Annotated in this window: 60 protein-coding genes (2 of these 60 running past the window's edge); 31 read left to right on the top strand and 29 right to left on the bottom strand. The window is 61.4% G+C overall.

Features of this window, described 5'->3' with window-relative positions:
• The 6 genes from EHF33_RS07815 to EHF33_RS07790 all read right to left on the bottom strand — a co-directional run.
• Positions 1 to 680: the 5' portion of an ABC transporter ATP-binding protein gene (locus EHF33_RS07815; RefSeq protein WP_124869703.1), read on the bottom strand. The gene continues 118 nt to the left of window position 1, outside the view; only the first 680 of its 798 coding nucleotides appear in the window; it begins with the start codon at positions 678 to 680; its stop codon lies off the left edge, out of view.
• A complete protein-coding gene (locus EHF33_RS07810; RefSeq protein WP_124869700.1) occupies positions 677 to 1,624 on the bottom strand; it encodes a branched-chain amino acid ABC transporter permease in 948 nt (315 codons plus the stop codon). The genes EHF33_RS07815 and EHF33_RS07810 overlap by 4 nt, the downstream gene beginning before the upstream one ends.
• 3 nt (positions 1,625 to 1,627) lie before the next feature.
• Positions 1,628 to 2,602 carry a branched-chain amino acid ABC transporter permease gene (locus tag EHF33_RS07805; RefSeq protein ID WP_124869697.1) on the bottom strand — a complete coding sequence of 325 codons (975 nt, stop codon included), beginning with the start codon at positions 2,600 to 2,602 and terminating at the stop codon, positions 1,628 to 1,630.
• An 86-nt stretch (positions 2,603 to 2,688) separates the two neighbouring features.
• The gene (locus EHF33_RS07800; protein WP_124869693.1) at positions 2,689 to 3,846 is read right to left on the bottom strand and encodes an ABC transporter substrate-binding protein; all 1,158 of its coding nucleotides are present in this window, start codon (positions 3,844 to 3,846) and stop codon (positions 2,689 to 2,691) included.
• Between the two features lie 99 nt (positions 3,847 to 3,945).
• Entirely contained in the window at positions 3,946 to 5,655 is a 1,710-nt protein-coding gene (locus tag EHF33_RS07795; RefSeq protein ID WP_124869690.1) for a DNA polymerase/3'-5' exonuclease PolX, read from the bottom strand.
• Between the two features lie 225 nt (positions 5,656 to 5,880).
• A complete protein-coding gene (locus EHF33_RS07790) occupies positions 5,881 to 6,672 on the bottom strand; it encodes a histidinol-phosphatase HisJ family protein (RefSeq protein WP_124872970.1) in 792 nt (263 codons plus the stop codon).
• Positions 6,673 to 6,958: 286 nt separating this feature from the next.
• On the opposite strand from EHF33_RS07790, the gene EHF33_RS07785 reads away from it, so the two are divergent.
• A complete protein-coding gene (locus EHF33_RS07785) occupies positions 6,959 to 7,669 on the top strand; it encodes an AfsR/SARP family transcriptional regulator (protein WP_124869687.1) in 711 nt (236 codons plus the stop codon).
• Between the two features lie 93 nt (positions 7,670 to 7,762).
• On the opposite strand, the gene EHF33_RS07780 is transcribed toward EHF33_RS07785, so the two are convergent.
• Entirely contained in the window at positions 7,763 to 8,194 is a 432-nt protein-coding gene (locus EHF33_RS07780) for an acyl-CoA thioesterase (protein WP_124869684.1), read from the bottom strand.
• A 447-nt stretch (positions 8,195 to 8,641) separates the two neighbouring features.
• Here EHF33_RS07780 and lon point away from each other — a divergent pair, with 447 nt between their 5' ends.
• The 7 genes from lon to EHF33_RS07745 all read left to right on the top strand — a co-directional run bounded on the left by lon (position 8,642) and on the right by EHF33_RS07745 (position 17,418).
• On the top strand, positions 8,642 to 11,164 hold the full coding sequence (gene lon, locus EHF33_RS07775) for an endopeptidase La (protein WP_124869680.1): 2,523 nt from the start codon (positions 8,642 to 8,644) through the stop codon (positions 11,162 to 11,164).
• A 112-nt stretch (positions 11,165 to 11,276) separates the two neighbouring features.
• On the top strand, positions 11,277 to 11,654 hold the full coding sequence (locus EHF33_RS07770) for a hypothetical protein (RefSeq protein WP_206431570.1): 378 nt from the start codon (positions 11,277 to 11,279) through the stop codon (positions 11,652 to 11,654).
• A 68-nt stretch (positions 11,655 to 11,722) separates the two neighbouring features.
• A complete protein-coding gene (locus tag EHF33_RS07765) occupies positions 11,723 to 13,783 on the top strand; it encodes a single-stranded-DNA-specific exonuclease RecJ (protein WP_124872968.1) in 2,061 nt (686 codons plus the stop codon).
• A complete protein-coding gene (locus EHF33_RS07760; protein ID WP_241191091.1) occupies positions 13,780 to 14,439 on the top strand; it encodes a SanA/YdcF family protein in 660 nt (219 codons plus the stop codon). The genes EHF33_RS07765 and EHF33_RS07760 overlap by 4 nt, the downstream gene beginning before the upstream one ends.
• Before the next feature lie 112 nt (positions 14,440 to 14,551).
• The gene (locus EHF33_RS07755; protein WP_124869674.1) at positions 14,552 to 15,274 is read left to right on the top strand and encodes a hypothetical protein; all 723 of its coding nucleotides are present in this window, start codon (positions 14,552 to 14,554) and stop codon (positions 15,272 to 15,274) included.
• Between the two features lie 106 nt (positions 15,275 to 15,380).
• Complete coding sequence (locus tag EHF33_RS07750; RefSeq protein WP_124869672.1) at positions 15,381 to 16,616, top strand: toxic anion resistance protein; 1,236 nt, start codon at positions 15,381 to 15,383, stop codon at positions 16,614 to 16,616.
• A 136-nt stretch (positions 16,617 to 16,752) separates the two neighbouring features.
• Positions 16,753 to 17,418 (top strand): trimeric intracellular cation channel family protein, encoded by a 666-nt coding sequence (locus tag EHF33_RS07745; RefSeq protein ID WP_241191090.1) that lies wholly within the window; start codon positions 16,753 to 16,755, stop codon positions 17,416 to 17,418.
• Positions 17,419 to 17,491: 73 nt separating this feature from the next.
• Here the strand turns inward: EHF33_RS07745 and EHF33_RS07740 are convergent, their stop codons facing one another.
• The 6 genes from EHF33_RS07740 to EHF33_RS07715 all read right to left on the bottom strand — a co-directional run bounded on the left by EHF33_RS07740 (position 17,492) and on the right by EHF33_RS07715 (position 20,834).
• Positions 17,492 to 17,692 (bottom strand): hypothetical protein, encoded by a 201-nt coding sequence (locus tag EHF33_RS07740; protein WP_124869669.1) that lies wholly within the window; start codon positions 17,690 to 17,692, stop codon positions 17,492 to 17,494.
• A 70-nt stretch (positions 17,693 to 17,762) separates the two neighbouring features.
• Complete coding sequence (locus tag EHF33_RS07735; RefSeq protein WP_241191089.1) at positions 17,763 to 18,137, bottom strand: nuclear transport factor 2 family protein; 375 nt, start codon at positions 18,135 to 18,137, stop codon at positions 17,763 to 17,765.
• Positions 18,134 to 18,484, bottom strand: a complete 351-nt coding sequence (locus EHF33_RS07730) for a nuclear transport factor 2 family protein (protein ID WP_124869663.1) — start codon at positions 18,482 to 18,484, stop codon at positions 18,134 to 18,136. The genes EHF33_RS07735 and EHF33_RS07730 overlap by 4 nt, the downstream gene beginning before the upstream one ends.
• Before the next feature lie 18 nt (positions 18,485 to 18,502).
• Positions 18,503 to 19,630, bottom strand: a complete 1,128-nt coding sequence (gene mqnE, locus EHF33_RS07725) for an aminofutalosine synthase MqnE (protein ID WP_124869660.1) — start codon at positions 19,628 to 19,630, stop codon at positions 18,503 to 18,505.
• Between the two features lie 61 nt (positions 19,631 to 19,691).
• Entirely contained in the window at positions 19,692 to 20,243 is a 552-nt protein-coding gene (locus EHF33_RS07720; protein WP_124869657.1) for a GNAT family N-acetyltransferase, read from the bottom strand.
• Between the two features lie 45 nt (positions 20,244 to 20,288).
• Positions 20,289 to 20,834 carry a hypothetical protein gene (locus tag EHF33_RS07715; protein WP_124869654.1) on the bottom strand — a complete coding sequence of 182 codons (546 nt, stop codon included), beginning with the start codon at positions 20,832 to 20,834 and terminating at the stop codon, positions 20,289 to 20,291.
• A gap of 85 nt (positions 20,835 to 20,919) precedes the next feature.
• On the opposite strand from EHF33_RS07715, the gene EHF33_RS07710 reads away from it, so the two are divergent.
• From EHF33_RS07710 to EHF33_RS07700, 3 genes are read left to right on the top strand one after another with little or no spacing between them, the layout of a single operon-like run.
• The gene (locus EHF33_RS07710) at positions 20,920 to 21,684 is read left to right on the top strand and encodes a class I SAM-dependent DNA methyltransferase (RefSeq protein WP_124869651.1); all 765 of its coding nucleotides are present in this window, start codon (positions 20,920 to 20,922) and stop codon (positions 21,682 to 21,684) included.
• A complete protein-coding gene (locus tag EHF33_RS07705) occupies positions 21,677 to 22,657 on the top strand; it encodes an NAD(P)H-dependent glycerol-3-phosphate dehydrogenase (RefSeq protein ID WP_124869648.1) in 981 nt (326 codons plus the stop codon). Before EHF33_RS07710 ends, EHF33_RS07705 begins: the two co-directional genes overlap by 8 nt.
• 47 nt (positions 22,658 to 22,704) lie before the next feature.
• Positions 22,705 to 23,385, top strand: a complete 681-nt coding sequence (locus EHF33_RS07700; RefSeq protein WP_124869645.1) for a hypothetical protein — start codon at positions 22,705 to 22,707, stop codon at positions 23,383 to 23,385.
• A gap of 38 nt (positions 23,386 to 23,423) precedes the next feature.
• Here the strand turns inward: EHF33_RS07700 and wecB are convergent, their stop codons facing one another.
• The 4 genes from wecB to EHF33_RS07680 all read right to left on the bottom strand — a co-directional run bounded on the left by wecB (position 23,424) and on the right by EHF33_RS07680 (position 26,936).
• On the bottom strand, positions 23,424 to 24,554 hold the full coding sequence (wecB, locus tag EHF33_RS07695) for a non-hydrolyzing UDP-N-acetylglucosamine 2-epimerase (protein WP_124869642.1): 1,131 nt from the start codon (positions 24,552 to 24,554) through the stop codon (positions 23,424 to 23,426).
• 97 nt (positions 24,555 to 24,651) lie between these two features.
• A complete protein-coding gene (locus EHF33_RS07690; protein ID WP_124869640.1) occupies positions 24,652 to 25,791 on the bottom strand; it encodes an MraY family glycosyltransferase in 1,140 nt (379 codons plus the stop codon).
• A 126-nt stretch (positions 25,792 to 25,917) separates the two neighbouring features.
• Entirely contained in the window at positions 25,918 to 26,583 is a 666-nt protein-coding gene (gene upp, locus EHF33_RS07685) for a uracil phosphoribosyltransferase (protein ID WP_124869637.1), read from the bottom strand.
• 203 nt (positions 26,584 to 26,786) lie between these two features.
• The gene (locus EHF33_RS07680) at positions 26,787 to 26,936 is read right to left on the bottom strand and encodes a type II toxin-antitoxin system PemK/MazF family toxin (RefSeq protein WP_124869634.1); all 150 of its coding nucleotides are present in this window, start codon (positions 26,934 to 26,936) and stop codon (positions 26,787 to 26,789) included.
• A gap of 138 nt (positions 26,937 to 27,074) precedes the next feature.
• Between EHF33_RS07680 and EHF33_RS07675 the strand changes: the two genes are divergently transcribed.
• A protein-coding gene (locus tag EHF33_RS07675; protein WP_124869631.1) for an IS630 family transposase occupies positions 27,075 to 28,029 on the top strand; the annotation gives its coding sequence in 2 pieces (ribosomal slippage) (positions 27,075 to 27,425 and positions 27,427 to 28,029; 954 coding nt in all).
• A gap of 8 nt (positions 28,030 to 28,037) precedes the next feature.
• Here EHF33_RS07675 and EHF33_RS07670 read toward each other — a convergent pair.
• The 3 genes from EHF33_RS07670 to EHF33_RS07660 all read right to left on the bottom strand — a co-directional run bounded on the left by EHF33_RS07670 (position 28,038) and on the right by EHF33_RS07660 (position 30,253).
• Complete coding sequence (locus EHF33_RS07670; RefSeq protein ID WP_124869627.1) at positions 28,038 to 28,145, bottom strand: ribbon-helix-helix domain-containing protein; 108 nt, start codon at positions 28,143 to 28,145, stop codon at positions 28,038 to 28,040.
• Between the two features lie 77 nt (positions 28,146 to 28,222).
• Positions 28,223 to 29,041, bottom strand: a complete 819-nt coding sequence (locus EHF33_RS07665; RefSeq protein WP_124869624.1) for a phosphotransferase family protein — start codon at positions 29,039 to 29,041, stop codon at positions 28,223 to 28,225.
• Between the two features lie 165 nt (positions 29,042 to 29,206).
• Positions 29,207 to 30,253, bottom strand: a complete 1,047-nt coding sequence (locus EHF33_RS07660; RefSeq protein WP_124869621.1) for an HD domain-containing phosphohydrolase — start codon at positions 30,251 to 30,253, stop codon at positions 29,207 to 29,209.
• A gap of 67 nt (positions 30,254 to 30,320) precedes the next feature.
• Here EHF33_RS07660 and EHF33_RS07655 point away from each other — a divergent pair, with 67 nt between their 5' ends.
• On the top strand, positions 30,321 to 31,472 hold the full coding sequence (locus EHF33_RS07655; protein WP_241191088.1) for a S1C family serine protease: 1,152 nt from the start codon (positions 30,321 to 30,323) through the stop codon (positions 31,470 to 31,472).
• Between the two features lie 27 nt (positions 31,473 to 31,499).
• Here EHF33_RS07655 and EHF33_RS07650 read toward each other — a convergent pair whose 3' ends face one another.
• From EHF33_RS07650 to EHF33_RS07635, 4 genes are all read right to left on the bottom strand, one after another.
• Positions 31,500 to 32,087, bottom strand: a complete 588-nt coding sequence (locus tag EHF33_RS07650) for a DedA family protein (protein ID WP_124869618.1) — start codon at positions 32,085 to 32,087, stop codon at positions 31,500 to 31,502.
• Positions 32,088 to 32,167: 80 nt separating this feature from the next.
• Entirely contained in the window at positions 32,168 to 33,751 is a 1,584-nt protein-coding gene (locus EHF33_RS07645; RefSeq protein ID WP_124869614.1) for a peptide chain release factor 3, read from the bottom strand.
• Positions 33,752 to 33,900: 149 nt separating this feature from the next.
• On the bottom strand, positions 33,901 to 34,818 hold the full coding sequence (locus EHF33_RS07640; RefSeq protein WP_124869610.1) for a histone deacetylase family protein: 918 nt from the start codon (positions 34,816 to 34,818) through the stop codon (positions 33,901 to 33,903).
• Positions 34,819 to 34,866: 48 nt separating this feature from the next.
• On the bottom strand, positions 34,867 to 35,481 hold the full coding sequence (locus EHF33_RS07635; protein WP_124869607.1) for an FMN-binding negative transcriptional regulator: 615 nt from the start codon (positions 35,479 to 35,481) through the stop codon (positions 34,867 to 34,869).
• Positions 35,482 to 35,735: 254 nt separating this feature from the next.
• On the opposite strand from EHF33_RS07635, the gene EHF33_RS07630 reads away from it, so the two are divergent.
• Positions 35,736 to 37,340, top strand: a complete 1,605-nt coding sequence (locus tag EHF33_RS07630) for an ABC-F family ATP-binding cassette domain-containing protein (protein ID WP_124869605.1) — start codon at positions 35,736 to 35,738, stop codon at positions 37,338 to 37,340.
• Positions 37,340 to 37,840, top strand: coding sequence for a GNAT family N-acetyltransferase (locus tag EHF33_RS07625; RefSeq protein WP_124869602.1), 501 nt, complete (start codon positions 37,340 to 37,342; stop codon positions 37,838 to 37,840). The genes EHF33_RS07630 and EHF33_RS07625 overlap by 1 nt, the downstream gene beginning before the upstream one ends.
• Before the next feature lie 24 nt (positions 37,841 to 37,864).
• Here the strand turns inward: EHF33_RS07625 and EHF33_RS07620 are convergent, their stop codons facing one another.
• Together EHF33_RS07620 and EHF33_RS07615 are read right to left on the bottom strand one after the other, a co-directional pair.
• A complete protein-coding gene (locus EHF33_RS07620) occupies positions 37,865 to 38,959 on the bottom strand; it encodes an enolase C-terminal domain-like protein (protein WP_241191319.1) in 1,095 nt (364 codons plus the stop codon).
• A gap of 5 nt (positions 38,960 to 38,964) precedes the next feature.
• On the bottom strand, positions 38,965 to 39,744 hold the full coding sequence (locus EHF33_RS07615) for an AAA family ATPase (protein ID WP_124869599.1): 780 nt from the start codon (positions 39,742 to 39,744) through the stop codon (positions 38,965 to 38,967).
• A 232-nt stretch (positions 39,745 to 39,976) separates the two neighbouring features.
• Between EHF33_RS07615 and EHF33_RS21740 the strand changes: the two genes are divergently transcribed.
• From EHF33_RS21740 to EHF33_RS07550, 14 genes are all read left to right on the top strand, one after another.
• A complete protein-coding gene (locus EHF33_RS21740; protein ID WP_277425523.1) occupies positions 39,977 to 40,111 on the top strand; it encodes a hypothetical protein in 135 nt (44 codons plus the stop codon).
• A 56-nt stretch (positions 40,112 to 40,167) separates the two neighbouring features.
• The gene (locus EHF33_RS07610; protein WP_124869596.1) at positions 40,168 to 42,114 is read left to right on the top strand and encodes a PRC-barrel domain-containing protein; all 1,947 of its coding nucleotides are present in this window, start codon (positions 40,168 to 40,170) and stop codon (positions 42,112 to 42,114) included.
• Positions 42,115 to 42,251: 137 nt separating this feature from the next.
• Positions 42,252 to 43,931, top strand: a complete 1,680-nt coding sequence (locus tag EHF33_RS07605) for a DNA repair protein RecN (protein ID WP_124869593.1) — start codon at positions 42,252 to 42,254, stop codon at positions 43,929 to 43,931.
• Between the two features lie 111 nt (positions 43,932 to 44,042).
• A complete protein-coding gene (locus EHF33_RS07600; protein WP_124869590.1) occupies positions 44,043 to 45,140 on the top strand; it encodes a protease complex subunit PrcB family protein in 1,098 nt (365 codons plus the stop codon).
• A gap of 70 nt (positions 45,141 to 45,210) precedes the next feature.
• Positions 45,211 to 45,903: a DsbA family protein gene (locus EHF33_RS07595; protein WP_124869587.1), complete on the top strand. Its 693-nt coding sequence runs from the start codon at positions 45,211 to 45,213 to the stop codon at positions 45,901 to 45,903.
• A 6-nt stretch (positions 45,904 to 45,909) separates the two neighbouring features.
• The gene (locus EHF33_RS07590) at positions 45,910 to 46,359 is read left to right on the top strand and encodes a disulfide bond formation protein B (RefSeq protein WP_124869585.1); all 450 of its coding nucleotides are present in this window, start codon (positions 45,910 to 45,912) and stop codon (positions 46,357 to 46,359) included.
• A gap of 72 nt (positions 46,360 to 46,431) precedes the next feature.
• Positions 46,432 to 46,692, top strand: a complete 261-nt coding sequence (gene infA, locus EHF33_RS07585; protein WP_124869582.1) for a translation initiation factor IF-1 — start codon at positions 46,432 to 46,434, stop codon at positions 46,690 to 46,692.
• 150 nt (positions 46,693 to 46,842) lie between these two features.
• Positions 46,843 to 46,956 (top strand): 50S ribosomal protein L36, encoded by a 114-nt coding sequence (gene rpmJ / locus EHF33_RS07580; RefSeq protein ID WP_124869580.1) that lies wholly within the window; start codon positions 46,843 to 46,845, stop codon positions 46,954 to 46,956.
• On the top strand, positions 46,956 to 47,336 hold the full coding sequence (rpsM, locus tag EHF33_RS07575; RefSeq protein WP_124869578.1) for a 30S ribosomal protein S13: 381 nt from the start codon (positions 46,956 to 46,958) through the stop codon (positions 47,334 to 47,336). Before rpmJ ends, rpsM begins: the two co-directional genes overlap by 1 nt.
• Before the next feature lie 3 nt (positions 47,337 to 47,339).
• Positions 47,340 to 47,729 carry a 30S ribosomal protein S11 gene (gene rpsK / locus EHF33_RS07570; RefSeq protein WP_124869575.1) on the top strand — a complete coding sequence of 130 codons (390 nt, stop codon included), beginning with the start codon at positions 47,340 to 47,342 and terminating at the stop codon, positions 47,727 to 47,729.
• Between the two features lie 191 nt (positions 47,730 to 47,920).
• Positions 47,921 to 48,538, top strand: a complete 618-nt coding sequence (rpsD, locus tag EHF33_RS07565) for a 30S ribosomal protein S4 (protein ID WP_124869572.1) — start codon at positions 47,921 to 47,923, stop codon at positions 48,536 to 48,538.
• Positions 48,539 to 48,558: 20 nt separating this feature from the next.
• Positions 48,559 to 49,563, top strand: coding sequence for a DNA-directed RNA polymerase subunit alpha (locus EHF33_RS07560; protein ID WP_124869569.1), 1,005 nt, complete (start codon positions 48,559 to 48,561; stop codon positions 49,561 to 49,563).
• 63 nt (positions 49,564 to 49,626) lie between these two features.
• Positions 49,627 to 49,977 (top strand): 50S ribosomal protein L17, encoded by a 351-nt coding sequence (rplQ, locus tag EHF33_RS07555; RefSeq protein WP_124869567.1) that lies wholly within the window; start codon positions 49,627 to 49,629, stop codon positions 49,975 to 49,977.
• A 187-nt stretch (positions 49,978 to 50,164) separates the two neighbouring features.
• Positions 50,165 to 50,611, top strand: coding sequence for a hypothetical protein (locus EHF33_RS07550; protein WP_124869564.1), 447 nt, complete (start codon positions 50,165 to 50,167; stop codon positions 50,609 to 50,611).
• 18 nt (positions 50,612 to 50,629) lie between these two features.
• Here the strand turns inward: EHF33_RS07550 and EHF33_RS07545 are convergent, their stop codons facing one another.
• The 3 genes from EHF33_RS07545 to EHF33_RS07535 all read right to left on the bottom strand — a co-directional run bounded on the left by EHF33_RS07545 (position 50,630) and on the right by EHF33_RS07535 (position 52,645).
• Entirely contained in the window at positions 50,630 to 51,859 is a 1,230-nt protein-coding gene (locus EHF33_RS07545; RefSeq protein ID WP_124869561.1) for a peptidoglycan DD-metalloendopeptidase family protein, read from the bottom strand.
• Positions 51,860 to 51,948: 89 nt separating this feature from the next.
• Positions 51,949 to 52,386: a D-aminoacyl-tRNA deacylase gene (dtd, locus tag EHF33_RS07540; RefSeq protein WP_124869558.1), complete on the bottom strand. Its 438-nt coding sequence runs from the start codon at positions 52,384 to 52,386 to the stop codon at positions 51,949 to 51,951.
• A 1-nt stretch (position 52,387) separates the two neighbouring features.
• Positions 52,388 to 52,645 (bottom strand): DUF1844 domain-containing protein, encoded by a 258-nt coding sequence (locus EHF33_RS07535; protein WP_124869555.1) that lies wholly within the window; start codon positions 52,643 to 52,645, stop codon positions 52,388 to 52,390.
• 224 nt (positions 52,646 to 52,869) lie between these two features.
• On the opposite strand from EHF33_RS07535, the gene EHF33_RS07530 reads away from it, so the two are divergent.
• The gene (locus EHF33_RS07530; protein ID WP_241191087.1) at positions 52,870 to 54,018 is read left to right on the top strand and encodes an ArgE/DapE family deacylase; all 1,149 of its coding nucleotides are present in this window, start codon (positions 52,870 to 52,872) and stop codon (positions 54,016 to 54,018) included.
• 90 nt (positions 54,019 to 54,108) lie between these two features.
• Positions 54,109 to 54,903, top strand: partial view of a diaminopropionate ammonia-lyase gene (locus tag EHF33_RS07525; RefSeq protein WP_124869548.1) — the 5' portion only. 333 nt of this gene lie beyond the right edge of the window; the window shows 795 of its 1,128 coding nt (coding positions 1–795); its start codon is at positions 54,109 to 54,111; its stop codon lies off the right edge, out of view.

Here is a 54,903-nt window from a genome sequence, read left to right as displayed (position 1 = left end):
AGCGGCACGTGGTGTTCGATGACCATCACCGTCAGGTCGAACTGGTCACGGACTTCCCGAATGAAGGTGGTCAGGGCGCTCTTTTCGGCGGTATTCATGCCCGCAGCCGGTTCGTCGAGCAGCAGGGCACGCGGCTGGGTGGCCAAAGCGCGGGCGATTTCTAAGCGGCGCTGGTCGCCGTAGGCGAAGTTGGCGGCCTGCTCTCCGGCCCGATCAGCCAGACCCACCAAATCCAGCAGTTCCCAGGCCCGCTGCTCGACTCGGCGCTCCTCGGCTTTGTCGCGGCCAAAGATGCCCGTCCACAGTCCGGCGTGGGTGCGGCTGTGCTGGGCAATCTTGACATTTTCCAGCGCCGAGAGCGGCCCGAACAGCCGAATGTTCTGGAAGGTGCGGCTGATGCCCGCTTCGGCCACCTGATAAGGCGCGAGGCCGGTCATATTCTGGCCCCCGAAACTCAGTGAGCCGCTGCTGGGCGGCGTCAGGCCGGTCATCAAGTTAAAGAGAGTGGTTTTGCCCGCACCGTTGGGGCCGATCAACCCGAAAATCTCGCCGCGCCGCACCTGAAACGACACGTCGCCCACCGCCACCAGGCCGCCGAAGCGCCGCGTCAGGTGCTGGGCGTCGAGGAGAATCGGAATTTCGGGCACGGGTTTTTGCTGAAGCGTATTAGAAAGCGTCATGTCGTCTCCGACGTGTAGGGCGGCCCCGACGGGCCTTCGTTGAGCGTCGGCGGCTTGGGACGGGTCGGCGGCTTGGGCTTGCGGCTCAGGCTGCCCACGATGCCCTGCGGCAAATAAAGACTCGCCACCACCAGCACCAGCCCGTTGATCACCAAGCGCCAATCAGCCAGCCCGCGCAGCACTTCCGGGAGGGCCGACAGCAGCGCCCCGCCCACCAGCGGCCCCCACATGCTGCGGCTGCCGCCGATCAGCACGAAGGCCAGGTAAGCGATAGAGGCGTCGAAAGTGCCCTGCTTGGCGTTCCAGGTATTGAGAAAGGGAGCGCTCATCGAGCCGACGATGCCGGCCAGCACTGCGCCGATGACAAAGGCCAGCACCTTGTAGCGGGTTGGCGACACGCCCATCGCGTCGGCAGCCAGCTCGTCCTCGCGGATGGCCCGGAAGGCCCGGCCCGTGCGCGATTTGGAGAGCTGTCGGAAGAACAGCAGGGTCAGGATCAGCAGCGGCAAGAACAGCCACAGGTACTGCCAGCGGTCAACGAAGCCGAAAGGTTGCGGAATGGCGAAAATGCCCACTGCCCCACCAGTAATTTCTAGGTTGAGCGACAGCACCCGCAAAATTTCCACGAAAGCGATGGTGGCCAGTGCCAGATAGATGCCGCGCAGCCGCAGCGCCGGAACGCCCACGAGAAGACCGAGCAGCGCACAGGCCAGAGCCGCGAGCAGCCAGGTCAGCGGATAGATGCCGTACCCCAGCGAGTCGCGCCAGCCCGCGAAGGCCGGATTGGTCAGTAGAATGGCAGCGATATAGCCGCCCACCGCGTAAAACCCCGGACTCGCCAGCGAGAGTTGTCCGGCCATCAGCGGGGCGTAGAGGCTCAGGCCCAAAAGACCCTGCTGAAGCATGGTGGCGATCAGAAAGCCGTATTGTTGCAGAAATTCCATACATTAAACCTTTTGAATCTGCGCCTGGCCCAGCAAGCCCTGAGGACGCACCAGCAAAATAATGAACAGCAGCGCAAAGGCCACCGCTTCCTTGTAAGCGCTGTACTGGGAAGGCACGAACGCCTCGGCCAGCCCGATGACCAGTCCGCCCACTACTGCGCCGGGAATACTGCCCAGCCCGCCCAACACGATGACGGCCAGCCCCTTAAGGCCGAAGGTGACGCCGAAGTACGGCCCCGCGATGCCAAACGAACTACCGACCAGCGTTCCAGCGAGGCCGCCGAGGAGTCCCGACAGAAAAAAGGTGATGATGACAAAGCGGTCTACGCTGATGCCCAGCAGCGAAGCGGTGCCGGGGTTTTCAGCAACGGCCCTGAGCGCCTTGCCGGTGCGGGTGCGCCCGATGACCCAGCCGAGAACCAGCAGCAGCACCATGCTGACGGCAAAAATAATGACCTGCACCGTACGGATGATGATGGTTTTGTCGCCCAGATGAAACAGCAGTGCGGGCGGCAGGTTGCCGTAAATGCCATCGGGAAACGAGTAGCTCTCCGCGCCCACCAGAATCTGAATCAGGTTGACGATCACCAGCGCCACGCCCAGCGAACTCACCAGCGCCAGCAGTGGGTCGGCGCTGCGCGTCCGCATGGGCCGGAAGGCGAGGCGCTCGATGATGACGGCAACCACTCCTGCCAGCAGCGAGCCGATGAGCGCGGAGAGAGCAAAGCCCCAGGCGCTGCCCGAGAGCGGTGAGCCATTGGGAAACAAATTGAGGCCCTTCAGCAAGCCGTTGTCACTAAACTGACCGGAGATCAGAGTGTAGGTAAAGTAAGCGCCCAGCGTGAACACCGCGCCGTGCGCGAAATTGATGATGCCCAGAATCGAGAACACCAGCGTGTAGCCCAGCGCAAAAATGGCGTAGACGCTGCCAATCGCCAGACCGTTCAGGACATTTTGTAAAAAACCGCTCAGTTCCAAGGAATACGCTCCTTTTTACCCACAAGTGGGGAGTGGTGAGCAGGAAAAAATAAAGTCCCACTCTCCACTCCCCACTGGGTATTTGCTTACTTCAAAAAGACGAAGGTGCCGTTCTTGGCGTCTTTCATCTTGATTTGCGCCACGTAGAACGCCTGCTGCACGATGTCGCCGTCTTTATCGAAGCTGAGTTCGCCTAGGGGCGTCTTGTATTTCCCGATCAGGATCTGTTTGTTGAGGGCCACTCTGAGTTCGCCCAGATCCCAGTCGGCGATTTTCTTCTTGCGGTCAAGCACCTTGAGGGCGTCCACGAAGACCTGCACACCGGTGTACGCCTGAGCCGCGAATTGAGGTGGATCTTTTTTGTACTGCGCCTTGTATTCACGGGCAAACAGCTGGTTGGCGGCGCTCGATTGGGTGGGGCTGTAGGCCTGCGCGACAATCACGCCGTCACAGTACTGGCCGCAGATGGGAAACATGCTGGAACTGTTCAGGCCGTTGCCGCCCACGATCAGCCCCTTGTAGCCGAGTTGACGCAGCTGCTTGATCAGGTTGCCGCTGTCATTGGCCAGTCCGGAGATGATCACCAGATCCACGTTCTCGCCCAGCACCGCCGTGACCTGCGTGGTGAAGTCGTTGTCGGTGGTCTGGAACTTTTGCACGGTGGCGATGTTGAGATCGAGGTCTTTGGCCGTCTGCTGGAAGATCCCCGTCTCAGAAGTCGAGAAAGCGTCGTTCTGGGCGTAGAGCACCGCCACTTTCTTGAGCTTGGGATTGATCTTGAGGGCCTGTTTGAGCGCGTTGGGCGCAATCGCTGTGACCGGCGCAGAAACGCGGGAGATGTACGCGCCGATCTGCGGAATGCCTTTGGCGGTGTTGCTCGGCCCAATTACTGGCACTTTGGCACGGTCGGCGATGGGGTCGGCGCTGAAGGCCTGCTGAGAAAGCGTTGGCCCCACGATGCCGACCACGTTGTCTTTGCTGATCAGGTTTTGAAAGGCGTTGATGGCTCCGGCTTCATCGCCGCTGGTGTCTTGAAAGACCAATTTGATCGGGGTGCCGCCCACGCCGCCGCGTGCATTCAAAAATTTCTCGGCCAGTTTGGCTCCGATCACCTGTTCCTGACCGAACAGCGAAGCGTTGCTGGTTTGCGCCACCGCGATTCCAATCGCAATCGGTGTGGCGACTTTTTGAGCGGCGGCGAGGCTGAGGGCGCTGAGCAGAAGTAAACTGAGGGTTCGTTTCATGTGATCTCCAGACTCCAGTGAGGAGCAAGTTTGATAAAGAGTGGCTTTAATCTTGCCACGCTCAGCCGACTTGTCAAGCGCGGGTGTGAAATTTTTATTCTATGAAGCTGAGCTCCGGCTTCTCCGCTGAGCCGCCACGAACGCCAGGAAGTCGGCCTGTGGGAGGGTGTTGACCACCTCGGCAGCCGTCAGTCCGGCTTTGCGGGCCACCAGTGCGCCGTAATGGATGTCACTCAGACCGTGAACGGCGTGGGCGTCGGTGTTGAGGGCGAATTTGAGGCGGGCGCGGTAACGCAGCGCAAAACGCCAATCTATGTCTAGCCGGTAAGGGCTGGCGTTGATTTCCACCACCGTTTGATGAATCTCACAGGCGTCCAGCACGGCGTCCAAATCAAGTGCGTAGCTCGGACGGCGCAGCAGCAGCCTGCCGGTGGCATGGCCCAGAACGGTGATGAGCGGGTGTGAAACGGCCTTAATCAGCCGCTCGGTCTGTGCTGCCCCGCTGAGCGTGAAGTGGCTGTGAACCGAGGCCACCACATAGTCCAGCTCACTCAGCAACTCGTCGTCAAAGTCGAGTGAGCCGTCTTCCAGAATGTCCACTTCGCTGCCCGCGATGACCGGCAGGCCCGCCCGCTGGAGTTCGCGCACTTCCTTGATTTGCGCCCGCAACCGTTCGGGGGTAAGTCCGTTGGCGTAAAAGGCGCTGCGCGAGTGATCCGCCGTGCCGAGGTAGCCGCCCAACTGCTGCGCGGCGTCCACCATTTCGCGCAAACTCGCCGCGCCGTCGCTCCAAGTCGAGTGGGTGTGGATGTAGCCTTTGATGTCCTGAGGTTGAATCAGGTCAGTGGGCTGCGGCAAACTCTGCCACACGGCGTCGTGTTCGGGGTCTCGGTATTCGGCGGGCCGGTAGGGGAGGCCGAGTGCGGCCAGCACATCTTGTTCAGCAGGAGTTTGGAGCGTTTCGCCGCTGCCCTGCTTCCCCCTATGCAGTCCGCGCCCGTTGAGATCAAAGCCCTGCCGCGCCGCTTCCGAGCGCAGATTTTCCCGGTAAGCCGCGCCGCCGCCCATCATCAAGTCCAGCGCCCCGCGCACGTCTGCCGCCGCATAGGGGAGTTCGATCGGCACGCCTTCCCAGGTGCCGCTCAGCACCGGGCGTTTGTCGACTTGCTCTAATGCCAACTCAGGCAAGGCGGCGCGAATCTCCTGCGGCGTGGCGCTGACCGTGACGCGGACGCTGCGGGTGGTTTCCAAATTGCGGCGCACGTCACCGCTGACGCGGGCATCGAAGTGGGCCAACTTTGCCGCGAGTTGCTCGGCAATCTGGTGGGCGGTGTTCATGCGTTGCCGCCCCTGTGCAGCCAGCACAAACTCCACCGCTTCCAGCAACGTGGCCGCCGTCTTCGCGCCGAAGCCTTTGAGGGCTGTTACGCTGCCATCGTCCAGCCCTTCACGCAGCGCTTCGAGCGAATCGAATCCACCTTGCCAGAGGGCACGGACTTTTTTTGGCCCCAGCCCGCGCACGCCCAGCAACTCCACCACGCCGGGCGGCAGTTGGGCCAGTGCCTCGGTGAGGGGGCCGAAGCTGCCGATCTGCAAGGCCTCGCTGAGTGCGCCCGCCAGCGCCGAGCCGACTTTGGGCACGCCCTGAAAGTTCTTCTGGGCCGCTTCGTCCCAGTTGGTCAGCGCTTCGATGCTGCGGGCGGCGGAGCGGTAAGCCTGCGCCCTAAACGCTTCCGCGCCCAGCACTTCCAGCAGATCGGCGGTGGTTTCTAGAGCGCTGGCGGCGGCTTTTTGGGTGAAGGGAAGCATAGAAGTAGGGTAGCGGGTTTTGGGCGGGTGGAAGGCGGGCGTGGGCTCTGGCTTTTGCAGGTTCCGGCATTCCTGCTGGCTACTTGCTTGCGTGTTTCAGCCTCTGGGGCGGTTACGTTGTGGGCGCTATGGTCGAGGGGCCGCTCAGCCAGCAGACTGGAAAGGCGGGGATGGACGCCGCAATAAAGATAGAAATGGGCCCCCAGGTTCTCGGCTTCCTTCGGTTCACCCCACCCGCTCGCGCCCCGCGTAGCTGACAATCACGCCTTCCACGTCGTGAATTTCTTTGACGGCGTCGCCGAACCGGTAGCCGACTTCGGCGGGGGCGTGGGCGTCGCTGCCCAGCACGAAGGGAATACCCCGCGTGGCAGCGGCCCGCACCAGATCGGGGGCTGGGTAGGCTTCCTTCACGGGCTTACGCCAACCGGCAGTGTTGAAATCGAGGCTCAGCCCCTGCATGGCGATCACGTCCAGCGCGTGCAGGGCGGCCATGCCGTCGGGGTCGGTATCACCGAACTTTTTGGGCAAATCGAGGTGGCCGATGGCGTCAAAGAGCGTGCTGCGGGCCGCCCCTTCCACCAAAGCGTAATAGTGGCGGTAAAGGCCGGCCAAATCGCGCTGCCGGTACTCGTCTTTGAAGGCCGGATTGTCAAAGCCCCAAGCGCCGATATAATGGACGCTGCCGATCACGTAATCCCACGGATGTTCTTCAAGAATCTGCGCCACATACCGCTCGGTGCCGGGGTGAAAGTCAGCTTCTAGGCCGAGGCGCACCACCAAGCGGCCCCCGAATTCCCGCTGCACGTCTTTAACCGTCTGCACGTACTCGTCAAGTTGCCCGCGCTTCATGCGCCACTCGGCGTCGAACCAAGCCGGCATGGGGATATGATCGGTAAAGCACACGCCCGAGAGGCCCAAATCCAGGGCCGCCTGCGCGTACTCACGGGGACTCCCTTCAGCGTGATTGCACAACGGCGTATGCAGGTGAGAGTCGAACAAATGCGGTGGGAGAGGCATCGGCGTCATGCTCTAGCCTAATACGAATTCCGCCGAGTTCCCGTGTATTTTTAACTTCTGTTCACTTGGCTGCTTTCCCCGCGCTCCACCTTCTTTTTCCCAACACCCTCAGCATCACGCGCCCGTCACGCTCATGTCACGCCTGATCTGGAAACTGTTGATAAGACTCGACTGAACTTCTCGGCAACTGAACTTCTCGGCTTGGGATCAACGAAAGGGGGTAAGGAAGATGCAAGGTGCGCCGCAAAAAAGTGGACTGCAAAAAAGTGAGTTGCACATTCGGGTGATGGGCCCGCCGTCACTGCAAATCGGTGGTCAAGATTTGTTCTTCAAAACCCGCAAAGCGCTGGCTTTGGCGCTGTATCTGGCGCTGGAAGGGCCGCAGCCGCAAGACGCCTTGCTCGAACTCCTCTGGCCCGACTCGCCTCACAGCGGCTCGCTGAGAACGGCGGCCCTGCATCTGCGCCAGGCGCTGGGGGAGCAAGCTTGGCGGCTGCAAACCCAGTGGTGCGGGTTGTCGTTAGACCTCAGCGGCGCTTTTGTAGACGCCCACACGCTGGGCCAGTTGAGCGCCGAGCAAGCGCTGGCATGGAAGCCGGGCCTTTTTCTGGCGGGCCTGCACCTGAAAGGCAATCCGGCGTGGGACGATTACTTGATGCTGCGGGCCGAGACACTCGCCGCCGAGTATGATCGCCGCCTCGCGGAACTGTGCCGCGTATTGGCTGAGCAAGGCGACTACGACCACGCCTGCGAATTGGCTCGCCGCCGCAGCGAACTCGATCCGCTCTCGGAAAACGCTTGCTCGCAGTGGGGCTGGGTGCTGGGCCTTGCCGGATTGCCGCAAAAAGCTGCCAGCATCCAAGCGGCGTTTGCGCGGCGTTTTACGCAGGTGTTCGGTTTTGGGCCGCTCAGCGCGGGCCTGCGTCCAGAAGAGGGCGGCCAGTTCTTTTCCCCTCCCTTTCCCAACAAGGCGCAGCGGGAAGCGGTGGTGGCTTAAAAGGGAAGGTGTGGTTGCAGGAGCGCGATTGGGGCGCACACAGCGCAGTCCAGCTTCTCCCACGAGACAGTTCTCAAGCGTGGCCTTTTGCTTTTAGTTTTGCGCTTCGTTGCCTGTCGCCAGCGGCGGCACCACCACAGGGCGGCCATCGAGGTCAACTGCCACGAACACGAAAGTGCCGTTGGTGGCCAGTTGCTGCTCGCCGGTAGTCAGCGTCTCACGGAACACGTCTACCCGTACGGTCATGGAGGTGCGGCCCACCCGGATGACCTGAGCTTCCAGGGCCAGCGCGTCGCCCAAGCGGACGGGCAAATGAAAATCCACCGCGTCCATGCGGGCGGTGACCACATGATGCTTGGCGTGCCTTACGGCAGCCACCGAAGCGGCTTTGTCCATCAGCGACAACACGAAGCCGCCAAAAGCGGTGCCATGATAATTCGTGTCTTTGGGAAACACCAGTTCGAGCATTCGTGCGCCGCTGGGCGGTTGGCCGGGTAAGGGAGGAGAAAAGTCGTCGCGGCTCATGCGGGCCAGTGTAGTGCAGGAGGGGTGGACGTGGTGAGTGGTCAGGAGTTGGTGGTCGGTGGGGCTTGTGAGGCGGGAAGGACGAGGGAATGTTCGCCCTACCCGACAGGCGTCAATCCGTCCTAGCGCCCAGCAACCCAAAGCCCACTTCTCAAAGCCGCAAGTCCCTGTTAACGCTAAATACCCCGTCAGGTTCAGGTGAGGGTTGTGTCAGGCCCGTTGGGATACACTAACCGCGTGCTGGTGGGCTCCTAGCCCCACTCTAAGCTTCATGGCTTAGGCCACTGACCGGCACACTGAACACGGCGCTCCCGACTTGTCATCACGACGCTTACTTGATAGTATGGGACTCAAGTTATCTGCTCTACCGAAGTTGCTTGGCACGGCTTAGACCGGTGTTGGAACAACCAGAGTAGCGCTTCTCCCCTCGACGATAAGGAGCCTTTGATGCCAACCGACAAGAGCCCAACCGATAAAAGCGCTGTTCCAGATGTTCCCACCCCTATCATTCCCTTTAACATCCCCGTTTGCCCAGTACGCGGCAGCGTGATTTATCCGACGATGGTGCAGCATATTGATGCCAGCCGCGCCATCAGCATCGCGGCTATTGAAGCGGCGATGGAAGAAGAAAAAGTCATTTTGATCGTCTCGCAGCGCGACAAAGATGTGGACGATCCAACTGGCGAAGACCTCTACGACGTAGGAACCGCCTGCAACGTGCTGCGCGTGCGCAAAAACCCCGACGGCACCGTGCAGATGCTGGTCACGGCCCTCTCGCGTGTGCGGGTGGCCCGCTACACCCAAACCGAGTATCTCCGCGCCGACGTGCAAGAAATCGCCGTCAAATCTGGTAAAGCGGTGGAAATCAAAGCGCTGACCCGCGAACTGACCTCAAAGTTTGAGAGCGTCATTCAGGGCGGCAAAGGGCTGACCAGTGACGCGGTGCAGGCCATCCAGAGTAAAGAAGACCCCAGCGAGTTGGCCGATTTTATTGCCTTTCACATGGACTTCCGACTTGAAGACAAGCAAGCGGTACTGGAAGAAGGCAACCTGAATTCGCGCCTCAAGAAAGTGCTGACGCTCCTCGACGCTGAGCAGGAAGTCATGGCGGTGCAGCAAAAGATTCGCAGTCAGGTCAAAGAAGAAATTGACCGCAACCAGCGCGAATACTACCTGCGCGAGCAGATGAAGGTCATTCAAAAAGAACTCCACGGCGGTGAGGACGGCGAAACCGACGAAACCGAGGAGCTTCGCACCAAAATCGAGGCGCTGGAACTCGCCCCCGATGTCAAGAAAGAAATTGACCGCGAACTCAACCGCCTGTCGCGGATGCACCCCGACGCCGCCGAGGCCAGCGTAATCCGCACATACCTGACCTGGGTCACCGAACTGCCCTGGAACGTTCGCAGCGACGATCAGCTCGACGTGAACGAAGCTGCCCGCATTCTCGACGAAGACCACTATGGCCTGGAGAAAGTCAAAGACCGGGTGCTGGAGTATCTGGCGGTGCGCCAACTCCGCAAAGCGCGGGCCGAGCGTGGCGAGATCGACTCCACCGACGTCAACAAAGGCCCGATCTTGGTGTTTACCGGCCCTCCCGGTGTGGGTAAAACCTCAATTGCCCAGAGCATCGCCAAAGCGCTGGGACGCAAATACGTGCGGATTGCCCTCGGCGGCGCACGCGACGAGTCCGATATTCGCGGCCACCGCCGCACCTACATCGGCGCGATGCCCGGACGCCTGATTCAGGGCCTGCGGACTGCCGGAACCAAAAACCCTGTCGTGCTCCTTGACGAAGTGGACAAGCTGGGCAACGGCAATCAGGGCGATCCCTCCAGTGCGCTGCTGGAAGTGCTCGATCCCGCTCAGAACTTCAGCTTCACCGATCACTACCTAGGCGTGCCGTTTGACCTCAGCGAAGTGATGTTCATCGCCACCGCCAACTACCCCGAGCAGATTCCGCCTGCTTTGATGGACCGTATGGAAGTCATTGACTTTTCCAGTTACATCGAAGCCGAGAAACTCGAAATCGCCAAGCGCTATTTGTTGCCGCGCCAGCTCAACCAAAACGGGCTGAAAGGCAACCAAATTCAGATCACCGACGCGGCCCTGGAGAGACTCATCTCCAACTACACCCGTGAAGCGGGCGTCCGTAACCTCGAGCGCGAAATCGGCACGGTGGCCCGCAAAGTGGCCCGCAGGCTGGCCGGCGGCGAGGCCAAGCGCGTCAAAGTCACTGATAAGGAACTCGACCGCTACCTCGGCCAGAGCCGCTACACCCCCGAAACCGAGGCCCGCGAGGACACCGTCGGCCTGGCCACTGGCATGTTCTACACCCCCGTCGGCGGCGACATTCTGTTCATCGAAACCTCGGTCAGCCCAGGCAAGGGGTTGCTGCTCACCGGCCAGATCGGCGACGTGATGAAGGAGTCGGCCAGAGCCGCGCTGACCTACATCAAGACCAACGCCGAGCGCTTTCACATCGACAAAGACAAGATCGACAACTCCGAAATTCACGTCCACTTTCCTGCCGGAGCCATTCCCAAAGAAGGCCCCAGCGCGGGCGGCGCGATTGCCACCAGCCTCATCAGCGCTCTGTCGGGCATTCCGGCGCGGCACGACGTGGCCATGACCGGCGAGATCACCCTGACCGGGCGGTATCTGCCGATCGGCGGCCTCAAGGAAAAGGTGCTGGGCGCTCGCCGGGCGGGTATCAAGCACATCATCATGCCCAAGGCCAACGAAGCCGATCTGCGCGATATCCCGCTGCACCTGCGCTCCAGCATGGCCTTCCACCCCGCCGAGAACCTCGATCAGGTGCTGGACGTGTCGATCGTTGGCGGGTTGGCGGCGCTGGAACGCAGCCACGAACGTGTGTTGCCCCCAGTGATGGGCGGCGAAGGCGGAACCGAGCCGCTCAAGAAAGCCCCCCGCCGCAAACGGGGTGTGGAAACGCCAGCGACGGCGTAAATTCAACCCAAGCCTTCAAGCCCCCGCACCGTTGGGGGCTTTTTCCATGTCCATTTCGCGTACCAAGTGACAGGGCCAATTCCCATTCCCCCGCTGCGCTAGACTCCTCGCTATGCGTGTGGTGCAGTTTCTTCAAGTTTTATTGCTGCTGATTCTCGGCGGTTATCTGCTGTTGGTGTCTTTGGAAAACCCCGGGCGGATGCGGTTGCCGCTGCCGTTCAGCGACGGTGAGGTGCTGCTGCCCAGCGGCCTGACACTGGGGCTGGCGCTGCTGCTGGGCGCACTGTACTGCGCTCTGCTGCTGCTGCCGCCGCTGCTGCAAAGTCGGATTGGCCGCCGCCAAGCTGTGCGCCGCCGCCGCGAAGCCGAGGAGCGGTTGCAACTGACTCTGCGCTCCCGCCTCGGTGAAGCCGCGCCGCTGGTGGCTCAAGCGCCTGCGGGGTACGCGCCTGCACCGACCAAAGCACAACCAGCAGAGGCCCAACCGTGACTTCAAGCATTCCCGAAACCCACTGGCTGCTCAGCCCGCCCGCCAGCAAAGCCGAACTGCTGCGGGTGATGGCCGAGTTTGAAGTCTCGCCGATGCTGGCTCAGGTGCTGTTTGCCCGCCAGCTTCGCCGCCATCACCTTGAGCCAGTCTTGACGCTGACGCCCAACGCGGGCTTGCTGGAAGCGGCTCAGCGCCTCGTGTTGGCTATTAAGGCCGGCAAACGCATTCGCATTCACGGCGATTACGACGCCGATGGGGTAAGCGCCACGGCCACGCTGGTCTGGGGGCTGCGCGAGGTGGGCGCGAATGTTCACGGCTTTATTCCGCACCGCCTCAACGAAGGCTACGGCGTTCACCCTGACCGCGTCACGGAGCATGCCGAGGCTGCTGACGTGCTGGTGACGGTGGACTGCGGCGTGACCAACTTGGAAGAAGTCAGGAGCCTGCTCTCTCTCGGCGTGGAAGTGATTGTCACCGACCACCACTCGCCGGGGCCAGACTTTCCCAAGTGCTTGGTGGTGCATCCCAAGCTGACGCAGGATTACGACCCGGCCCTGCACAACCTGACTGGCGCGGGCGTGGCTTATCACTTGCTGTGGGCCATCTACAACGAACTGGGCCTCCCCGCGCCCCTGCACCTCACCCCGCTGGCGACCCTCGGCACGGTGGCGGACGTGGCCCCGCTGGTGGGCGAGAACCGCGCTCTGGTGGTGGCGGGCCTGGCTGAGTTCGAGCGCACCGAATTGCCCGGTGTGCGGGCGTTGATGAACGGTAAAAAAACCGTGACGGCCCGCGACGTGGGCTTTGTGCTGGCTCCCCGCATCAACGCGGCGGGCCGGATGGGGGAAGCGGAAGTGGCTTTGGCGCTGCTGACCACCACCCAAAAACTCGAAGCCGAGAAGATTGCCATTTACCTGGAAATCAAAAATGCTGAGCGCCGCGTCATTCAGGACAAGATGTTCAAAGAAGCCCTGACGCTGGCCGACCCCGAAGACCCGGCGCTGGTGATTACCCACGACGATTGGCACCCCGGCGTGATGGGCATTGTCGCCAGCAAGCTCTTAGAAACGCACTACAAGCCGGTCTACATCGTGGCGCAGGGCAAAGGCTCGGTTCGCAGCACGCCGGGCATCTCGGCGGTGCAGGGGTTGTACTACTCGGAGAAGCTGCTCAAACGCTTCGGCGGTCATCCGGGCGCGGCGGGGTTCTCGCTGGATATGGACAACTTCCCTGCCTTCCGCGACAGCATTCACGCCTACGCCCGCCAGTTTCCCCGCCCGCTGCCGAGTGTGCGGCTCGACGCGCCGCTGCCCGCTGCCTGCGCCGACCTCGACTTTGCGGCTGAAATTAGGCGCTTCGAGCCGTTTGGTGAAGGCCACCGGCCGCCGCTGTGGCATTTGCGCGACATCTTGGAAAGCGCCAAGCTGATCGGCCAAGACAAAAAGACACTGAGTTTCAAAGTGGGCGGCGTACGCGGCATCAAGTACAGCGAGGGCCGCACCCGTTCGGGGCCGCATGACTTTGCGATCAACCTCAACCGCAACGAGTGGAATGGCCGCGAGAACGCCGAGTTTTTCGGTGAGGCATTGCGCTCGCCTGCCCCTCTGAGCTTGGCGGGTGAGCCGGACGCTGGCCCCTTACTGGAACGTCTAGATCCCAAAACGGCGATGGGCCACCTCAAAACCGGCGCGGCGGTCTACGCCTCGGGCGAGGTGGCCGCTTACCTGCAAAGCAATGTCCCCAGCTTGATGTTTCTGACTGACGCCGCCGATTTACCGGGCGTTGAATTCACAAGTGAGGTCGTCCTCTACGCCCTGCCGCCTGAAGACACCCTGCGGCGCTGGCTGGCACAGGGCAAAGTCTCGTTCGCGTGGGGGCCAAAGACGCTGGGCGAGTTGGAAGGCCACACGCTGGGCCGCCGCGCCGTGCTGAGCGGCCTCGATTACACCGAACCCGGAGCGCGGGAGCGGGCCGCCGAGATTTACCGCCGCTTGCAGTGGGCGCACCTTTACCGCTCGCTGGACGACGAAGGCTTTTCGCGGGCGGTGCGGGCCATGCTGGGCCTGAGGGTAAACCTTACTGCGGGCGACCAAACAGAAGCCAAAGACAAGACATGGGCCGCCGATTGACCAAGCCAATCAAACGGCTGCTCCGTTGGCTGTTGGTCTTCGCCGCCGCGTTGGTGCTGCTCGTTTCGGTGGTCAACCAGTGGGTTAGCCTGAGCGCTCAGGGGCGGCTTTACACTTCCGTCAGCGACATTCCGGCGCGGCCTGTCGGCGTGCTGCTGGGCACCAGCAAGTATCTCAGCGGTGGCGGGATCAATCCGTATTACCAATACCGCATTGACGCGGCGCTGAGTCTTTACCGAGCAGGCAAGGTCAGCGACCTGATTTTGTCGGGTGACAACGCCCACCGCAGCTACGACGAGCCCACCACCATGCGCCGCGATTTGATGGCAGGCGGCATTCCGGCCCAGCGTCTGCACCGCGATTACGCCGGATTCCGTACCCTCGATTCGGTCGTGCGGGCCAACAAAGTGTTTGGGCAAGGCCGTTTCACGGTGATTTCGCAGCGCTTTCACAACGAGCGGGCCATCTATTTGGCACGGGCGCACGGCCTAGACGCCATCGGCTTTGACGCCCGTGACGTGGAGGGCACGGGCGGCGCGAGGGTCAAGTTCCGCGAAGGGCTGGCCCGTGTTTCTGCCGTAATGGATGTGCTGTTTGGCCGCGAGCCAAAGTTTCTGGGCGACCCCGAGGTGATTGGCAGCCCAAAGACGCAGTGAGACAGCCGCAAAGCTGATGGGCTGTGGAATTTGTCATATATGACGCGAAGTGAGAAAAACCAAACCGCTTTGGGGCTAGGAGATGAGAGCTTGCAGCGCTCATGATGGAACCATGACCAATTTAACTTTGAAACAACCCGCGTTGGCGTTGGCGCTCCTCGGTACGTCGCTCGTTTTGGGCGCTTGCGGGTCGACGACGCCGGTTACGCCGCCAGCAGCAACTACGGTAAATGTGATTTCTGGGACGATCACGCCTTGGATAGCCGGCAGAACTGACACTATTTCCTCACAGCGTCTCAATAAGAGTGCAACTGTAAATGGAACTGGTAACTTTGATCTTGGGCTTCCAGATGCTCAGACGACAACTTCACAGTACAGTGGTGACTTGACTGATGGAAGTCAGCTATTTTTCGCTTGCTCAGGTGGTACAGTCAGCGTCACCCCAAATTTAAAATACACTGCCATTAGTGGTCTTTTCTTGGCGAGTCAGGTAAAGCCGGAATACTTCAACTACTCGGCTTATAGCGGTACAAACTTTACTTACAGAACTTGGTGGTTTGTTAATAAAGACGCTACTGTGACCTCTAATGGTGCCGACTGTGCTGGTGAAGGGGTTCTTGGAAAGATCACAGCTAACCTTAATCTCAAGCAAGGATGGAACATTGTCGAGTATGCACGAACTGGGAATTCTTCTGGATTTGCATACAACCTTTCTTCTGTCGCTCCTAACAACAGCAGGATGTCTTGGCGTCCCAATCCAAATACCGATGGTAGCCAGTCACTTTCACTCGGTTCACAAAGCATTCAGGCCAACCCTTGGAGCCTCGTCCGCTAAATCACTTCACTTCCATAACACCCGCCTTGTACCCGCTTCGGCGGGTTTTTTCATTCCCACTCCCTAACCCCGAAACTCTTTTCATCCCCGACTCGTATGCTGAGCCATGAGCGATAACGGCAATACCCTAGAGGCACTCACCCCGCCCGAAACCCTCAAAGCCCCCAAAGCGGTGCCGAGCATTGCCCCCGATCAGGGCCGCGACATGACGCCGCTGAGCAGTGAAGACAAGACCCGCCTAGACGAAATGGCCCGCGCCTTCGTACAGGACGTGACCAAGCTCGACGCGCACGGTGAAGGCTTTAAGCGCAAACTCGACTCGGTTCATGCGCTGGGCATGGACGAACAGCGTTCGGCGGCGCAGGTCAGCAACCGGATGCTGGAACGCCCCCTACGGGCCACCAAAGCGGGCGTGTTTGACGAAGGCTCCAGCATCATTAAAGGGCTGACCGATCTGCGCCACACCGTCGAAGAACTCGATCCCAGCCGGGGCACGCCCGCCAAGCGGTTTTTTGGCATGCTGCCCGGTGGCAAAAAAGTTCAGAGCTATATAGAGCGCTACGCCAGCGCCCAAGACCACCTCAACGCCATTCTGGACACGCTTTACCGCTCGCAAGACGAACTGCGAAAAGACAACGCCTCCATCGAAACCGAGAAAGTGGCGCTGTGGAATGTGATGCAAAAGCTGCGCCAATACGCTTACGTGGGCCAAGCCGTAGACGATGCCCTGACCGAGCGCCTCACCGTGCTGGAGCAGACCGATCCCGAAAAAGCCCGGATGGTGCGCGAGGAGTTGCTGTTTGCCATTCGCCAACGCATCACCGATCTGCTGACCCAGTTGGCCGTCAGCGTGCAGGGCTACTTGGCGCTCGATCTGGTACGCAAAAACAACTTGGAACTGGTCAAAGGCGTTGACCGTGCCACCACCACCACCATCAGCGCCCTGAGAACCGCCGTGCTGGTGTCGCAGGCGCTCGGCACGCAGCAGATGGTCTTGGAGCAGGTTACGGCGCTCAACACCACCACCGGCAACATGATCGAAAGCACCTCTAACTTGCTGCGTACCCAGTCGGCCCGCATTCAGGAAGGCGCGGGCAGCGCGACTGTCAATGTGGAACAGCTTCAGAACGCCTTCAAGAACGTTTACGCCGCGCTCGACGCCATCAGCGAATACAAAGTGCGAGCGCTGGAAAACTTCCGCCAGACCACCCAGATTCTGGCCAAGGAAGTCGGCACCGCCCAAACCTACCTCGACAGGGAGCGCCAGCAAGCCTCGCAGGACATAGCCAGCGAATTGAAGTTCAGCGAGACGGTGGTGAAGGAAGGCGAGCTGAAGCTGTAGGAGCTTACGGAGAGCAGCGTGCTTATGGGAGGGACGGCCATGCACGGGCGTCCGTTGAGGATGGCGGGTCATTCACGGCGCGTGCTGGGCAAAGCGGACATACTTTCTGCGCGTCCCACACGCTAAGCTGTCATCCGTGTCTGACGGTTCTCCCTTTCCTTACGTTGACCCCGCCGCCATCCGCACGGGGCTGCATTACCTCGATTTGGCAGGCATCTTCGCCTTTTCCATGTCGGGGGCGCTGACAGCGGTTCGCAAGCGCTTTGATATTTTCGGCGTACTGGTGCTGGGCGGCGTCACGGCCGTCGGCGGCGGCAGCATTCGCGATACGTTGACTGGCAATGCGCTCCCCCTCTTTTTGCAAGATGAAACCTACCTGTGGGTGGCGCTGCTCGGCTCATTGCTGGCGTTTTCCTTCGGCGAGCGGTTGGCCCGTTTCGAGCGCACCATCAGCTTTTTTGACACCATCGGGCTGGCTTTATTTGCTGCCAGCGGCGCACTGCTCGGTGTGCGGCTGGGGCTGGGGCCACTGGGCGTGACCTTTGTGGGGATGCTCAGCGGAGTGGGCGGCGGCATTATCCGCGACCTCTTGGCGGCTCAAGTGCCGGAGGTAATGTACCGCAACGATCAGCTTTACGCCACTGCCGCCGCGCTGGGAGCCATCATGGTGTATTTTATTCACCCTTATTTTGGCGACCTCGAAACGCAACTTCTCGCCTCCGCGCTTGTCGTGGTGGTGCGCTGGATATCGCGCCGAGGCTGGGTGCGCTTGCCAGTGCGCCGTTTGCCGCAGAGCGATTAGACGCGGGAACGTGCAGGGCGCTGAAAACGTTAATCCGTTCCCAGCGCCCTTTGCGTAGCGCACATCTCAGGTTTTAGGTGTCTGCGCCGTACTCGCTGCCCAGATTCTCCTTCAACTCTTCCATCTTTTCTCCGCTGTCAAAGTCCGGCGCTAAGCCGTTGGCGTCCATCTCGCCGGTGCCGCCCTGCATGCCTTCCTGAATGGTCGCATCCGGGGTGGTATCGCTTTCGCCGCTGTAGCCGTCTGGCAAGCCGCCTTCCGCTTTGTTGGTCATGCTCTATGCTGGCTAAAAGCCATGAGAACACCCAGCCAGCCGCACGAACGGGCCTTTATCTGACTCGAAATCAGGGCACCACTTGCACGGCCACGGCTTGCCACTGTCCGGCGCGGCGGGCGTAGACACGCAAGTAGCTCTGCGCGTGAACGCCATTGGCACTCAGCTCTCCGCGCGTGATAGCGGTGTCGCCGTAGAGTTGGGCGACTTGACGCCTAAACACCAGCACGTCTTCGGGATAAGTGGTGATGGCCCGCTGCAACACGGCTTTGCTGATCACCTGTCCGTCCGGCAAAAAGCCTGACCAATCGTCGGCAATCAAATCGCTGAGTGCTTGCGCGTCCCGGCTTTGGTAAGAAGCGTTCCAAGCGTCATCCAAAATCAGTACGGCATTGAGAGTCAAAAAGTCGTCCAAACCGGCAATACCGTCTGAGAAAGCGTTCAAGGCACGACCTGCACCGCCACCGCTTGCCATCTACCGGCGCGGCGGGCATAAATTCGCAAAAAGCTCTGAACATATTGGCCGTTGGCCGTAAGGCTGCCGCGTACCACCGCCGTATCGCCGTACAGCTGAGCCGTTTGGCGCTCGAAACTCAGCGCCGCCTCGGGGTTGCTCGGCACGCCCGCGAGGAGTTGGAGCTTGGTGGTAACGCCGCCGTCAGCGAAGAGGGCCAGCCAGTCGTCGGCCAGTACGCCGCCGAGCAGCCCGACGTCTCTGCTTTGGTAGCCCCGGTTCCAAGCGTCATCCAAAGCCAAAACCTCGGCCAAAGCGGGGAGAGTATCGGCGTCCATTCGGCTCAGGATAGCAAATCAGTCTGCCGCTTCGACCTGCGCCGGATAAACTTCTAATTCGTTGTAATAAGCGTCGCGCAGCACCGGCAAGCGTCCGGCCTGCTGAATCATGTTGATCATTCGCTCTTTGCTCAGGCCCAGCGGACTGGTCGCGCCAGCAGCGTGGGCGATGTGCTCATCCACGATGGTGCCGTCCACGTCTGAGACGCCCCAATCGAGGCTGACTTGGGTCAGTTCACTGCCGATCATCACCCAATAGCCTTTGATGTGCGGGAAATTGTCGAGGTAGATGCGGGCCACCGCCAAGTTCCTGAGATCGTCTAAGCCGGTGGTGTAATCGGTCTTGCCCAGGTTCTGCGCCAACGTGTTGCCCATCGGTTGAAAGGCCAGCGGAATGAAAGCGTGGAAGCCGCCAGTTTCATCTTGCAATTTGCGCAACCTGTCCATGTGATCGAGCCGCTCTTCTAAGGTTTCGATGTGGCCGTAAAGCATGGTGGCGTTGGTTCTCATGTTCAGAGAGTGGGCTTCGCGGTGAATTTGAATCCACTTTTCGGCCTTGACTTTGTTTTTTGCGACTTGCTTACGGACTCGGTCGGCAAAAATCTCGGCCCCGCCGCCCGGCATGGCGCTCAGGCCCGCTGCTTGCAACTCGCGCAAGACTTCCAGCGTGGGTTTCTTGCTGATTTTGGAAAGGTGCTCGATCTCGGCTGCCGTAAAGGCCTTGACCTGTAACTCGGGAAAGTTGGCTTTGAGCTTGCTGACCATCTCGGGGTAAAAGCTCCACGGGCGGTTGGGGTGGTGGCCGCTGGACATATGAAGCTCGGTCAGGCCCGGCTCGTACTTGGCCCGCACCTGCTCGACCACTGCGTCGGCGTCGTAGTCCCAGGCCCGCTCCTCACCCTTGTGGGCGGCGAAGGCGCAAAAAGTGCAGCCGACATAACAGATGTTGGTGAATTCGAGGCGCATCGAGTGGACGAAGTAAGTTTTGTCGCCGTGCTGACGTTCGCGCACCAGATTGGCCAGGCGCATCAGGGCGTTCACATCGGGCGTGTCAAACAGCACCATGCCCTCTTTGAAGCTCAGGCGCTGGCCCGCTTCCACTTTGGCGATAATGGGGGTCATTTCGGGGTCACGGGACTGAATCATGGCTCTATGCTACGCCTGTGGAGGCAGGGGAAACGTCCTGCTTGAGACAATAATCACAGCTTCAGCGTCGCCGCTCCAGCCGCGCCTTCATCTCCGGCCACTCTTCATCCGTGACGCTGAACATCACCGTGTCGCGCTCACTTCCGTCTGTTCTGACCATGTGCTTTCGCATCACGCCCTCGCGCACCGCCCCCAGCGCCGCAATTGCGGTTTGCGAGCGCACGTTGACGGCGTCGGTTTTGATTTCTACCCGCCGCATTTTCATCACCTCAAAAGCGTGGGTCAGTTGCAGCAGCTTCAAAGCGCGGTTGGCCCCACTCCGCAGATACGCCGGAGCCAACCAGGTGCTGCCGATTTCCAGCCGTTTGTGCTCCGGGCGCATCTCCATATACCGGGTGCTGCCCGCGCACTCTCCGCTCACCAAAGACACGAACGGCAGCTGGTCGGGAGCCTCCAGCGCGGCAGTAAAATAAGCCCTGAGCACTGGCGAAGTCCCCATCTGGGCGTACTCGTGTGGCGCTTGAGCGGCCAGCCGCATGAGCGGCTCCACGTCGCTGTCTTGGAGGGGGCGTAGGGTGTAAAAGCCGTTAGAAAGAGTCAGGTCGTGGCGCATGGTGCTCCGAACTCTAGCTCAGAAGTTGCTTCCTAAAATTTCTCCCTAGAATTTTATGGTCGCCAGCACCTGCTCGAAGGTTTTGTTGACCCGCTCGAACGCTTGGCTGGGCACCGTCAGTTGGAAGCTGTAAAAGTTCTTGGCTCCGTTGCCGAACCACACCCGCATCACCAGCGTGCCTTCCTTGCTGGTGATGACATACTGGCGCATCAGCCCCGAGACGCCGCCGTAATTGGCTGGCTTTTCGCCTTTGAAGGTCAGGGCCGAGCCGCTTCCCTCCACCGCTTTTTCAAAGCTGCTGAACTCAGACTTGAGATCTACTTTTTTGCCGTTTTTGGGAATGTACAGCAGCCGCATCAGCGCGGCGGGCGGCTGAGGCTGCGAAGCAATGGTGATGCCGCCGAGGCCGTCTTTGAGGTTGAGGCCGACCCAGCCTCTGGGCAGGCTGACGTCAAACGGCAACTTGGCGTCGGTCACTTTGACGAGGGGGGTTTGCACCGCAGCGGTCTGGGCCTGCGCCGAAACGCCGAGCAGGGCCGCGCCGGTCAGCGCAAACCGGAAGGCAGGGGCGAGCAGGGCATGAAACTTCATAGCTGCCATGCTAGCGGCTGGGGATGAGCAGCGGCTAGTTGCCGTGGGCGTTACCTTGAGTGGCCTCAGCCTCTATCATGCCGAGATGCAGCACGCGCCTTTCACGGCCCTCGCCCGCGTTTACGACGCGATTATGGCCGATATCGAATACGACGTTTGGGCGGATTTTATTCTCAGCTACGCCGCAGAAGCGGGCCTGAGCATCACCAGCGCCCTCGATTTGGCCTGCGGCACGGGCGGCCTGACCCAGCAACTCGCGGCTCTGAAGCTGGAAGTGACGGGCCTAGACGCCAGCCCTGAAATGCTCAAGGTCGCTGCCGAGCGAATGCCGGGAGTGAGGTTTGTGCAGGGCGATTTGCGAACCTTTGAACTGGGAAGAACGTTTGATCTTGTCACCTGCGTCTTTGACAGCGTCAACAACCTGACCGCAGACGGCGATCTGGAGCTGGCTCTGCGGCAAATGCACGCCCACCTGAGTCCCGGCGGCTTGCTGGCCTTCGATGTCAACACCCGCATCGGCGTGCGCGAGTTGTGGGAAGGCGATAGCATCGAAGGTTTAGAACCCCTGCCAGACGGTTCACAGGTGCATTATCACTGGTCGCACCATTACAACGCCGAGCAGGATGTGGGTGTGGTGCAGGCGTTTTGCCGCGTGCTGAGCGAGGACGGAGAAACCGAGGAGTTCGTGGAAACCCATCAGGAGCGCGGCTACGATCCTGCCGAACTCGCCGCTGCGCTCGGGTCAGCGGGCTTTGAGCGCTGGGAGATCTTGGAATACCCTGACTACGCTCCGCCGGAAGACGACTCCCCCCGCGTGTGGGTCTTTGCGTGGAGAGCCTCCAATGAATGAAGCCGACCCATTGCAAAAGATGGTAGTGCTGGGCGCGGGCGGCTGGGGCACGGCGCTGGCCGTCACTTTGGCTCAGACCCACGCTGAGGTGACGCTTTGGGCGCGGCGCGAGGCGTTGGCAGCGCAGTTGCGGGAAAGCCGCATCAATTCGGCTTACCTGCCGGACGTGAGCTTGCCCGCCAATGTGCGGATCACCAGCGACCTGAGCGCCGCTGTGGAGGGCGCGGACTGGGCATTTTTGGTGGTTCCAAGCGTAGGCATGAGTGATTTGCTCTCGGCTCTGCCGCCCCAGCTGGGCGCGGTGCTGTGCGCCAAGGGACTGGCTCCGGCGGGGCAGCGCCTCAGCGAGTTGGCTACTGGGCTCGGCTTTGGGCGCGTCGCAGTGCTGAGCGGCCCCAACCACGCCGAGGAAATCGGGCTGGGCTTGCCTGCCGCGACGGTGGTGGCCAGCAAAGACGCCGAGTTTGCCCGCACAGTTCAGGCCCACCTGATGACGCCCAATCTGCGCGTGTACACCAGCTCAGACGTGGTGGGCGTGGAACTCGGTGGTGTGCTCAAAAACGTGGTGGCGGTGGCTGCGGGCCTCGGTGACGGCCTGAAACTGGGCGACAATGCCCGCGCCAGCGTGATTACGCGGGGCCTGCGCGAAATGGCCCGTTACCTCGCCAGCCAGGGAGCGCAGGAAGACACGGTCTACGGCCTGAGCGGACTGGGCGATCTGGTCGCCACCGCCACCAGCCGCCACTCGCGCAACCGCGCCGCTGGAGAAGCGCTGGCACGCGGCGCTGCTCCGGAAGGCGGCGGCAAAGTGGTCGAGGGCCTGAGAACGGCGCGGCTGCTTTCGGCCTGGGCGCGGGAGAGCGGCGCGGAATTGCCGATTGTGCAGGGGGTGGCCGCCGTCGCGGGAGGGCAGCTTTCGCCGCAAGAAGCGCTCTCGGCCCTGATGCAGCGGGAAGCCAAAGCGGAAGGCTAGCGGGTTCCATCACCCAGACTTCAGAAACACTCGGCACAATCAGGAGCATGACGCTTCGCCGCTTTTCACTGACCGCGCCTTTGGTTCTCGGCTTGCTGCTCAGCTCCGCTCAAGCCGCGACGCTGCCTTGCCCGCTGGCCGCCAAGCTGGACATCAACACCTACCTGACCCTCAGCTTGGAGCAGTGGAGCGAGGCTGACCAAGATCAGGGCAGCGCGGCGTATGCCGAGTGCCAAGCCGGCCAACTCACCGACACCCTCGGCAACTCGCCACAATTGCGTGAACGCATTGTCAAGCTGCGTACCCTCTACCGCACCCTGCGCGAACTCGAAGGCTCACTGGCCTACGCGATGGCGGGCGGCGGCACAATGCACTCACACGCCGTGCCGCGCAGTTACCCCGAAATTGAGGGCACGCTCTCCAGTGTGGCGGCTTTGGTTCTGAGTCCGGTGGGCGGACAGACGGCGGGCCGTTTTACGCTCAGCTTGAACGCTTCCAAAAAAGCCTTTGAAGACCGCATCAAAGCCCTCAAGGTTTGGAAACCCAAAGCCGCCGCCAGCACCAGCGCTTACGACGCCAAGACCTTTGGGGCCGACGTGACCCGCTACGCCCAAGCCGGCGCGGAACTGATGAAGTTGCTCGGCAACAAAAATGACGCTGCCACCGCCGCAGCGTACCTGCCGCTGCAATCGCCGATCTTTCTGGGCGAGTATTTGAGAGAGTTTTGAGGCTGAAAGAAGGGGGTTACGGTGAACTGCTTTTTTGCTCAGCTCCAGTTCTCAGGCCGCTCGGCCAGCCCGAAGTGCCACGCCACCGCCTGCGCGATGCGGCCCGCCGCTTGTCCGTCGCCGTAAGGATTGCGCGAGGCCCGCATCTGCTCCAGCGTGGCGGGGGTGCCGAGCAGCTCCAGCAAAGTGGCTTTCACCTGTGCCGGGTCGTTGCCGGCCAGTTTCAATACGCCCGCCGCCAAGCCTTCGGGCCGCTCGGTGACGTTCCTGAGCACCGCCACCGGCACCCCCAGCGCCGCGCCTTCTTCCTGGAGGCCGCCCGAATCGGTGGCCAGCAGTAGAGATGCGGCCATCAAAGGGGCCATGTCGTGATAATCCAGCGGGTCGGTGAGTTCTACGTTGGCGAGGTTGCCCAGCGCGGGCCGCACCGCCTCGCGCACGGCGGGGTTGAGATGCACCGGATACACGAAATGCAGCTCGGGGTGAGCGCGGGCCACGTTGGCCAGAGCTTGCGCCATTTCGGGCATCATCGGCAGATTTTCGCGGCGGTGCATGGTGATGGTCACCAGTTGCTGTCCGGCGTCTAATTTGGCTTGCCACTCGGCCCGCAGCGCTGCGCGTCCGGCCACCATCCGTACCGCGTCCACGGCGGTCTGCCCGGTCACGAACAGGCCCGCTTCCGACTTGCCCTCGCGCCGCAGATTGTCAGCGGCTCCGCTGGTCGGCGAAAAATCGAGGGTACTCAGCACCCCGGTCAGGCGGCGGTTGGCTTCTTCGGGAAACGGCTCGGTCATGCTGCCGCTGCGCAGGCCGGCTTCCACGTGTCCCACCGGAATGCCCTCATAAAAAGCGCTGAGCGCCACGCAAAAGGTGGTGGAGGTGTCGCCGTGAACCAGCACCATGTCGGCTCCCATCTCGCGCAACTTCTTGCCCGCCTGCGGCACGATCTTGCCGGTCAAGTCGGCCAGCGTCTGGCGCTCGGTCATCACCTGCAGGTCTTCGTCGGGTGTGAGGCCGAACACCGAAAGCGCTCCGTCGAGTTGCTGGCGCTGCTGTCCAGTAGACAAAATCAGTGGGGTCAGGCCGCTTTGGGCTTGAAGGGCCGTGTAAACGGGGGCCATTTTGGTGGCTTCGGGGCGGGTGCCAAAGGCGAGGACGATTTTTTTCATAGGGGTTTCCTTGCGAGGGTCGTCTTAAAGTGCGGAAATCGGTTGTGGAAAGGGAAGTGCTCCTTTCAAACATCGGCCAAAGCCCATCGGCTCAGACTCAATTCAGTTCTCTGCGCCCCTGCGCCGCCTCGATAATCTGGGCGCGGATACGGCGGGCGGCGACAAACCAGAGGCTGCCACCAATAAACACAGCGGTCAGCAGCACGGTGAGCGGCGCAATGCCTTGGGCGAACATGCCGGCCACGCCGCAGAGAAGCGCCACAGTCCACAGTGCCACCGAGGTGCGGCGGGCGTTGCCGGTGCGGGCCAATACGCGGTGGTGCAGGTGGGTTTTGTCGGGGTGGGCCAGCGGGTTGCGGATGCCGCGTGCCAGCCGTCCGACCACCACCTGCGTGGTATCCAGAATCGGCAGGGCCATAATCAGCAGCGGTACCAACAAGCTGGCCCCCGCGCTGATCTTAAGGGTGCCGAGCAAGCTGACGGCGGCCAGCGTGTAACCGAACAAGGTCGAACCATTGCCCATGATGATGCTGCTGGGGTTGAAGTTATGACGCAGATACCCCAGCGCCGAGCCCGCCAGACCCGCCAGCAAAATGACGGCGGCAGCCCTATCGGTAAACTGCGCCGCCGTGACCAGCAGCACCGCGCTGGCAATAAACGCCACGCCGCCCACCACACCGTCCACGCCGTCGAGCAGGTTCATGGCGTTGGTCAGGCCGACCACCCAGAGGATGGTCAGGAAAATACTGAGGACATTGGCCACGTTGCCGTCCAGAACGGGCAAAAAGGGAATAGCGTTGAAGTCGATTCTGAGGCCGTTGACCAGCAGCAGCACCGCTGAGAGAAGCTGTACTCCCAGCCGGAACAGAGGCGACAGACCGTACTGATCGTCGATAAAGCCCACCAACATCAGCAGCGTCGCGCCCAGCAAAATCGCCAGCACCTGAATATTGACGTGCTCGATGACAATGGGCCGCAGCGCCCAGCCCACCACGATGCTGATGACAAAGCCCGCGAAAATTGCCAGCCCGCCCGCGTTGGGCAGCGGCACGGTGTTGAGGCGGCGCTCGTTGGGCATATCGGCCCAGCCGACCCTCAGCGCGAAGTCCCGAACCGGCGGAATGAAGCGCCAGGTGATCACGGCAGCCGTGACAAACGTGAGCAGCACGGCCAGAAAGCCGCGTCCGAAAAGGTCGGCAATGCCGAGATGCTGGGCGAAGATGCGAAGTTGATCCATAACTTGGGTTCAGTCTACGCGGGCAGCGTGAGGGATGTGGCTCGCGGCGTGTGGGAAACGCAAAAGTCCACTTCTTGGCGCTGACCTTTGCGCGAAGCACAAGCCGCGCTGCCTCCCACCTTTTGGCTACTTCGTGCCGTAAATTCGGTCGCCCGCGTCGCCCAGTCCCGGCACGATGTAGCCGTGATCGTTCAGGCCCGTGTCAATCGCCGCCGTAACGATTTCCACGTCAGGGTGGGCGGCGTGAACGGCAGTAATGCCCTCTGGTACGCTGAGAATGGTCATCAGCTTAATGGTCTGCGCTCCGGCGTCCTTGAGGGTCTGAATGGCCGCCACCGCCGAGCCGCCAGTTGCCAGCATCGGATCAGTCACGAAAACGCGGCGCTCGGCGATGTCTTGGGGAAGCTTGGAGTAATAGGCCACCGGTTTAAGAGTCTGGGGATCGCGGTAAAGGCCGATGTGGCCGACTTTGGCCGCCGGAACGAGTTGCACAATCGCGTCGGCCATAATCAGCCCGGCCCGCAAAATCGCCACCAGTGCCAGCTTTTTGCCACTGAGCATCGGGAACTCGGCGGTTTCTATCGGTGTGCTCAGCGTTTGCGGGGCCGTCTCCAAGTCGCGCATGGCCTCATAAGCCAGCAGCAAGCTGATTTCGCCGGCCAACTCGCGAAATTCTTTGACGCCGGTTTCCACGTCGCGCATCCGCGAGAGCTTGTGCAAAATCAGCGGATGGTCGGCGACGGTCACTTTGGACAGCGTCGATTTAGAAAGAGATGAGGAGGCTTTGGTCATACGTTCAGAGTAGCGCAGGGTGGGGGAGAAGCTCAGCGGTCTAGCTCAAGCGCGAAAATCACAGCCCGCTCCAATTCGCTCAGCCGAAAAGAGGAAAGCGACGTGATGAACCCGTTTAAACTCTCCTTGGGTACGGTCTGAATGTTATCGAGGCTGATGGTGCAGCGTTCCGGTACACCGTCAAACAGCTCCAAAATGATTTGTCAGGGGATTGAGCGCACGCGAGTCGTCAGCGGCGCGACAGTGACATTGCTGAGGTGAGCAATGAGAGCGTCCCGCGTCAAGATCACCACCGGACGCCGCTCATCTAAGTCGCACCAGCAAATATCGCCGCGCCGAGGAGCATGGGACATCAGTCGCCCCAAGCGCGGTGCAGGGAATGCCAGACATCATCGTCAGGTTGCGCCTGAAAGCTTTGGCGGTGCGCCTCTTCCAGCGCGGCATTCTGTCGGCGTTTGAGTTCGGCCTAGAGCATTTGACATAATAGCTTCATGAATACAGTAGGAGTACGTGGGTACAGTTTGGAACTTAGGACTCGGATTGTCGCATTGGTGCTGGGTGGCGCTTCGCCGGGCGAAGCGGCAAAACATTTTTCTGTCCATGTTGATACTGTCAAAAGCTATTTGAAACGGCACCACCAAAATACCCTGCATATTGTTGCCACACCGACGGGCCGTCGCCGTACGGTGATGGCCCTCCATGAGCAACAGCTTCTTGCACAGCTTGAAACCCACCGAGATGCGACGTTGCAAGAACACGCGGACATGCTGGAAACTATCACCGGGTTGAAGATCAGTTACAAAACGGTTGACCGGGTCTTTCGCCGCCACAAGATCACCCACAAAAAAAACACTGGTCGCCAGAGAACGTCGTGAAGAACTGCGAACGCAGTTCCTCAATGACCTTGCACCGTACCTTCAAACGCCTAACCGATTGGTCTTTCTTGATGAAAGTGGGTTCCATATCGCGATGACGCGTGGGTATGGCCGTGCGCCGAGTGATCAGCGGGCCGTTGACCGCGTGCCGCGAAATCGTGGGCGAAATCAGACCTTGATCTGTGCGTTGAGCTTGGCAGGGCCGCAGGCCGCCATCGTCCTTGATGGCGCACTTGATGGCATAGCGTTTGAATGGTATGTTCGCGAAATACTGTGTCCAACGTTAAAGCCAGGGCAAGTGGTGGTGATGGACAATCTCTCGTCACATCATCGAGCGTCCATTCGGACGCTCATCCAAACGCATGGAAGTGAGGTCATGTTTACCTCACCATACAGTCCGGATTTCAACCCGATTGAACTCATGTTTTCCAAGTTGAAAGCACTGGTTCGGAGTGGGGCCTGGCGAGTCGTGACGGAGCTTTATGATGCCATCGGCGTTGCCTTGGATGCCGTATCAGAGACAGATATTCGACACTGGTTCAAACATGCTCATCCTAAGATTCTATTATGACAAATGCTCTAAAGCGCAATACGGATAAAAGCGCTGCGAGTTTCTTGGCCCTTGCCTGCCGCAAGGTCAACCGCAGAGAGCAGTTCATCGTCTAGCGCCATCTGCACGGTTTTCATGTGGATAATTTTCTTCACAAAGATGTGGGTAAAAGAGAAATGAACGGATCAAAGCAACGCATCGCTGCAGAGTCTCCTCAAATCAAATGCAGCAGCGCGTGGCGTGCCCGCCGCACTTTTACCTCGCGCTGCGCTTCAAATTCATACGGCTCGTTCATCAAAAACCAGTAGAGGTCATGCAAATAACTGTGGGCCAGATACGCCCGGAAGCGGGTGAGTGAACTCAGATCGGGCGGCACCAGCTCCAGCGCCGCCGCGAGGCTCTCGGGTCTGGACAGCAAATCCAGCGTGCCGGTTTTGAGGAGGGCCAGATCGCGCATCGGGTCGTCCCAAGCGGCTTTCGTCCAGTCGATCACCAGAACTTCGCCCGTCGCGTCGTTGATCAAAATGTTGTCTTGCCACAAATCGAGGTGGCAAAATGCGGCGGGCACGTCCAGCGCTCCCCGGAAGAGCGGTTCTTCAATGGCCTCAAACAAATCGTCGAGCGGATAAGGCGCGAGGGCGCTGCGAAACCGCTTAAGGCGCTCGCTCAGCCTGGGCAAGTCCACTTGGCCGCGCCGCTCTGCGTGTAGAGCCTCCAGAATTTGCCGCACCCTCGGCAGGGCGCGGAGCACATCCGCTTCAGAGAGCGGGTGGCCGTCAAAACGCGGCATCACCAGCACTTCCACGCCGTCGGTTTCGTGTACGTTCAGCACCCACTGGCCCATGTCGGCGCGGCGCATGTTGGCGGCCTCGGTGCGGTGTTCGCCTTTGTGGTTGCGGTAGATCTTCAGCACCCGCTCGCGGCTGGCGTCGGTGTACACCCGGCTCTGCATGCCAAAGTCCAGCGGCGTCAGCGGGCCGTAGAGCTGTTCTAAGTTGGGAAATAAACTGACCCGCTGCACGGCGCACATCATAGCGGGAAGCGGAGCGTGGGAAGCGGGGCACTCATCTTTTTTGCTGCCGCCGCCGCTTTGGGGCTGTTTCTTTTGGGTGCTTCACGCTCCATTGTTCAGCGGCCAGAGCAGTGGGAGGATAGAGCGCTGAGCCGAAAGCGCACTCAGTGATCCTCCCGGCTGGTCTTAGTGTACGCCGCGTTCCAACAAGCCCACCAATCTCGGATCGAGCGCTTTTCCAGCTTGGCCGCGCAGCACTTCGAGGTCGCCGGTTCTGACATAGGTGTTGGCGACGGCCAGAATACGGGCGTACAACGGAATATCTTCGCCGCTGAGCTTATCGGGCGTGCCTTGTCCGTCCCAGCGCTCGTGGTGGTGCCGGATGGCGAGTTGGGCCTGACTCAAGCTGCCCACCCCGTGCAAGACGTTGGCGCTGACCAGCGCGTGGTTTTCTTCACCGTGCAGTTTGCCGACATCGTGCAGGGTGGCGGCAAACCAGACTTCGTCGAGTTCGCGCTCGGCCAGTCCCAGCGTGCGTCCCAGTTGCAAAGCCACCTGCGCCACTGCTTCGGCGTGTCCCACTGAATCAAAATCGAGGCTCTCGCTGATCTCGGCCACCGCTGCGGCCACCGTGCGGGCGGTGGCGCGGGCTTCTTCACGCGAGTCCATCAAGCCGAGCAGCATCCCCACGGTGCTGCTGAGTTTCTGGGCGCTGTCTTGCTGTTCCTGAGTAAAACCGCTTCCCACCCGGTCAAGCACCAGTGCGCCGAGGTTGCGGCCCTTATCCGCCAGCGGCAGCACCAAAGAAGCGCTGACCTGATTCATGCCCGCTTCGTCAAATTGAGGGTGAAGCATTTCGTCGTTCATGGCATAAAGGTCGCTGGAACCATTGGTGATCAGGCGCGGGCGGGCCGCCGTCCACGGGCCGGACAAGCTCAGGCCCACCAAGCGGCGCGGGTAGAGCAGCACCGCCACCACCCGGTCTTGGCCGCGCCGCAGCACTCCGTAACCCTTTACGTCGCCGCCGACCCGCGCCGCGAGCTGCGAGAGCGCACTTTCGAGCAGGCCTTCGGGCGTGGGGCGGGAGAGCAGTTCAGCAAGGAGCTTGCCCGCTTCCGGCTCCTGGTACACGCTCAGCGTTCCGGCGAGAGCGGGAGAAGCCAGCTCCACCGCCGCCGTTTGCTCGGCGCTTTGGGAAGCGGGGGACGGTTGGGGGCGCGGACGTCTAAACATGCTCCAAGTATAAAAGCCCCATCATTCAAACTCCTGACAGCAGGGGTACACCCTTTGGTGCGCGGCGGTGATCTCTACCGTGCTATTCGGCACGCTCGGTACCCGTCACTTGGCGCTAGAGTCAGCCATGAAGTTCTCGCCTTGGCCCGCCGTTTTGCTCATCATTGCTGGAGCGGCTTACTTTGTGCCGCAGGCCGACCCCAGCGCGGGCCGTTTTGGGAGCGGCTTTGACAGCTCGGGCAGCGCCGCGACGCCCACCCTGCGTGATCCCTTATCACCGGCGACCCGCGACCTGTTCAGCAAATCGCGTCCGGCCACTGTGCAAATCGAGCAGCTCGGCCCTTCGGAAAATGGAGGCGTGCAGGGCGGCCTCGGCACCGGGTTCCTGATTTCGGGTGACGGCCAGGTCATGACCGCTTATCACGTGGTAGACGGCGCACAGCTTATCCGGGTCAAGACGCTGAGCGGGCAGGTCTACCGCGCCCGTGTGACGGCTTTCGACAATGCGGCGGACGTGGCGCTGCTCAAGATCGACACCCGTAGTGCATTGCCCTTTTTACCGCTGGCCAGCCGCGAAGCCAAAATCGGTGAGGGGGTACTGGCCATCGGCAACAGTGGCGGCGACTTCTTGCAGGCCCGTGTCGGCCGGCTGCTGAGGCTCGGAGCGCGGGCAGGCCAAGCCGATTTTCCCCAAAATACTTTTGAGATGAGTGCCCCGCTTGCGCCCGGCGACAGCGGCGGCCCGATCCTGAACGCCAGCGGCGAAGTGATGGGCGTGGTCAGCTACGTGCGGGTCAACGATGAAGGCAAAACCCTAACCTCTTACGCCGTGCCCGTCGAGGAGTCGGGCAAACTGGTTCAGGCGCTAGAAGCCGGAGAAAAGCGCGACGTTCCGGCAATTGGCCTGCGCTTCGACGGCCAGCATGACGGCCTGACCAGCCCTTCCGGCGGGGTGGTGGCCGAAGTGGTGGCGGGCAGCCCAGCAGCAGCGGCGGGACTGCGTGGATCGAGTTACGACAGCCAAGACCAACTCAGCCAACTCGGCGACACCATCACGGCGGTCGACGGCATCCGGACGCGCAGCAGCAACGACGTGATTTTTGAAATTCGCCGCCGCCAAGTCGGTGACACCGTCAAGCTGACGCTCAGCCGTAAAGCCCAGAGCCGCGAAGTCAGCGTGCCGCTGGTGGCCAAAGGGAGCATCAATTACAACCAGTGATATTGGGGGAAAGCAGTTTCTCCCGGTTTAGCGCCGCCGACGCTTGTTGATTTCCAGTAGCACCGGAATAAACGAAAGCACCAAGATCACGCCGACAATGACCAGAATGTATTTGTCCAGCACGTCTTTGGGAATGATCTTGCCCAGAAAATAACCGGCCAGCGGCACGCTCGTTCCCCACAGCACCGCGCCGATGGCGTTGGAGATCATAAAAGTGCGCGGGTTCATTTGAATGGTTCCGGCCAGTGTGGGCAGCAGCGTGCGGATGATCGGCACGAAGCGGGCCAGAATCAGCGCCTGATTGCCGCGCTCGTCAAAATACTCGCGGGCCTGCTCGACGTATTCGGGCTTGAGAAACTTGACGCGGGCAAACACGGCGGGGCCAAAGCGGCGGCCAATGAAGTAGCCCGACAGATTGCCCAGAAACGCCGCCACAATCACCAGCACGATGATTTCAACGATGCCGAGGTCGCCCCGCGCTGCAAACAGGCCCGCCGTAATCAGCAAGCTGTCGCCGGGCAAAAAGAAACCGAGCAGCAGGCCCGTTTCGGCAAAGATAATCAGGGCGAGGCCCACATAAGAAAAGGTGGCGAGCAGGTATTCAGGACTGAGCATTCGGGTAGTGTAGCCCGCCGCTTAAAGACCTTTCGTCAGCGGAAAGTAAAGGGGTGAGCTGATGCCCCTCCGTGCTGCCCTCAAACCCGCGTCAAATCCTTGGGCAGCGGCAAGAACTCAATCTCGGGGTGCTGGGTCTGGGTGTAGTCCAGATCATAGGGACTTCTGAACAGCATGACCGGACGGCCCTGATCGTCTTCGACGTGGCGGGCGAAGCGGGCCACCGAGGCCGTGTCACCGGCCAGCCAGCGCACCAGCTCGTAACTGGTGACGTGCATTTCCACTTCGACGTTGTATTCCTCGAGGAGGCGGGCCTGAAAAACTTCAAATTGCAGCGGCCCCACCGCGCCCAAATACGGATCACGCGCTCCGTCGGTGGGGTAAAAGACCTGCACCACGCCTTCTTCGGTGAGCTGGGTCAGCCCTTTCATAAAGGCCTTGCGCTTGCCCACGTCGCGCAGAGAAATGGTGGCAAACGTTTCGGGCGTGAATCTCGGGAAGCTGGGCAGTTGCAATTTGCCGTCTAAGCTGATCACATCGCCAATCTGGAAGACGCCCGGATTGACCAGGCCCACGATGTCGCCCGGATAAGCGTCGTCCACTTTTTCACGGTCTTGGGCAAATAACGTATGCGCCTGCGAGAGCCGCAACTTGCGTCCGGTGCGGGTGTGCGTTACGTCCATGCCGCGCTCGAAGTGACCGCTCATCACCCGCATGTAAGCAGTGCGGTCACGGTGGGCCTTGCTCATGTTGGCCTGCAACTTAAAGATGAATCCGGCAAACGGCGCTTCAGGGTCGCGCTCACCGAGATTGGTTTCGACTGGGCCGGGTGGGGGCGCGAGTTCCACGAACCGGCTCAGAAAGTGCTCGACGCCGAAATTGTTCATGGCACTGCCGAAAAAGACGGGAGTCAGTTCGCCTTTCAGGAAGGCATTCTGGTCAAATTCGCCCATCGCGCCCTCGATCAGTTCCACGTCCTGAATCAGTTTGGCGGCGAGGTCGGGGCCGACCAGTTGGCGCAGTTCGGGGTCGCGCAGTCCGGCAACTTGCACCGGGGCACGCTGTTTGCCGCGTGCGGTGCGCTCGAACACTAAGACTTGCTTGCTCTGCAAATCGTAGACGCCCTTGAAATCGGGGCCGTCACCAATCGGCCAGGTCAGCGGAATGGCGGTGATCCCCAGCGTGCTCTCGACTTGCTCGATCAGCTCGAATGGATCGACGGCGGGCCTGTCCATCTTGTTGATGAAGGTCAGAATCGGAATGCCCCGGTTGCGGCACACCGCGAACAGCTTTTCGGTTTGGGCCTGCACGCCTCTGGCCGCGTCCAGCACCATCAGCGCCGAGTCGGCGGCGGTCAGGGTGCGGTAGGTGTCCTCACTGAAATCTTGGTGTCCGGGGGTATCGAGGAGGTTGATGTGGCGGCCTTCGTATTCAAAGGTCAGCGCCGAGCTGGAAATGGAAATACCGCGCTGCTGCTCGATGCTCATCCAATCGGAAGTGGTGTGGCGCATACCTTCGCGGGCGGTCACACTGCCGGCCTGCTGAATCGCGCCTCCGTAGAGCAGCAATTTTTCGGTGATGGTGGTTTTACCGGCGTCGGGGTGAGAAATGATGGCAAAGGTGCGGCGGCGCTCGATTTCGCGCACAATGTGAGGACTGGTCATAAAGGCTCCGGCGGGCGCGATATGGCGGCAGCGGCCCGTAGTAAGGGAAAGTTTTGAATAAAGCGTCGGTTCAGTTTCTACGACTCAGGGCCGCAACGTCGTTCAGGCGTCGTCGTCAGGGTGGCGTGAGGAGAAACATCATTTAAACATTATACCGCGTTTGGAGAAGGAGAAAAAGCCCCCAGCGCCGCGTCCAAGGTGCCCAGCCTTGCCCGCACCAACTTGGCCGGATCGCGGTTGTATCCGCCCGCCATCAGCGACACCAGCGGGGTTTTGCTGCCCGCTGCCCAGCCGTAGACCCGTTCGTCTCTCGCTCGCAGCCCGTCCAAGCTCAGCGCCAGCCGCCCCAGTTGGTCGCCTTCCAGCACGTCCGCGCCTGCCAGATAGAAAACCAACTCAGGCTCAAACGCTTGCACAGCAGGCATTACCGTGTCTTCAAGTGCCGCCAGATACTCGGCGTCGCCCGCGCCATCGGGCAATCCCACGTCCAGATCGCTGTTTTCCTTGTTGAACGGATAATTGTGGTCGGCGTGAACGCTGAGGGTGAAGGCCCGCGCCTCACTTCCCAGCATCGCCGCCGTGCCGTTGCCCTGATGCACGTCGAGGTCAAGCACCAAGACTTTGGAGAGTAGTCCAGCGTCAAGCAGATGCCGGGTGATGATCGCCACATCGTTGAGAAACGAAAAACCCTCGGCATGGTCGACGTAAGCGTGGTGGGTTCCGCCGCCCAAGCTGAGGCCGAGGCCGCTGCTCAGCGCGTCGCAGGTGGCGCTCAGCGTTGCGCCGCATGACGCCCGACTGCGCTCCACAACTGCGGTGTCCCACGCAAAGCCCAGTGCCCGCTCCTCTTGCCGCGTGACTTCGCCGCGTCGCCAGCGCTGCAAATAAGCGGGGTCGTGTGCCCGCTCTGCGAGTGCCCAGGGCAAAGGAGGCGCTTCCAGCAGCGGCAAACGCTCGGCGGCTTGTGCGAGGAGTTGCAGCAAAAATTCACGCGGCAAAAACTGGCGGCGCGGCGGAGGAGACTGGCGGTAAGCGGCGTTGAGGAAGGGGGTAAAGGCGCGGGGCACGCCGGTAGTTTAGGGGCTACAACGTAGGAACTCAGTCAGCCTAGGAACTCAGTCAGCACTGTGCGCCTCCATCATCTCGGCAGTGGCCCGCTCGTGCGTTGAGCCGCTGAGTGCCAACTCACGCTGCACGTTGGCCCTGTCGGCCGCCGTTTTGTTTTGGCTGAGCTTGTATTTGCCTTCCAGCTTGCTGACCCGCAGCTCAAAGGTCACCACGCCCGCCAACATGCGCCGCTCAAGGTCAGCGGGAATGGCGGCCATACCGGGCGTGTGCTGCTCCACCAGGCCGTAAGCGATGCGCCGGGTGGCCTCGCCTGCGACCACTTGGGCCTGCCCGTAGGCGTGAACCGCCGCGTAATTCCAAGTCGGCACGTTCGGGCGGCTTTCGTACCACGCCGGATCAATCAGGGCGTGTGGTCCCTGGAAAATAACCAAACTGTCGGCTTCTCCGAAGTGCTGCCACTGCGGATTGGCCCGCGCCAGGTGGGAGCGCAAATAAAGTGCTTCGCTGCCGTCTGCGCTTTGCTCCGATTCGATCAGCAGCGGAATGTGCGAGGCAAACGGCACGCCGCCCGGAGCCGTGATGAGGGTGGCGAAGCTGTGCGCCCGCATAAACCGCAGCAACTCAGCTTGATCGGTCAGGCGAAAGTGAGCGGGGGAGTACATGCGGGCAGTCTAACGGCCCCAATAGACCAAGTGCGCTCTAAGCCGCTTGGCCTATTGGGGCCCACTCCGCGCTAAACTCCCCTAGACCCGCTCAAGGTTCTTGAGGTCTGGCTTTCCTTCCCGCCGCCGCCGAGGTTTGATGAATGAACAGCGCCCGCCAGTAAGCCCAGTTAGATTCAGAGCAATCTAAACGCCTTGCTGCTGCCTTGCCCATAGGCCAGGACGCGCTGATCACAACCCATACCGGGGGAAGTATGCTTGCCCGTTTACATCACGTTGCCCGCAGTTACGGCGACCGAACCATTTTTGACGACGTTTCCTTAGATATCCGTCCCGCCGAGCGCCTCGCCCTGATTGGCGAAAATGGCAGCGGCAAAACCACTTTGCTGCGCCTGATCGCCGGACTCGACGCCCCCGACAGCGGCCAGGTGGAGCGCTACGGCAGCGTGGCGTACTTGCCTCAGCACGCGCCCCAGCACGGCGGCAAAGTGCTGGACGCCGTGACTCCGCCCGAACTGCTGGAAGCCTTGTGCGTCCTAAACGCCGCCAGCGCTGATCTCGGCGACCCCACGCCCGACCACCTCCGCACCTTCAGCGCCGCCGAAGAACGTTACCGCAGCGTGGGTGGTTACGACTTTGAAACGCGGGCCAAGACTGTGCTGGCGGGCCTTAATCTTGATCCGCAGGCGGCAGCAGGCCAACTCTCGGGCGGTCAGACGCGGCGGGTGCTGCTGGCCCGTCTGTTGCTCTCGCCTGCCGAACTGTATCTGCTCGACGAACCCACCAACCACCTTGACGAAGCCTCGGTGCGCTGGCTGGAAGACTGGATCGCCCGCAGCCGCGCCGCGTTTGTGCTGGCCTCGCATGACCGCGCTTTTTTGGACGCGGTGAGCACCCATACTGCCGAGCTGGAACGCGGGCGGCTCACCTTGTACCCGGCGGCATATTCGGCGGCGATGGAACTCAAAGCTACTTTGCGAGACGCCCAAGACCGCGCTCACACGGCGACCCGAAAGCAACGGGCGGCGCTTGAAACGGAAGCTGCTCGCCGTCAGAGCAAAGCCCGCAGCGCTGGAAGCTACAACCCCAAACGCGCCGCTGACGGTGACAAATTGCTGGCCAAAGGCAAAGCTCAAAACGCCCAGAACGTCAATGCGGCCCGTGCCAGAGCGCTAGAAAAACGGGCTGAGCGCTTGGCGGTGACGGATAAGCCCTACGACGATCACCGCCTGATCACTCTTGACTTGCCCGCCGCATCAACTGGCCCCAGTGAAGTGTTGACCGTGCGCGACTTGACGGTTCGGCGAGGCAGCTTCACAGTGCTGGAAAACGTCAATTTGGATGTTCGGCGCGGCGACAAGATTGCTCTGACGGGGCCAAATGGGGGCGGCAAGAGCACGCTGCTCCACGCCGTTTTGGGCCAGTTGCCTTACGGCGGAACGGTGCGGCTGGGCGCGGGGCTGCACCTCTACTTCGCGGGGCAGAGCGGCGAAGAGCTGTCTAACTTGTCCACTCTCAAAGACGCCTTATTGGACGCCAACCCGCTGCTGACGCCGCACCAACTCTACGAAATTGCCGCCCAAGTCGGCTTACCGCCGGAGCCGTCGTTCAAGTTGGTAAACCTCTCGGGTGGGCAGCGCACTCGCCTGAGTTTGGCACGGCTGGGCGTGACCCGCGCCAATCTGCTGGTGCTGGACGAACCCACCAACCACCTCGACATCAAGGCCATTGAAGCGCTGGAAGACTTGCTGCGCCGCTTTTCCGGCACGCTGCTGATGGCGACACATGACCGCCACCTGCGTCAGCAAGTCGCCACGCGGGTCTGGGAAGTCGGTGGGGGAGGAGTACGGGAAGGATAATGGAGGAAATAGAACACATACAACTCCGCCCACTGCGCCCCGGCGATGAAGAAGCCGCTGTGCGCTGGGGAGCCGACGAAGAATTTTGCCGCGCGGCTGACTGGACAGTGGGACTTGCGCCGAATAAAATCCGCGAACACTGGGCCAAGCTGATTGCCACGTCCGCCCCCGATTTTGTGCGGCTGGGGATAGAGCTAAGCGGCGCATTGATCGGTCATGTCGATCTGGCGTACCTCACCCCGGTGTCCGGTGAGTTCGGCATTGGCATTGAGCGCCCGCGCTGGCGGCAGGGCGTCGGGTTGGCAGCGGGCAAGTTACTCCTCAAGCACGCCTTTGAAGTCCTCAAACTGGAAGAAGTCACTGCTCTCGTTCACGCGCCCAACCTGCCGTCGCACGCGCTGATGCTGCGGCTGGGCTTTGTGGAAGAGGGTGAGTGTGATCCGGAGGAGTATCAGGGCGAAACGGTGCCGGTGACGCGGTATCTAATCAGGACGAAGTGATGCTTGGCAAGCAATCCGCCGACCTCACACCCGCGCTGCCCGCAACTTCTCCTCGTCCACCTGATGCTCTCTCAGTGCGGCCACGTCCAGCCAGCCGTCCTTAAATTCAATCGGCAAGTTGAGCAAGTCGCTTTGGATTTTGAGCACAAAACTCAGCTCGCACGGCTCGGTCACGCCTTCTTGAGTGCTGAGCAGCGCGGCGTGGAGGGTGCCGAGGCCGCTGCTGGCCTGCGAGCCGATCATCACCCCCTTGCCGGCCTGCTGAGCGCGGCGCAACATCGCCAACCCGTCGGTAAATCCGTTGCGGGCGGTTTTGATGTTCAGAATGTCGAAGGTGTCGAAGTCCAGCTCACGCTCCAAATCGAGGGGCGTGAAGCACGAATCGTCGGCCACCAGCGGCAGCACCCCGCTGGCCTTCAGGTGGGCGCGGGCGCGAATCTGGCGCACCGGCAGCGGCTCCTCTACGTACATCAACCCCGCTTCGCGCATGGCGGCGAGAGCGGCGGGCGCAATTTCGGGCGTCAGGGTTTCGTTGCTGTCGGCGTAGAGCTGAACTTCGCTGCCGAATTCAAAGCGCAGCGCTTCGATCACCTCCAAGTCGCGGGCATGCTGGCGGCCCACTTTGACCTTCAGCACCCGCACACCCTGCTCCACCACCCGGCGGGCTTCATCCAGCATCTCAGCGGGCGCGGCGATGCCCAGAATAAACGAGGCCCGCACCAGGGTATTTGGCCCCAGCAGCGCGTCAAAGAGGCTTTGCCCCCGCGCCTTCTGGCGGGCGTCCCACAGCGCCATGTCCAGCGCTCCGCGTGCCGTCAGGTTTTGGGCCACGCTGTTGCGGGCGGCGTTCAGTGCGGTCTCGTCGTCGATGCTCAGGCCCATCAATGCGGCTTCAAGATGGCTCAGAATACCGACGATGCTGGCCACCGTTTCGCCGTAAATCGTCGGACGCGGCGGCGCTTCGGCCTCACCCAGCGTGCCGTCATCGAGGTGCACCCGCACCAAAACGTGTTCGGCGGCGCTCAAGCGGCTGTGTGCGCCCCACGCCAGCACCCCGTGCAGCGGCAAGCGGTAGGGAACGGCTTCCAGCCGCACGATCTTGGGGCCGCCCACCTCCAAATGGGTCACAGCCAATGCTCCACGCGCCTTGCCACTTCACTTGGGGCCAGCGCCGCCGTGTCGAGATCGAGCATTCGCTCAGGCGGCAGCGTCAGCAAAAAGGCGCGGGCGGCTGCCGGATCGTAGTTTTGGCGTTCGCTCAGCACGATTTTGGTTTTGGCCAGAATGTCGGCTGGGGCGTGGCCCTGACTCTGCAAGGCGGCGAGTTCGCTGAGTTCGGCGGGCGTGAACACCTGCGCCGCGCCGCTGAGGGCCGCCAGTTCGCTGCTGAGATCATGACTGACCGCGTCTTGTTTCAACGCGTCGAAAGCGTCGCCCCGCCCGAGCAGTCGGCGCACCCGCAGGGCGTCGGGCGCGTGCAGGTGAATAAAGCGCCACGCTGCAAACGCCTCAGCGGCGTAGCGAACTTCGTCTAGGCCCCGTAGACCGTCAAACACCAAGCGCTCTCCCTTTTCCGGCAAAGCCCGCAGCGTGCCGAGGGCCTGCGCCATGCCGCCGGGGTGGGTTTGGCGGTAGCGGGCGGTCAGGGCAAAGCGCTCTTGCCTGTCGGTCACGGCGCGGCCCGCCAGCGGCTCGATCATCACCGCGTCGGTGACTTCGCGGCGGTCAGGCAGCACCCGCAGCCCTGTCGCGCTCAGGGCACTCAGGGCGGTGCTTTTTCCCACCCCCGTCACGCCCACCAGGAGGGTCAGCGGCAAAGCGGAGAGCGGCTCGGCTCCGACAGGCGGCGTTTGGTGGGGCAGCCACAGCCCACTGAGGGCCAGCGAGGAAAAAGGCAACGTCATGGCCCGCAGTCTAGCGGCCCGCGCCGCGCTTGGCCTCACTCAACCCGCTTGAGTGCGCGTGAGCTTGGCTAAAGATTTGAGCAAGGCTAACCCAAGTGGACATAAGCACTCCGCCCCGTCAGTTCTCGCCTGAGCCCACTAGACTTCTGAGCAAGACTGTCTTTACACCGCGCTGAAGAAGTCAACCGTGTTGTTCTCAGGATTTTTTGTCCTTAGCCGTCAAGGAGACGTTATGGCCCGGCTCAACGGTAACAAATCCGGCGGTGGTGGTGTTTGGATCACCGCCCTGATTATAATTTTGGTGCTGCTCTATTTGCTTTACCGCTTTTACTTGCAGCCCAACGGTTTACTCGATTTAGGATTTTGAGACTCAACTCGCGCCTTCAAAATAAATTCAGGATTGAGAATTAAGGAGATTATTTCATGATTAAAGGTAAAGACTTGGTTGGACGCAGTGTGGTTTCTTTAAGCAGCGGGCATCAGATTGATAAAGTGCATGACTTGGTGTTCGACCATGATGCCAATCAAGTTTTGGCGCTGCTGGTTGATGAGGGTGGCTGGTTCAGGGCCGCCAAAGTGGTGCCGTTTGAGGCGGTTCGCAGCATTGGCGAGGACGCTGTGATGATTGACGACGAAAACAGCGTCATCAGCGCCCGTGACGACTCGCGCATCGCCGATTTGCTCGACACCAAAGTGGGCCTCGTCGGCACCCGGCTCCTGACCAGCGGAGGACGCGAACTCGGCAAAATCGCCGACGTGTACTTTGAACCCACCAGCGGCAAAGTGGTGGGCTACGAAGCGACGGGCGGTTTGTTTTCTGATTTGTCGAGTGGCCGCACCTTCGTGCCCGCGCCGGAAAGCATCAGCATTGGAGACAACGCCGCAATTGTGCCGGAGTCGGTGGCCGCCGCGATGGAAGAACAGGAAGCGGGCGGGCTGCAAGGGGCGCTCAGCAACGTCAGCGACAACGTCAAGCAGAGTTACGAGAATCTGTCGACCGCCACCAAGTCGCGCCAAAAAGAATTTGTGATTGGCAAGCAGGCCGGAAGCGAGGTGGCCACCGAGGAAGGTTTGGTCATCGTTCAAAAGGGCGAAACCATCACCACCGAGCAGGCCGACCATGCCGAGGAGCTTGGCTTGCTCGGTTCGCTGGTGGGCGCAGCGACCGGCGGCAGTATGCAGGCGGCTTACAGCAGCGCGGCCAGCAACGTGCAGGGCCGAGTGGACGACTTGAGCGACGCCTCGCAGGAACGCCAGATGCAGTACGTGATCGGCAAAACGGCAGGCAAAGACGTGGTGGCCGGAGGCACGCCGACAGAAGGCGCGGCGCTCAGCACCGTTATTGTCAGCAAGGGTGAGGTCATCACCGAGCAGCAAGCTGAGAGTGCCCGCGAGCACGGCGTTCTGGGTCAATTGGTCGCGGCGGCCACCAGTGGGAGTATGCAAACGGTCTACAGCAGCGCGTCGAGCAACTTGCAAAGCCGCGTCGAGGACTTGAGCAGCGCCAGCCGTGAGCGCCAAGTGGAATATGTGTTGGGCAAAGTGGCCGGAAGCGACGTTCACGGTGACGACGACACGGTGATCGTTTTGAAGGGCCAGACCATCACGCCGATGGCGGTGCAGAGCGCCGAGAGCAAAAACGCGCTGGGCAGCTTGGTGGCCTCGGCCACAGCGGGCAACTTGCAAGGCGGCGTGCAGCGCCTGAGCGGCTCTTACGTGAGTAGCCAGACGGCAGACAGCGCTCCGGTAACAGGCGCTCCCGTTGTCGGTGCTCCAGCAGCCAGCGCTTTGGGCCGCCGCGTCCGCCGCGATGTCTACGGCCCCAACCGCACCCTGATCGCCGCACAGGGCCAGATCGTGACTCAGGGCGTGCTGGAACGTGCCCGTGAACTGCACCGCGAAGACGATTTGCTCGACGCCACCGGCATTGCCCAAGTCAGCGGCACCGAGAGCGGCGGGCCTGCCATCGGGGAGCAGCTCTCTGCAGGCCTGAGCAACGTCAGTGCTGGAGCGACGGGCTTCTTTGACCGCGCCAAGCAGTGGCTGGGTGAAACCCGCGACAACGCTGGAGAAGCCGTCGAGCAGCGCCAGAACGACGCCGAAGTTCAAAAAGTCCGTGACGCGCTGGGCCGCCCGGTCACGCGGGTGATTCTCGATCCGCAGGACAATATCATCCTCAATATCGGCGAGATCATCACTAACAAAGCGGTGGCCGCCGCCCGCCAAGCCGACATTTTGGACATGCTGCTGGACAGTGTCAGCAAGGAAGAAGTGCGGATCAACCCGCTGGACGTGCGCCCCCACGAAACCGGCAGCGCCGCCTTGGAAGGCGTGGACGATGTGAACTTGCAAAAGAAGCCGCAGTCGTAAACCAGATTCTACGAAAAGGGCCGCTTTCCTGCGTTTAGGAAAGCGGCCCTTTGGTCTGCCTGTGGAGATCACAGTGCTCTGCTTCTCAAGTGCCACCACTCCTGCTTCGTCCAGTGCCTTTCATCACCCTCTGCGCTATGTCCCGCGCTAAACTGCTGGGCGTGCCTTCCCGCTCGCCCGCCCCCGCGCATTTAACCCGCTTGGAGATTCGCAACCTCGCCACCATCGCTACGCTGGCTCTGGAACTGCGCGGCGGGTTTTCGGTGTTTACCGGCGAAACTGGCGCGGGCAAAAGCATCATCGTGGACGCGCTGGGCCTGCTGCTCGGCTCGCGCAGCAATACCGATTTGATCCGCAGCGGCGCGGATGATCTGCTGGTCACTGGCTTTTGGGGCGAGGACGTGGTGTCGCGCAAACTCACCCACCAGGGCCGCAGCAGCGCCCGCGTGGACGGTGAAGTGGTGGCCCTGCGCGAACTGGCCGAGGTCTCGCAGACCCGCCTGACCATTCACTGGCAGCACAGCGCCCAGAGCCTGCTGAGCGCGGGCAACCAACGCGCCCTGCTCGACACCTTGCTGTTAGATGAACTCGGTCACTACCACGCCGCTTACCGGGCGTGGCAAAACGCCGCCGGACACTTCGAGCGCCTGCAGGCCTCCGAGCGGGAGCGGGCCAGACAGCTCGATTTGCTGCGCTTCCAAACTCAGGAACTCAGCGAGGCGGGCCTGAAGGAAGCTGAAGAAGAACCGCTGCGGGCTGAACTGGTGCGGCTGTCGAATTTTGAATCCATCGCTGCAGGCGCGTCCGAAGCCCTAGAATTGCTCAGCGACGGCGAGATCAGCGCGGCGGGCCTCGTGTCGCAGGCGCTCCGGTCACTGAATGCTCCGGCCCGTTACGATGAAGCCAGCGCCCAGCTTCAAGCCGAACTTGCCAGCGCCTTAGAAAGTGTGCAAGCGGTGGTCAGCGAACTCAGGAGTGTGGCCGAAGACCGCGCTCCCGATACCGAAGCGCTGGCCCAACTCGAAAGCCGCCTGAGCCTGATCGGCAAGTTGCAGGCCAAATACGGCCCCAGCAGCCAGGACGTGCTGAACTTTCAAGCCGAAGCCGAGCGCGAACTCGCCGCGCTGGAAAGCGACGAGCAAAGCGCCGGAACGCTCGAAGCGGAAGTGAGAGCCCTGCGCCAGATCGCCGAACAAGCCGGACTGCGCCTGCGCACTGTTCGCCAAAAAGCCGCCGCGCCGCTCTCTGAGCAGCTGCTCAACGTCATTCGCCAACTCGGAATGCCGCACGCCCGCCTTGAATTCGAGCTGCGCCCGCTGGCCGTGCCGGGGCCGCACGGCTCAGACGATGTGAGCATCCGCTTCAGTGCCAACCCCGGCGAGAGCTTGGGCGAGCTGGCCGACACCGCTTCGGGCGGCGAACTCTCCCGCGTGATGCTGGCCATCAGCACGGTGCTGGGAGCCAGCACGCCCAGCGTGGTTTTTGATGAGGTAGACGCGGGCATCGGCGGCTCGGCGGCGCGGGCGGTGGCCGATCAGCTCTCGCACTTGGCGTCGGCACGGCAAGTCTTGGTGGTCACGCACCTCGCTCAAATTGCCGCCCGCGCCGATTGGCATTTCAAAGTCGAAAAAGACATTGAAGCGGGCCGCACCATCAGCCGGGTGCGCCTGCTTTCGGGCGAGGAGCGTTTGGAAGAAATTGCCCGAATGCTCAGCGGCGCGTCGTCCGAAGCAGCGTTGTCGCACGCCCGCGAGTTGCTTGCAGGTTCGGAGCGTGTGCCCGAGCCAAAAAAGCGGGGAGCCAAAGCGCTGAGCTAGGAAGTATTTGGTAGGTGGCCTGCACAACGCGGCTTTTTTACTCCTCAATCATGAAGGCCAGATTGATCTCCCTTTAGGCGTGAGTCAGCTGCCGCCCCCTAAGCTGAGAGGATGAAGAATTCAACTGGACTCAAATTGGCCGCCGCGCTGCTCGGCGCTGGGCTGCTGGCGGGCTGCACTATGTCGGGGCCGAGCAACATCCGCGTCCATGAAGTGCTGCTGTACGGCTCCTCGCAAGACCGCCTCGCTTGGGTCTACGGCAGCTTGTCGGGCGGTCAGGGCAGCCTCAGCATTGACGGCAAAGCGCTGGCCTTGCGCCCGCAGACCGCTGGAGATTTGGCGACGCCTGGCAGCCTGAATGTGGGCGGCGCGAACGTCTATAAAGGCCGCACCCGCACCTTGTTGCCGCCTGAAAGCGTGGTTCAGCAGGGTACGGCCAATGCCTACACCATCAGCGCTACCCAAGACATCGATGCCACCTACCTCGTCAGCGGCGGCACGTGGTATCAGCTCAGCGGCGCACTGGCGGCGGGCAGCAGCGTGCAGGCCAGCGCCCAAACCGTGAGCGGCTTAGCGGGCTCGGGCCAACTGACTGGCAGCGAGGCCGCTGTCCTGAGCGGCGTGTTGGCCAAGCAAGGCGTCTTGGTTGTCACGGTGTTGCCTGCCGGCGCTTTGCCTGACGCGGCGCTGAAGGTCGAGCCTGCGACCACCGAAACCAAGCGCACCGGCCTTTACTTGCAGCCGCTCTCGGTGGCCACCGCCACGACGACCACCACCACGACCACCGGAGGCACTGTGAGCAGCACCCCAGCCACGAGCAGCACGGTGGGCTTCCGCGAAGTCGCCAGCGGCAACAACGCTCAGGCCAGCAGCGCCAGTGTGGTACTGGCCAACAGCCAGAGCGCCCTAGATGCACTGTGGAACACGGCCTACGCCCGCCAAGTTCCCGTTCCGCCGACGCCGATTATCGTCAGCCAAACCGCAGTGGGGATTTTCCTCGGCAGCCGACCAACTGGGGGCTACGGCCTGACGGTGCAGTCGGTGCGGGCCAACGGCTCAGCCCTTGAGATCACCGTGAATCTGCGCTCTCCCGGTTCCGGCACCATCACCACCCAGTCTATTACCAGTCCCTGGGCCATCGTCTCCGTGCAGGGCCTTTACCGCACGGTGACGGTGCGTGACCAAAACGCGCAGTTGCTGATTCCCTAGCGTGTTGGCCCGGGTGTTCTCATCTGGGCCGGGTGATCTGCCGCCGCCTCAACCTTTAGACTGAGCCACTATGACCAGACTCAACGGCGGCAACTCCAACAACCGTATTTTTTTAGTCGTCGGCACTTTGGTGGCGCTGCTCCTGATCGGCATCACCGTTTGGGCGGTGCAGCGCGGACAAACCAGCACGCCGACCAGCGCCGGAACCAAGACCTTTGATTTGAAGGGTCAGCCGTTTATCGGCAAAGAAGACGCGCCGGTGACCTTGGTGACGTTCGAAGATTTCAAGTGCCCCAACTGCAAAAACTTCGAAGAAAACATCTTCCCAGAGATCAAGTCCAAGTACATCGATACCGGCAAAGCTAAACTCTACAAAATCAACTTTCCGTTTCTGGGCGACCGGTTAGACCCCAATGACTCGGTGCTGGCGGCTGAAGCGGCGGAATGCGCCTACGACCAGACCGGCAACGAGGGCTATGAAGGCATGTCCACCATCATCTTCCGCGCTCAGGGTGATGAAAGCCAGGTCTGGGCCACCAAAGAGAAACTCGAGGAATTGGCGGGCAGCGTGGACGGCCTCGATATGGCCAAGTTCAAGACCTGCTTGGATACCGATGCTACCAAGGCCCGCGTGGAAGCCGACAAGAAGCAGGCCACCGATGCCGGCGTCAACGCCACACCCAGCGTGTTCGTCAATGGCGTTTTGACCACCGATTTCAGCCCAGAGACGATTGGCAAGGCGATTGACGCCGCTGCCAAATAAGCACCAATGACCCGCGATAACCGTCTGTATTTGGCGTGGGTTGTGGCCCTGATCGCTACACTGGGCAGCTTGTACTTCTCCGAGATTCGCTCGTTCGTGCCGTGCATCCTGTGTTGGTTCCAGCGGATTTTCATGTACCCGCTGGCGATCATCTTGGGCATAGCAGCCCTGCGCGGCGATTTCGGTGTGCGAGTTTACGCACTCAGTTTGGCCGCCGCCGGCTGGCTGATTGCCCTTTACCAAAACTTGGAGGTCTGGGGCGTGGTGCAAACGCTCAAAGCCTGTACCGTCGGCCCTATCGGCACCGGCTGCGACGCCAAGTGGCCGATTTTCGGCGCAGGACTCAGCGGCGTGTCCAACATCATTACCATTCCGGTGCTGAGCCTCACGGCCTTCACGCTGATTATTGGTTTGCTGAGTTGGCCCCGTCATAAGGTCGAGCAGGGGAGAGTGTAATGCTGCGCCTCTTGTCAGTCCGTGAGCCGCGTGCTAGCTTTACGTTTGGCTTGTTCCAAGCCGGGAGGTTTCGTGGCGAGAAGAAGAGCACCAGACGGACGTGAATCCAAACGCAAGAAGGAAGACGCCGATACCGTTCGCGCCGAAGGCGTAGTGGAAGAAGCGCTGCCCAACACCACCTTCCGCGTGAAGTTGGACACTGGGCACGATCTCTTGGCGTATATCAGCGGCAAGATGCGAATTCACTACATTCGTATTTTGCCCGGAGACCGCGTGGTTCTGGAGATCTCGCCTTACGACACTTCACGCGGGCGCATCGTCTACCGCCGCTAAGCGCGGGAAGCGGTCAAAAGCGCGGTGGCCCGCTCAAGCTGCTTTGCGGCAGCAAGGTCACCAACCAGATTCCCCACAACCTAAGGGTGCCGGGGGGTCGAGCGTCGGCCACGCTCTACTGGAGCAAGGCGGCGCGAGGAGGAAGGATAGATGAAGGTTCGCAGCAGTGTGAAGAAAATGTGCGACAAATGCAAAGTCATTCGTCGTCATGGTCGCGTGATCGTGATTTGCGAAAACGTGAAGCATAAGCAGAGGCAAGGTTAATGGCCCGTATCGCCGGCGTTGACTTGCCCCGCGAGAAGCGCATCCAAATTGGCCTGCGCTATATCTACGGCATCGGGCCAACCCGTGCCGATCAGGTTCTGGCGACCACGGGCATCAGCCCCGATACCCGCGTCAAAAACTTGACCGAAGCCGAAACCACCCAGCTCCGCGACGCCATCGAGAAAGTCTACAAAGTTGAAGGCGATCTGCGCAGTGAAGTGGGGCAGAACATCAAGCGTCTGATGGACATCGGTGCTTACCGTGGTCTGCGTCACCGCCGTGGTTTGCCGGTGCGTGGTCAGCGTACCAAGACCAACGCCCGCACCCGTAAGGGGCCGCGCAAGACTGTGGCTGGCAAGAAAAAGGCCGCGAGGAAGTAAATCATGGCCAAGACCACCAAAAGAGCGCCCCGCGCCAAGCGCCGCAATATCAGCGCGGGCCGCGCCTATATCCACGCCAGCTACAACAACACCATCGTCACCATCACCGACGTCGAGGGCAACTCTGTGGCTTGGTCGTCGGGCGGCACCATCGGCTATAAAGGCAGCAAGAAGGGCACGCCCTACGCGGCCCAACTCGCCGCCGCCGACGCCGTGAAAAAAGCCCAAGGCTTCGGCATGAATATCGTCGACGTGGTCGTTCGTGGTTCGGGTTCGGGCCGCGAGCAAGCCATCCGCGCTATTCAGGCCTCGGGCATCGAAGTCAAGTCCATCATGGACGACACTCCTGTGCCGCACAACGGCTGCCGCCCCAAGAAGAAGCACCGCGCCTAAAACCTACCGCCGCGTTCTGGCCCGTCAAGTTCTGTGACGTCTTTCTTTGATGTCGCATTTTTGGCAGCACCTTTGCCTCAATAATTTTGACAGAGACAACATCCGCGCCACGCGGAGACGGTTTCCAGAGCGCTGCATCTTGGTCACTGCTGAGCACAAAAGAGCAGTCAGACCACACCCTGAGGAGAAAAATGGGTCGTTTCCGTGGTTCCATCACCAAACAAAGCCGCCGCGAAGGGATTAACCTTGCGGAGACTGAGAAAGTCCAAAAGTATCTCGACAAGCGCCCCTACGCGCCGGGTCAGCACGGGCAGCGCCGCAAGGGCCGCCCATCTGATTACAGCGTGCGTCTGCGCGAAAAGCAAAAGCTCTCGCGCCTCTACGGCATGGGCGAAAAGCAGTTTCGCAACCTCTTTGAAGAAGCGTCCAACGTTCCCGGCGTGACCGGCACGGTGTTCTTGCAACTCCTCGAGCGCCGCCTCGACAACGTGGTGTTCCGGATGGGCTTTGCCAGCACCCGCCGCCAGGCCCGTCAATTTGTGGGACACGGCCATATTTTGGTCAACGGCAAGAAAGTCGATATCGCCTCTTACCGCGTCAAAATCGGCGACCAAGTCAGCGTCTTTGACAAGAGCCGCCAAATGGGTTTTGTTCAGGAAAATATGGACGCCATGAAGCGCCGCCGGGTCAGCCCCTGGATCGAGATGAACCCGGAGACCTTTACCGGCACCTTCTCACGTCTGCCTGCCCGCGAAGATCTGGCGTTGCCGATCAACGAGAACTTCATCATCGAATACTACTCGCGTTAAGAACGGAACGGAGGTTCTGCGTGGATCAAAAGCGTCCCCAGCTCAAAGCCCGTGTCGAAGGCGACTACGGCGAATTTACCTTGGAACCGCTGCGGCGGGGCTACGGCGTCACGGTGGGCAACCCCCTGCGCCGCATCCTGCTCAGCAGCATTCCGGGAAGCGCCGTGACCAGCGTCTATATCGAGGACGTGCTGCACGAATTTAGCACCATCCCCGGCGTCAAAGAAGACGTTATTCGCATCATTCTCAACCTCAAAGAACTGGTGGTGCGTTTCCACGCCCCCGGCCCCAAGACCCTGACGCTCCGCGCCGGTGGTCAAGGCGTCGTCAAAGCCAGCGCTTTCGAGGTGCCCTCCGACGCTGAAATCGTCAACCCTGATCTGGTGATTGCTACCCTCGCCGAAGACGGCAAATTGGTGATGGAAGTGCGCGTCGAAGAAGGCGAAGGCTACGTGCCCGCCGACAAGCACTCGACCAAAGACCGCATCAACTCCATTCCGGTGGACGCGGTGTTTACTCCGGTTCGCCGTGTGGCTTACCACGTGGAAAATACCCGCGTGGGGCAGCAGACCGATTTGGACCGCCTCATCTTGCGGGTCTGGACGGACGGCTCGACCAGCCCCCAAGACGCCCTCGACAAAGCCGTGGACATTCTCCGCGACGAGTTGACGGTGTTCGGTAACGTGGAAACCCTGCAGGCCGAAGTCGCTCCGACTCCGGTACTGGTGCCTTCCGCGCCTGCCGCCAGCTATCCAGTCTACGATCCGGCTCCCACCCAAGCGGCTTCGATCAGCCTTGGCGACTACGCACTGGGCGGTGAAGTCAGCAGCCCCCGCGTCACCTTGGAGGGCCTCGGCCTGACCACCCGCGTGCTGCACTCGCTCAAGGAGGAAGGCATCGACTCGGTGGACGCCCTGTGCGCCCTCTCTGACCGCGACCTCAAAAAGGTTCCGGGCATCGGTGAGCGCAGCCTCGACGAAATCAAGCAGCAACTGGCCCAATTCGGGCTGGCGCTCAAAGACTAACGTTTCCCTTCCGGCCCGCTCTGCATTTCAGGGCAGGCCGGATTTTGCTAAAGGAGAATCAACATGCGTCACGGACGTAGAGGGCGCAAGCTCAACCGCAACTCGAGCGCTCGCACCGCGTTGGCCCGCGCTCAGGCCACCGCCTTGCTGCGCGAAGGCCGCATTCAGACCACCGTCGCCAAAGCCAAAGAGCTGCGGCCTTATGTGGAAAAGATCATCACCACTGCCAAAGCGGGCGGCCTGCATGCCCGCCGCCTGTGCGCCGAGGACATTCAGGACAACGCCGTGCTGCGTAAACTGATGGACGAAGTGGCCCCCAAGTACGCTGAGCGTCCTGGTGGTTACACCCGCATCCTGAAAGTGGGCGTGCGCCGAGGCGACTCGGCTCCGCTGGCTTTGATTGAACTGGTGTAAAACAAGCAAGTGAGAAAGCCCCTGCCGGAGTGGTGGGGGCTTTTTTGTTGTGAAGTCAACCCGTTTTGGTGGCGCTATGCTGCGCTCCTGATTTGGTCTGAGCCGCACCCGAAGCATGTACCGATGTTTTTGCGTCTGCTCTGCTCGGAACTGCGCCGTCCCCTGCCAGAGCGCTAGACTTACAGGCGTGACTTGGTTTTATCTCCTCACCAGTATTTTGATGGGCTTTGCCCTGCTGGCTTTGCTGCTGCGTCCCGATCCTCAGCGCCCGCTGACGCTGTGGCTGCTGGCGGCCCTCCTGCCGGTGCTGGTGGCCGTTACGGCGGCGATGTTCGGGCAAGCGCAGGCGCAGCGCACCCTCTCGGCCTTTAATCCAGCGCTTCAAGACCGCGCTCTGGCGTGGCGCGACGCGGGCGGCTCAGAAAACACCTCCACCCTCTCGCTCGGCGGATTGGACGCCGCCTGCGTGGTGCGGGCCGCTCAGCGCGGCGGCACTTACCAGCTCAGCAGTTCCACGCTGTTCGTGCCGCACGGCGCTCAGCTTCTGGGGCCTTGGCCCAGCCGCGCCGAGTCGGACGCGCTGATGCTCAGCGGACAACTCAATTGCCGCAGGGTCAGCGTGACGGGCGAGTAAGCAGACGCGCTCAGGCGTTCAAGGCCACAGCCGGTCAATCCAGTCGGCGGGATTGGTGGCCTCGCCGCGCACCCGGACTTCGAGGTGCAGATGCGGCCCCTCGGAGATGCCGCTGGTGCCGACTTTACCGATGACGTCGCCGCGTTTGACGCTTTGACCGACTTTCACCAAGATTTTGGATTGGTGGAAATACAAACTGCTGATTCCGCCGCCGTGATCAATCATCACCAAGCCGCCGCGCACCGGATACGTTCCGGCGATGACCACCGTGCCGTCATTGATGGCCTTGATGGAGCTGCCGAGCTTGGCGGGAAAATCCGCGCCGTAGTGATACGTGACCGGGCTGCCGGGCGTATAGGTGCGGCTCTGGCCGAATGACCCCGGAATCACCGGATTGGGCAGCGGCGCGGCAAAGGGTTTGACCCACAGTGGTAAGCCGCGATTCAGGTAAGCCTTGTTGACCATGGCGTCCTCAGCGGCTTTGCCCGGATCGGTCAGTTTTTTGGCGACCTGCGGCGAGAGCTGCAACTTGACCACCGGGCCGCGTGCTTTGCTGGTCAGTGGAATGATGCCGCGCACCACTTCGCTCTCCAGTTTAATTTCCACGATCACGGGGGTGGTTTTGCCCAGCACCACCCGCCCCGGTACCACGTAGACCCCTGCCGCGCCGGAAGGGGTCAGCACTTCGTTGGGCTGGCGCACGTCCTCACTGAGTTCGCTGGGAAAGCTGACCTTGACTTTTTCAGCGTCCCCGCCGGTCAACTTGATGATAAAAGCGTCGCCCATACTCAGCTGGCTAGGCAGCTTGATCTCAACGTCGCCGACTTTGAAGGTGCTGCCGCTGCGGATGGTGATGGGAGGGCTGCTCGGCGTGGGAGGCAGCGCTTTGGAAACGATGAGTGTGGGCGGCGCAGTGGGTGGGGCGGCTGGCTTGCCTACCGGCTTCTCGGTGGGTTTGACCGGGTCAGCTGGCGGCGGCGTGAGCGTAAAGCCGGAAGGTGGAGTGGCAGCGGGTTTGGGCGATGCTGCGGGCGGGGCGGCTGGCAAGCGCTCGGCAGTGCTCAGGCGCAGCTGCTGGCCAAGCGCCAAATTGTCGGAGGTGAGGTTGTTGAGGCGGCGCAGGTCTTCTACTTTCAGGTTGTTGTCGCGGGCCAAACTGTAGAGCGTATCGCCCTTTTTGACGGTGTATGCGCCCGCCGCGCCGAGCAGGAGCAGTGCGAGAGAAACGGTGAACAGGGTGGCCTTCATCAGCCGAGCATAACGGCCTGAGATGAGCTTCACCCCTCATCAGGTGAGAGCCAGCTTAAGGCCGTTGGGCTGATATCAAGCGCTGCGCTTCAGCTTTCCAGCGTCAAAGTGACTGGGCCGTCGTTGATCAGCGAAATGTTCATGTGCGCTCCAAACACACCTTCATCCACCTGTATGCCCAGCGAGCGCAGGGCAACATTGAACTCGGCGTACAGGGCTTTGCCTTGTTCCGGCGGCGCGGCTCCCAGAAAACTGGGGCGGTTGCCGCGTGAAGTATCAGCGAACAAAGTGAACTGCGAAATGCTCAGCACGCCGCCGCCTACGTCGGCCAAGGAGCGGTTCATTTTGCCGTTGTCGTCATTAAAAATCCGCAGCTTGACCAATTTGGCGGCCAGTTGACGGGCCGTCTCGGGGGTGTCTTGAGGAGCGACGCCCAGCAGCACCAGCAGGCCCGCTCCGATTTGGCCAGTCACCGTGCCGTCTACTTCGCAGCTCGCCCCAGTGACCCGCTGAACCACTGCCCGCACGCTAGTTGTGCAGCCGTTCGCGCAGCGAGGTCACGGCGTTGCTCAGCACCTCGGCTTCGGTGAAGTCGAGGTTGCCGCGCGTTTTTTCGGCCAACATGCTCAGGAGCTTCAAGGATCGGTCAGCGGTCTGGCGGGCACGGTCGGCCGCCAGCAGGCCGTCGCGGTTGGCGCTGGCCGTGGCCGCGTTGATGTCGCCCAGCGCCGCCTCAGCAGTGGCCTGAAGCGAGTGAACGAGGCCGAGGAATTCAGGATTTGCCATGAGTGAATGGTAGCAAGGTGGACGTGGGCTGTGGGGAGAGCAGGCTCAGTCTTGTCCTGCTGGCGGCGTTTCTCTTGGGGTCTTCAGCAAACGGGTATTCAGCGCGGTGAGCGGCAGCCAAACGCAGGGCCAGCGCTCGGGTCACCGGAGACAATTGTGCGGTTTGCCCCAGCTTGGGCGGAGAAACCTGCGTCCGGCGGGTACTGATCTGTAAGATGGTAGTTGTGCTTGAGAATCTGACTGAGTCGACGCTGACCGAGCTGCTCGCCGCCCTGATCCAAATAGATTCCACCAATCCATCCTTAATCGCTGGCGGCGTGGGTGAAGCGCCGATTGCCCAATTTGTGGAAGATTGGCTGACCCGGCGCGGGATAGAGGTGGAGCTCGATCAAGCCGCAGCAGGCCGCCCAAGTGTGGTGGCGCGGGTGCGCGGGCAAGGCGGGGGCTACACGCTGCTGCTCAATGCCCACTTGGACACCGTCGGCACGGCCAATATGCCGGACGCGCTGACACCCCGTATTCAAGACGGGCGGATGTACGGGCGCGGCAGCTACGACATGAAAAGTGGGCTTGCCGCCTGCATGTTGGCGCTGCTGGACGCCCAGTCGGCCAACTTGCGCGGTGACGTGATTTTGACGGCGGTGGCCGACGAGGAATACGCCAGCATCGGCACCAGCTCGGTGCTGCGGCGGGTGAGTGCCGACGCCGCCATTGTCACCGAACCCACCAGCTTGAAGCTGTGCGTGGCCCATAAGGGCTTCACTTGGCATCAAATCAAAACCTTTGGCGTGGCCGCGCACGGTTCAAGGCCCGATCTGGGCAGCGACGCCGTCGCCCAGATGGGCAGGGTGCTGAGCAAACTGGAAGCCTTGCAAACTGAGCTGGAATGCCGCCCCGCTCATCCACTCTTGGGGCACGCCTCTGTCCACGCCTCGACCATTGCGGGCGGTCAAGAACTCTCCAGTTATCCAGCAGAATGCACCTTGAACTTGGAGCGCCGCACGCTGCCCGGTGAGGCGGCGGAAGCCGTGAGCGCCGAGTGGGAGGGCATTTTAGCTGAACTCTCAAACTCCCCAGACTTCAAGGCCGAGCATCAACTCCTGCTTTCCCGTTCAGCCTTTAGCGTGCCGGGTGACGCGCCCATCGTGCAAATACTTGAAGTGCAGGCCGCACAGGTCTTGGGGCACCTACCGGAGCAAATCGGCCTGAGTTTTTGGATGGACTCGGCGTTGATCGCCGGTGCGGGCATTCCCACCGTTATTTTCGGGCCACACGGCGGCGGAGCGCACTCGGCAGATGAATGGGTAGACCTTGAGTCGGTAGAGCAGTGCAGGGCCATCTTGAGCAGGGTGGTTCGGGCGTTTTGTGGATAGGGGGCGTGCGCTTCACTCCCTTCTCCCCGTGTTTTCGCTGCCCATTTTGACTGCCCAAGCACAACGGCCCAATCACCCCAGAGGAATCCAATGATGCAACCTGATGCCGCCGCCCGCATTTTTGTCAATCCTCGGCCACAAACTTTTGAAACCCCGACTCAGACCGGCCTGAGCGACTTTCACCGCAAATTGCCATTGTACGCGCCGACGCCGCTGGTGAGTGCGCCGTACGTGGCCGCTGTGCTGGGCGTGCGGCAGGTCTGGGTCAAGGATGAATCCAGCCGCCTGGGACTGCCTGCTTACAAGATTTTGGGTGCGGCTTGGGCCACTTACAAAGAACTCGAAACCCGCTTTGGCCCGTTCCAGCCGTGGGAAACGCTGAGTGAGTTGCGCGGGCAACTGCCGCCCGTGACTTTGGTGGCCGCCACCGACGGCAATCACGGCAGGGCAGTGGCCCGCATGGCCCACTGGCTGGAGCTGGGGGCGCAGATTTTGGTGCCGAGCGACATGGCAGCGGCCCGCCAAAATGCCATTCGCAGCGAAGGTGCGGATGTAGAGGTCGTCGACGGTTCTTACGATCAAGCGGTCAGCGCCGCCGCCAAGCTGGCCGACGACACCCACCTGGTCATCAGCGATACGGCCTGGGAAGGCTATCAGCGCGTACCGGCCTGGGTCATCGCGGGCTACGGCACGATTTTTGGCGAAATAGATCAGCAGCTCGCCGCACTGGGAGCCGGTCAGCCGAGCGCTGTGGCCGCGCAAATGGGCGTCGGTTCGCTGGCAGCGGCGGTCATTCAGCATTACCGCGCCGCCGAGAGCACCCACGTTCTGGGCGTGGAGCCGACGCAGGCCGATTGCGTGCTGCGCTCATTGGAGGCGGGCCAA

Origin of the sequence: Deinococcus psychrotolerans (assembly GCF_003860465.1) — a bacterium.
Lineage (GTDB): Bacteria > Deinococcota > Deinococci > Deinococcales > Deinococcaceae > Deinococcus > Deinococcus psychrotolerans.
The sequence above is the reverse complement of the archived record's forward strand: the minus strand, read 5'-3'. Positions and strand labels throughout refer to the sequence as shown.

Bases quoted from the DNA above. Each gene is read 5' to 3' on its own strand.
- EHF33_RS07810 (WP_124869700.1), bottom strand. From the start codon at position 1,624: ATGGAATTTCTGCAACAATACGGCTTTCTGATCGCCACCATGCTTCAG.
- EHF33_RS07800 (WP_124869693.1), bottom strand. From the start codon at position 3,846: ATGAAACGAACCCTCAGTTTACTTCTGCTCAGCGCCCTCAGCCTCGCC.
- EHF33_RS07795 (WP_124869690.1), bottom strand. From the start codon at position 5,655: ATGCTTCCCTTCACCCAAAAAGCCGCCGCCAGCGCTCTAGAAACCACC.
- EHF33_RS07790 (WP_124872970.1), bottom strand. From the start codon at position 6,672: ATGCCTCTCCCACCGCATTTGTTCGACTCTCACCTGCATACGCCGTTG.
- EHF33_RS07785 (WP_124869687.1), top strand. From the start codon at position 6,959: ATGGGCCCGCCGTCACTGCAAATCGGTGGTCAAGATTTGTTCTTCAAA.
- EHF33_RS07780 (WP_124869684.1), bottom strand. From the start codon at position 8,194: ATGAGCCGCGACGACTTTTCTCCTCCCTTACCCGGCCAACCGCCCAGC.
- lon (WP_124869680.1), top strand. From the start codon at position 8,642: ATGCCAACCGACAAGAGCCCAACCGATAAAAGCGCTGTTCCAGATGTT.
- EHF33_RS07770 (WP_206431570.1), top strand. From the start codon at position 11,277: ATGCGTGTGGTGCAGTTTCTTCAAGTTTTATTGCTGCTGATTCTCGGC.
- EHF33_RS07765 (WP_124872968.1), top strand. From the start codon at position 11,723: ATGGCCGAGTTTGAAGTCTCGCCGATGCTGGCTCAGGTGCTGTTTGCC.
- EHF33_RS07755 (WP_124869674.1), top strand. From the start codon at position 14,552: ATGACCAATTTAACTTTGAAACAACCCGCGTTGGCGTTGGCGCTCCTC.
- EHF33_RS07750 (WP_124869672.1), top strand. From the start codon at position 15,381: ATGAGCGATAACGGCAATACCCTAGAGGCACTCACCCCGCCCGAAACC.
- EHF33_RS07740 (WP_124869669.1), bottom strand. From the start codon at position 17,692: ATGACCAACAAAGCGGAAGGCGGCTTGCCAGACGGCTACAGCGGCGAA.
- EHF33_RS07730 (WP_124869663.1), bottom strand. From the start codon at position 18,484: ATGGACGCCGATACTCTCCCCGCTTTGGCCGAGGTTTTGGCTTTGGAT.
- mqnE (WP_124869660.1), bottom strand. From the start codon at position 19,630: ATGATTCAGTCCCGTGACCCCGAAATGACCCCCATTATCGCCAAAGTG.
- EHF33_RS07720 (WP_124869657.1), bottom strand. From the start codon at position 20,243: ATGCGCCACGACCTGACTCTTTCTAACGGCTTTTACACCCTACGCCCC.
- EHF33_RS07715 (WP_124869654.1), bottom strand. From the start codon at position 20,834: ATGAAGTTTCATGCCCTGCTCGCCCCTGCCTTCCGGTTTGCGCTGACC.
- EHF33_RS07710 (WP_124869651.1), top strand. From the start codon at position 20,920: ATGCAGCACGCGCCTTTCACGGCCCTCGCCCGCGTTTACGACGCGATT.
- EHF33_RS07705 (WP_124869648.1), top strand. From the start codon at position 21,677: ATGAATGAAGCCGACCCATTGCAAAAGATGGTAGTGCTGGGCGCGGGC.
- EHF33_RS07700 (WP_124869645.1), top strand. From the start codon at position 22,705: ATGACGCTTCGCCGCTTTTCACTGACCGCGCCTTTGGTTCTCGGCTTG.
- wecB (WP_124869642.1), bottom strand. From the start codon at position 24,554: ATGAAAAAAATCGTCCTCGCCTTTGGCACCCGCCCCGAAGCCACCAAA.
- EHF33_RS07690 (WP_124869640.1), bottom strand. From the start codon at position 25,791: ATGGATCAACTTCGCATCTTCGCCCAGCATCTCGGCATTGCCGACCTT.
- upp (WP_124869637.1), bottom strand. From the start codon at position 26,583: ATGACCAAAGCCTCCTCATCTCTTTCTAAATCGACGCTGTCCAAAGTG.
- EHF33_RS07680 (WP_124869634.1), bottom strand. From the start codon at position 26,936: ATGTCCCATGCTCCTCGGCGCGGCGATATTTGCTGGTGCGACTTAGAT.
- EHF33_RS07670 (WP_124869627.1), bottom strand. From the start codon at position 28,145: ATGAAAACCGTGCAGATGGCGCTAGACGATGAACTGCTCTCTGCGGTT.
- EHF33_RS07665 (WP_124869624.1), bottom strand. From the start codon at position 29,041: ATGATGTGCGCCGTGCAGCGGGTCAGTTTATTTCCCAACTTAGAACAG.
- EHF33_RS07660 (WP_124869621.1), bottom strand. From the start codon at position 30,253: ATGTTTAGACGTCCGCGCCCCCAACCGTCCCCCGCTTCCCAAAGCGCC.
- EHF33_RS07650 (WP_124869618.1), bottom strand. From the start codon at position 32,087: ATGCTCAGTCCTGAATACCTGCTCGCCACCTTTTCTTATGTGGGCCTC.
- EHF33_RS07645 (WP_124869614.1), bottom strand. From the start codon at position 33,751: ATGACCAGTCCTCACATTGTGCGCGAAATCGAGCGCCGCCGCACCTTT.
- EHF33_RS07635 (WP_124869607.1), bottom strand. From the start codon at position 35,481: ATGTACTCCCCCGCTCACTTTCGCCTGACCGATCAAGCTGAGTTGCTG.
- EHF33_RS07630 (WP_124869605.1), top strand. From the start codon at position 35,736: ATGCTTGCCCGTTTACATCACGTTGCCCGCAGTTACGGCGACCGAACC.
- EHF33_RS07625 (WP_124869602.1), top strand. From the start codon at position 37,340: ATGGAGGAAATAGAACACATACAACTCCGCCCACTGCGCCCCGGCGAT.
- EHF33_RS07615 (WP_124869599.1), bottom strand. From the start codon at position 39,744: ATGACGTTGCCTTTTTCCTCGCTGGCCCTCAGTGGGCTGTGGCTGCCC.
- EHF33_RS21740 (WP_277425523.1), top strand. From the start codon at position 39,977: ATGGCCCGGCTCAACGGTAACAAATCCGGCGGTGGTGGTGTTTGGATC.
- EHF33_RS07610 (WP_124869596.1), top strand. From the start codon at position 40,168: ATGATTAAAGGTAAAGACTTGGTTGGACGCAGTGTGGTTTCTTTAAGC.
- EHF33_RS07605 (WP_124869593.1), top strand. From the start codon at position 42,252: ATGTCCCGCGCTAAACTGCTGGGCGTGCCTTCCCGCTCGCCCGCCCCC.
- EHF33_RS07600 (WP_124869590.1), top strand. From the start codon at position 44,043: ATGAAGAATTCAACTGGACTCAAATTGGCCGCCGCGCTGCTCGGCGCT.
- EHF33_RS07595 (WP_124869587.1), top strand. From the start codon at position 45,211: ATGACCAGACTCAACGGCGGCAACTCCAACAACCGTATTTTTTTAGTC.
- EHF33_RS07590 (WP_124869585.1), top strand. From the start codon at position 45,910: ATGACCCGCGATAACCGTCTGTATTTGGCGTGGGTTGTGGCCCTGATC.
- rpmJ (WP_124869580.1), top strand. From the start codon at position 46,843: ATGAAGGTTCGCAGCAGTGTGAAGAAAATGTGCGACAAATGCAAAGTC.
- rpsM (WP_124869578.1), top strand. From the start codon at position 46,956: ATGGCCCGTATCGCCGGCGTTGACTTGCCCCGCGAGAAGCGCATCCAA.
- rpsK (WP_124869575.1), top strand. From the start codon at position 47,340: ATGGCCAAGACCACCAAAAGAGCGCCCCGCGCCAAGCGCCGCAATATC.
- rpsD (WP_124869572.1), top strand. From the start codon at position 47,921: ATGGGTCGTTTCCGTGGTTCCATCACCAAACAAAGCCGCCGCGAAGGG.
- rplQ (WP_124869567.1), top strand. From the start codon at position 49,627: ATGCGTCACGGACGTAGAGGGCGCAAGCTCAACCGCAACTCGAGCGCT.
- EHF33_RS07545 (WP_124869561.1), bottom strand. From the start codon at position 51,859: ATGAAGGCCACCCTGTTCACCGTTTCTCTCGCACTGCTCCTGCTCGGC.
- EHF33_RS07535 (WP_124869555.1), bottom strand. From the start codon at position 52,645: ATGGCAAATCCTGAATTCCTCGGCCTCGTTCACTCGCTTCAGGCCACT.